The following is a 45,856-nucleotide window of genomic DNA, read 5'->3' on the forward strand; positions in this document are numbered from 1 at the left end:
TCCGAGCGTGCCAGCGTCGGCTTCGTCCAAGTCTAGAGGCCGCTACCCGTTGGTAAGGGGTAGGGACTATAGAGGGAATCACCATGGTCAGTGGTGTTTCCCGAGGGAAATCCCCGTTTGGGGTGTGGTAGAACCGCTGAGGGTTTACGAGCAGCAGACTGTCCGGTAGTCTGCGTCTTCGTGCGCCTACTCGTAGGTAGGCATCGCCGATTCGACCAGAGTTGCGTGCAGCTGCAAGCACAACTTGCGGATCTTGTCGGCTCGTTCCTGCGCCTGAGCCTGAGAGGCTGCGTCGCGGCGTGATGCCAGCGGAGCCACCGCAATTTCCACGAGGGAAATTTCGCGGTCTGCCGCTGACTTGAATGCGCGCAGGTGACGAGGCTGAATGCCGTGCTGGGTCAGTTCTGCACTAACGCGGGCAATCAGCACATCGTAATCGGTGTACTCCACATCCGAACCGTCTTCGAGCAGTCCAAAGTCAATCAGCTCGCGAATCAGTTCGGGGGTGGTGTTAGCGTATTCTGCCAGCTCGCGGAGAGTGTAGGTGCGACCTTCCTGCTCGTTCGGGCCAAGGACGGTGTCTAGCACGTCTTCGCTTACGGTGGCAGGCATGGAGTTCAGTACGCGACCGGCTTCCATGTCCTCCAGGTGCTGACGGATTACCTTGAGCGGCATGTAGTGGTCGCGCTGCATGGTGAGGATGTAGCGCAGGCGCTCAATATCCGTCTGGGAGTACTTGCGGTAACCGGTTTCGGTACGGCTGGGGTGCACGAGACCGCGCTCCTCCAGGAAGCGGATCTTGGATGCACTAATTCCGGGGAACTCCAGGTCAAGCTGGCTAAGAACCTGACCAATGGTCCGGCTCTTAACGTCACGCGGGTTACGGTCAGAGCCGCCGTTCTCCACGTCCTCTAGTTGAACCTCAGCGTTAGTGAGGTTCTCATCGATGCGTGAGGTCATCTATGTCTTTCGGGTACTTGTTCAGACGATGTCGATACGAGCCGAAATTTGAGTGAGTGGCTCGTTCCCCCGGTCGGGGGTCTCGCTCCGTGCCGAACATCTTTGCTTAGTGTTGAGAGTGTGATAGATAAGTTTAGTTGTTTATCACGAAATGATAAACCGCAAACCTTCGAGACAATCTTATAGCCTCACAAGGCATTTTGCTATTTAGTTCGCCCTTTTCAGGGGCTTTTTGAACCCAAAAATAGCCACACAATCAAACATTAATCAGTAGAGACAGTACCAATTTTAGCAAAATTCCAATACTTCGAACACATATATCTCATATTGGACTGCTTTACGAGGAAAATTTTATCTTCTCGCGATAGTTGAAGTTTTCATCACATTTAACTTGAAAGAGGCTCCCACTAGGGGTTTAGTCATCCTTCAAGCCCCTTTAGTGAATTCCTACACCTTCAAGACGAACCTTAAATGCGCCCAACTATTTGCGTTTGTGTGCATTTTAAAAGAAAAACGGCGAGACCAATCGGTCTCGCCGTCTCACCACTACATACCTCTTATCCGAGGCCTATAGAAGGTCTTAGAGTCTATCGACTTAGAGCTTGTCCAGCTCAGCCTTGTACGCCTCTGCATCCAGCAGGTTCGCCAGGTCATCAGCGTTCTCGGGGCGAATCTCAATGATCCAGCCCTCGCCGTAGGGATCGGAGTTAACCAGTGCGGGGTCATCCTCCAGGCCCTCGTTCACTGCGACAATCTCGCCCGCAATGGGAGCGAAAAGATCAGAGACAGACTTGGTGGACTCAATCTCACCGAAGCTATCCTCAGCAGCTACAGAGTCGCCGACAGAGGGAAGGTCGACGTAGACGACGTCACCCAGTGCATCCTGAGCGTGGTCGGTAATACCAACACGTACGGTGCCCTCGGCGGTGAGAGCGGAAACCCACTCGTGCTCAGAAGTGTACGAGAGTTCTGCGGGAACGTTGCTCATAGCAGCGGTGTCCTTTCAGTGTGTTCTTGCGTAGCGCGGACCGTCCCGCGCACGGTGTCGTTCCGTATGTGGGATGACGGAACGTCCTACACCAATTATCACATAAGAAGTAACGCGGGGCACGTCCAAACACCCCCGTACCACTTCTATGACACTATATTTTCCTTATCCTATCTAACCGCTCAACAAGCGCCCCTTCCCAAGGCCCTAGAAGCACCCCTATTACTCACCTCCAGCAGGGAGCCATCAGACACACCAAAAGGCTCAGGGCCCCACACCATGATGGTGCAGGGCCCTGAGCCTTAGGCTAGAGAGCTAAACTCTCACAGCGCCTTAGCGGGAAGAAATGACGCGCTCGGAGAAGCGGTTCGGGTTACCGAAACGGTGTGCGGTAATCGAAACAGCCTGCTCGCGGAGGAAGGGCAGCATCTCGATACGGCCAGCCTCGGTGACGGGTGCGAAGTACACTGCAACGTCCGGGCGACCACCCAGTGCGGTGTAGAGGGACTTCTCATCGTTACCGATGTAGCGGATACGGGTGCCTTCCAGCGGGGTACCAGCCAGTGCGCGAACCGGGGTCTTAGCGTTCGAAGCCAGGTACTCGCGGAACTGAGCGTCCGACTTGACTTCGTACTTGATGCCCTTGTTCTCGAGGACGCCACGGACGTCGACCGGCAGGTCCTTACCGACGGACAGAGCAACCGGTGCGTTAGCTGCCAGACCGGCGAGCACAACGCGCAGGGTCTCTGCTGCGGATGCGGACTCGTCTGCACGAACCAGAACCTGGGTGGGTACGTAGCGCAGGATGTTGCGCTCCACGCCCAGCTTCGAGGGATCGTGACCGAAGCCGAACTCGGTGTCCCAAGCGTGTGCGTCAGAGGAGACACCGCGCTTGATGAATGCGAAGTCCTCGCGCTTGCCCAGCTCGGAGTTCTCGATGGTAGCCAGGGTCTCGCGGACGGTCACGGACTGGGTGACAGCGGTTGCGGTTGCCTGTGCCGGCTCCCAATCGGACAGAGCGATCAGGTAGCTGGGGCCACCAGCCTTGGTACCGGAGCCAACGGTGGACTTCTTCCAACCACCGAAGGGCTGACGCTGAACGATTGCACCGGTAATTGCACGGTTGACGTACAGGTTACCTGCCTGCACCTTGGAGAGCCACAGCTCGAGCTCGTCAGCATCCAGCGAGTGCAGACCTGCAGTCAGACCGTAATCGGGTGCGTTCTGCAGCTCGATTGCCTCTTCCAGAGTGTCAGCGGTCATGATACCCAGGATGGGGCCGAAGTACTCGGTCATGTGGTACTCGGAACCGGGCTTGACGCCTTCGCGAACACCGGGGCTCCAGAGGCGACCGGTCTCGTCCAGTTCCTTGGGCTGAACGAGCCAGCGCTCACCCGGACCGAGGGTGGTCAGACCGCGCAGCAACTTCTCTTCCGGCTTCTGAACAACGGGGCCCATCTGGGACTCAATGTCCTGCGGGTGTGCCACGTGCAGCGAGTTGACGGAGTCAAGCAGCTGACGGCGGAAACGCTCAGACTGTGCCACGGAGCCAACCAGGATGACGGTCGAACCAGCGGAGCACTTCTGACCTGCGTGACCGAATGCCGAGTAGACGACGTCCTTGACGGCGAGGTCGATGTCAGCGTTCGGGGTGACGATGATCGAGTTCTTACCCGAGGTCTCACCGAACAGGGGCAGGTCATCACGCCAGGAGCGGAAGAGCTCAGCGGTCTCGTAGCCACCGGTCAGGATCAGGCGGTCAACCTCGGGGTGCGAGATGAGCAGCTTACCTGCAGCGCGGTCAACAACCTTGACGAGCTTCAGAACTTCCTTGGGAACGCCTGCATCCCACATGATCTCTGCGATCAGGGCACCGGTGCGAGCGGTGATGGTTGCGGGCTTGAAGATGACAGCAGAACCTGCAGCCAGACCTGCCAGAACACCACCGGCGGGGATAGCGGTCGGGAAGTTCCACGGGGGAACAACCAGGGTCAGGTCAACAGACTTGGGCTTTGCGCCGTCGATCTTCTCGAGGTCCTCAGCCAGCATTGCGTAGTAGTATGCGAAGTCGATTGCCTCGGAGACCTCGGTGTCGCCCTGCTCCAGGGTCTTGCCAGCCTCAGCTGCCATAACCTCCAGCAGGTCACCGCGGCGCAGTGCGATAGCCTTACCGACCTTGCGCAGAATCTCTGCACGCTCGTGGCCGGAGAGCTTACCCCATGCCTTGCCAGCCTCTTCGGTTTCCTTGATCAGCTTCTCAGCCTCAGCCTCGCTGGTCAGCTCGTTAGCCTTGAGGGTGTCGATGCCCAGCTTGGTGGTCTTGGAGCGCTCGAGGATTGCGCGGCCCCACTCACGGTTACCTGCCAGTGCGGGGTCGGTGTCGGGGGTGTTCTCGAAGCGGCCTGCGGGGACGAAGACGTTGTCCTCGTTCTCGGTCAGACGGTTCTGGGTGCGCTTGGATGCGGGAACCTCGTCGGTGACGGAGTTCAGTGCACGCATGAAGCGGTCCTCTTCGCGCTTGAAGATGGACTCGTCAGTTGCCAGGTCGAAGATACCGGACATGAAGTTCTCGGAGGAAGCGTTCTCCTCGAGACGACGGATCAGGTATGCGATAGCAACGTCGAATTCCTTGGGGTTCACGACGGGCACGTACAGCAGCAGGTGGCCAACGCGACGGCGGATAATCTCTGCCTGCTGCTCAGCCATACCAATCAGCATCTCGAACTCGACGCGGTCCTTCACGCCGCGGTCCTCGGACAGCAGCAGTGCGAAAGCAACGTCGAAGAGGTTGTGGCCTGCAATACCGAGGCGAACGTTCTTCACGTGCTCGGGGCGCAGTGCGTAGTCCAGAACGCGCTTGTAGTTGGTGTCAGCAGCCTGCTTGGTGTCCCAGGTGGTCAGCGGCCAGCCGTGCATAACAGCTTCGACGATTTCCATGGAGAGGTTTGCGCCCTTAACCAGGCGGACCTTGATGCCTGCGCCGCCAGCAGCAACGCGCTTTGCGGACCACTCCTGCAGGTGCTGCATTGCAGCCAGGGTGTCGGGCAGGTATGCCTGGAGCACGATACCGGCTTCCAGGTCCTTCAGGTGGGGCTGGTCCAGGATCTTGGTGAACACCTCAATGGTGAGGTCCAGGTCCTTGTACTCCTCCATGTCCAGGTTGATGAACTTCTTGGGGGAGCTGGATGCAGCCAGCTCGTACAGCGGGGTCAGGCGGCGAACAGCGGTCTCAACGACCTCGTCGAATGCCCAGTGCTGGTGGGGGCCGGAAACAGCGGACACCTTGATGGAGACGTAGTCAACGTCGTCACGTGCCAGCAGGCGCTTGGTCTCAGCCAGGCGGTGCTCTGCTTCCTTGTCACCCAGAACTGCCTCACCGAGCAGGTTGACGTTCAGGCGGTTACCGGTCTTGGTCAGCTCTGCAATTGCGTCGCCCAGCTTCTCCTCGGAAGCGTCGACGATCAGGTGACCAACCATCTCGCGCAGCACGCGGCGTGCAACGGGAACGGTGGGCCATGCGACCTTGCCAGCCAGCTTGCCACCGAAGCCAACAGCGGACTTCATGTACCAGGGCAGGAAGGAAGGTGCCAGGCCGGAAATGCGGGAGAGGTTGCGGCCGGAGACGTTGTCGTCTTCGGGGCGAATAACGCCATCAACAAAGCCGACGGTGAAGGGAAGACCATTGGGGTCCTTCAGAACACCGGCGAGCTGCTCAGCCGCGAAGGTGGGCTTGATCGACTGGGACTCGTTTACCCACTGGCGAACAAGCTGACGAGCTTCCAGAGCCATCTTCTGGTAGTGCTCAGATGCGAAAGGATGGGTCATCCTTGACTCCTAACTATCTCACTGTGTGCGGTGCACACCACGTTTGGCGATGTCTCTATTTCACCACAAAAGGGTAATAAATACCTCATTAGAAAAACTGAATGTTTTTTCCAAAATCCATTTAGTTTTTCTAAATGATTGTGCGGTGAGGTTTTCACCCCACGCCCCCTCCGAACCTCCTGTTCGAAGAGACAAGGTGAAGTTTGTAGCGACATCGCTATCCATCTCTCTCAGGCTAGCACTTTCAGAAAGCAAATACCGAACCGATTTCGTAACAATCGAACACTTCAAAACCATTCCCAAAAGCATCTTCGGCTCTAAGAATCATCACATTCAGCGCGAAAATACTCGCTACACAAGCCAACATGCCGGCACCCCACTTCAGGCGTCTCAAAAAGAGCCAGCCGGAAGCCCACGCGGTACCATAGACAAGAGTCCACGATGAGAGACGCACCACGGAAGAACTCAGAGGCACAATCTGCAGAACAACCGGGCGCGCCAGGGAGGAAACACATGTCAATCTACGACATCCGACGCATGCAAATGCTCCTCGAAATCCAAGAACGCGGCACCGTCATCGCTGCCGCAGAAGCGCTCAGCCTCACCCCCTCCGCCGTCTCCCAGCAGATTGCCACCCTCGAAAAAGAAACCGGCACCCCGCTTCTGCAGCGCATCGGCAGGCGCGTACAGCTCACCAGCGCCGGACTCATCATCGTCGACAGCGCCCGCAGCATCCTGCGCGAACTCGACCGCATGCAAACCTCCGTCGCCAACCTCACCGGCGAACCCGCAGGCATGGTCCGCCTCGCCATCTTCCAGTCCGCGGCCTTCGCACTGCTACCGGAAACCCTCAGCTACCTTGCCGAACACGCACCCTCACTCACCCTGCAGGTACTGCAAATCGACCCCGAAACCGGAACCTCCCTGACTCGAAGCCGCGAATACGACATGGTGCTCTCCGAAGCCTACCCGCACCACCACATCCCCGAATACCCCGAACTGCACTCCGAACTACTCACCGAAGACCCGCTCAGCCTGATTGTGCCCAGCACCTCCACCATCACCTCAATCGAGGAGGCGCACGCACTGCCCTGGGTTCTCGAAATGGAACAGAACACCTCCCGCAGCTGGGCGCTCAACCAGTGCCGCACCGCAGGATTCGAGCCGGTCATCCGTTACAGCGCCAATGACATGATTACGAACTCCAACCTCGTCAAAGCAGGATTCGCCGTCACCATCGTGCCCGGCTTCATCCTCTCCTCCCTCTCCACCACCGAGGGGCTACGCATCGTGGAGCTACCCGGCAAGCCCTGCCGCAAAATCTTTACCGCCGTACGCCGAGAGTCCGCCGCCAACCCCGCCATCGCCATGGTGCGCGAAGCACTGCACCACGCGGTGCAGGTGGCATTCGGCGAACACGACAGGAGCGAAACCGCATAAGAAAAATTAACTGCCAGCCACGCCGGCAGACTAGACATTGCAAAGGTCGGGGCCGTTCCCACGAACGACCCCGACCTTTCAACATACCTTTTTGAACAGGCGCCTATATATAAGGTATAAAACACACAACAGAGCCACTCCCCCGCCGTGCCCATCCTTCACAGGAGCCAGCTCCAGGTACCAGCGCAACCGCTAGTTCAGCGAAGCAACCACAGCCGAGCTCTGCACCTCGTAGAACGACGACGACAAACCAGCCGCCGCCATATCCAGCACAGCACTCACATGAACCTGCTTCAATGCAGAACCGGCAACACCCGAAGCCACCTGATAATTCAGCTGAACATCCAAGCGGTGACCGCGAGGAATAGCGGTGCGCAACTCCAGAACGTTCTCGCTGCCAGCACCAGCCTGACCGGTCTGTTCACTACGGCGCACCGCATCAAGATTCAGAGCATCCACAGGAGCCACCAGGGCCGAAGCACCCAGGTTACCCGAAGGCAGCACCGCCTGACCCGAGGCAACACGAAGAGTCACCGCAGGATTCAACAACAAACCAGTCTTCGGGTCCTGCGCGCGAGCACGCACCATCAGGCGAGTACCCACCGGCAGCGTCGAATTGCCCTCATTAATAATGCTCAGGCGAGTCGGCAGATTCCGGAAAGCAACAGTACGCGCCGGCTGACTCTGCAAAGACACAGCCTGCACACCAGAGACCGCCTTCAACTCCAGGCGGATGCACGACTCGTTATAACGCATCGGAACCTGCACCAGCGCAGAACTCGCCGCGCCGCCGTTCTGTCCACCACTGTGCTGTCCACCACCGTGCTGACCGCGCTGTCCACCACGCTGTCCGCCAGGACGCTGGGTCACCGGGGTCACGCGAGCGCGCTTACCGCCCGAACGAGTTGCCGCCTCCGCAGCGCTCACGCCGCCAGCCACCAGGGCAGCCGAAGCCCCAGCAACCTTCAACGCGGTACGGCGAGAAGCGTTCATCAGATTATTCTTAGTCATTTTCTACTCCCCTAAGCCTTCGCGATACGGTACACGCCGCTAATCGTGCCCTGCCACCAGGTGCCGTAACGGTCAATCGTGCCCACCATCTGCAGGGTGTCACCACCGCCAAGCAGCAGGCTCACATGCTGAGGCAGGCGCTGCTCGTGCATCGTCTTACCGGTTTCCATGTCCAGCGCGACCGCCCACGCGTAGGCGCCATTCGCCAAACCAGCCGGACCGCGGCGACGCTCACAGGTGTAAATCAGACCGTCAGCAGTGGAGTAACGAGGAACAGCCGAAGAGTACACGTCCTTACGGTCCCACATCTTACGCAGACCGCGGTCGGTAATATCCCAACGCTCCATGCCGGGAGCAAAAAGTGCGTTCGCAGGAACTGACGGGCCGGCACCCTCCGGGTACTTCGGGTAGGGGTAGCCGTAGGTGCTTGCACCGACCATCGTGTTACCCACACCGATCATGGAATTCTCAGTGCCAGAGGTACCGGCAGTAAACAGGCCAGCGCTACCGACCTTCACACCGTTATCAGTGCGGTACACAATGACCGACTCCTGAATATCAGAGTTATCGGTCAGCATCACGTAATCCGAACCGTTCGGGCCAAAGAACGTCGGGGAGGCGCCGGAACCCCACGCGAGCTTACCGGGCTTGCGGGCGCTACCTCGATCGTACGCATGCCACCACTTGAGGGTGGGCGCACCGGTTGCGGTAGCGTTCAGCATATAAATAGCGTGGGAAGTAACCACACTCACGCCCTGCGGGCACGCCGAAATCGAGTTATCGATACGTTCACCCGCAATCGACGCCTTATTCAGGCGCATCGAGCGAATCGTGCCGCGGGCAGAATCAATCACCGCAATGTAGCCGTTCTTCGTCGCAACCCAAATGCGACCGGACCAGTCGGGTACCAGGCCAACCACAGCGTCATTGGCGCTCTGGGCGAGCATGCGGCTCAGGTCAATACGCTCATCAACGCGGATGCTGCGTCCGTCAGCAGAGTGGGAGAGGCGCAGCAGGCACTGAGAGCCATCCACCAGAACCATACGGTCCTGCGCGTCAAGGTAGGCGTACACACCACCGAGCAGCGCGCCCTTCGGGATGTCCAAGTGGGAGAGCTCGCGGCCGGTATGCGGGTCAAGGATAGAGAGCTTCGGGGTGATGAACTCGCCGTGGGCGAAGACCTGGGTGCAGAGCACCTGAATGAAGCCGTCACGTCCGGCAAGAATCGTCGGGCAGGCGCCGCCGAGCTTCGTGCCGGTAATCTTCCAGTCACCGGCGCCGGGGCCGGCAAGAGGAGTAGCGTCGGAAGACTGGGCATCACCGTGCATGGTGGTAATGCCGGGTGCGCCCAGGTGCGGATTCGCCTGGGCGTTATAGGTGGGGGTCATGGTTGGTTCTTTCTAACGGTGAGTGGCGCACACCTTCAATGGAGTGCACAAATATGCGCTTTCACATGCGCAAACGTTTCACATTGTAGGGTCAGAAAGCAGTTTTTGACGACACTAAAGGACACCTTGAAACATTGTTCAGGCGACGCTTGAGATCTTCACCTGGAAAGCTCTCAAGCACTACCTTTCAGATTCAAGGCGCCCCTTTACCCCATCACCACGGACTCTCATACCCGCGGCGATTATTTTTAGCTATTTCTCCATGAGCGCCTTTGCCAGGGCATCATCAAGAACCAAGTCAGTAATTGCGCCCGTACGCAACGCGCCGCGCAAAGCACGCACACGGTGAGTACCGGACGCAACGCAAATACGGCGCGGAATACGAGCCAGCTCCTTCGGAGTCGGACCGGACGCACGCTTATTCAACTCAAGATCAGCCCACGAGCCGTCCTCACGCAGAAGAATCGTGCACATATCCCCCACAACGCCCAGCTCACGCAGCTGACGCTGCTCCTGCACCTCAAAATAGCCGCCCGAATACACGTGAGAAGGAATAGGTCCACCAAAAGCACCCACGCCAAAAATAGCGAGGTCAACATTCTGCTGGGCATGCAGATTCTTCTGCACGCTACGCTCACGCCACATGGCAGTCTTCGTGTCCGCATAGTCAAAGAACGCGGGAACCGGAAAATGGATAGTCTGCGCATCATAGGCATTCACCAACTGCCCCAGCAAGGAACCCAAGTACGGAATACCCGAATGGTGCGCATTACCGGCGCCGTTCATCTGCACGACAGTCACGCCTTTCAGAGGACGACGCGGCAGATGACGAGAAATCTCAGTCATCGTTGAACCCCACGCCACACCCAGGCTCGTTCCATTATCAATCAGGGAATCAAGGAGAGCCGCCGCGGTACGGGATACCTGACTCATACGGGCAATGGGGGTAGCATCCGAACGGACATTCACGAGAGTAACGCGCACCTTATAGCGCTCACCGATGCGGCGCTCAAGCTCGCTGCGGGCACGGAAGGAATCATCTAGACGGATCTGCACCATGCCGCTTTCACGAGCACTTTTAAGCAGACGTGACACAGTGGCTCGAGAGACCCCCAGACGGGCCGCGATAGCGTCCATCGTCATGTTGTGAATGTAGTAAAGCTGCGCTGCCTCGTAGGTATGGTTAGCGCGTTCGTTCATCTGCCACAGACCCCCAGTGAAAATCCGTTCATACTGCTTGGTTATTATTTCACCATTGGGTTTTACTAAATGCAAGATGAAACCCCCACGCCGCACAAGCGGCAATACAGGAAAGAGCAGTACATGAGCTCCCAGCACATTGCACAGCAGTCTCAGCTGACCGCCGAGTCCCGCGCCAAGGCGCTCAAGAGCATGGTCAACGAAGAACTCGACATCTTGGTCGTCGGCGGCGGCATCACCGGTGCAGGCATTGCCCTCGACGCAGCAACCCGCGGTCTGCGCACCGGTATCGTCGAAGCAGGCGACTGGGCTGCAGGCACCAGCGCATGGTCCTCCAAGCTCGTTCACGGCGGCCTGCGCTACCTCTACAACCTCGACTTCAAGCTCGTGACCGAAGCACTGACCGAGCGCGGCCTGCTGCTGAACAAGATCGCACCCCATCTGGTGCACGCACAGCCCTTCCTGTGGCCCCTGAAGATGCCCGTCATCGAGCGCGCATACTCCGCAATCGGCATCGGCATGTACGACACCCTCGCATTCCTCGGTTCCCGCGGCAACAAGGGCGTCCCCTCCCAGCGTCACTTCACCAAGACCGGCACCAAGACCGTCTTCCCCGACATCAAGGACTCCGCATTCAGCGGCGCAATCCAGTTCTACGATGCACGCGTTGACGACGCACGCCTCGTCATCGACGTCGTCCGCACCGCTGCAGGCTACGGCGCACTGGCTGCATCCCGCACCCAGGTTGTCGGCTTCACCAAGGATGCATCCGGCCGCGTCATCGGCGCAGAGCTGGCAGACTTGGAGACCGGCGAGCGCCTGAACGTACGCGCAAAGCACATCATCAACGCAACCGGCGTGTGGACCGAAGAGTCTGAGTCCCTCGCTAACCCCGAGGGTGGCCTGGAGGTTCTGGCTTCCAAGGGTATCCACATCGTGGTTCCCCGCGACCGCATCAACGCAACCAGCGGTATCTTCACCAAGACCGAGAAGTCCGTTCTCTTCATCATCCCCTGGCAGCGTTACTGGATCATCGGCACCACCGACACCCCCTACGCCGAGGACCGCGAGCGCCCCGTCGCAACCAGCAAGGACATCGACTACGTCCTGATGCAGGCCAACAAGCTGATCGCTAACCCGCTGACCCGCGAGGACATCATCGGCACCTACACCGGTCTGCGCCCGCTGCTGCAGCCCAAGGTCAAGGACGGCGCAGCATCCACCAAGGTTTCCCGCGAGCACACCGTGACCGAGGTTGCACCCGGCATGAGCGCCATCGCAGGCGGCAAGCTCACCACCTACCGTGTCATGGCTGCCGACGCTGTCGACTTCGCACTGGGCGAGCAGGCTAAGCAGAACCCCTCCGTGACCGCAACCATCGGCCTGGTCGGTGCAGACGGCTACCACGCAATCGCTGCTAACCGTGCACGCTACGCAGAGCGTTACGGCTGGGATGAGGACCGTATCACCCACTTGCTCGAGCGTTACGGCGCGCAGATTGAGGACCTCGGCGCTCTCATCGACGCTGACCCCTCCCTCGGTGCTCCCCTGGCTAAGGCACCCCAGTTCCTGCGTGCAGACGTCGTCTTCGCTGTCCGCTACGAAGGCGCCCTGCACCTGGAGGACGTGCTGGTCCGCCGCGTACGCCTCGACCTCGAGCAGCGCGACCGCGGCCTGGCAGCAGCAGACGAAATCCTCGACATCATGCGTGCCGAGCTCGGCTGGGACGACAAGAAGGTCAAGGAAGAGCGCGACCTCTACGCCGCACGCGTGCAGGCTATCCGCGAGGCGGAGTCCACCTCCACCGACGCTGAGGCATCGGCAAAGATTGAGGCTGTCACCCCCGTGGCACCTCGTGTGAAGCTCTAATCCTTAAAGATTCCACACATACCTTTCGTAACCGATTATTTGGTACGAACCGACCGTTCACCCCTCACCGAGCATGGGTTATCTCATATTTTCGGTGAGGGGTGGACGAGAGGTTAAATAACCGTTTACGATAATCCCCTGCATAAGAAGCAGCGAGCTAAATACAGGGTTAACCCACTGGTACGATCTGCTTCTCATCCAGAAACATCTATCAATTTTTCGTAGCAACCGCTACACATTTCAGCACAGCGTTGTGCCCCGATCCGCCCGTGCGGTGAGGACGCACGGGAATGCGCAAGCAAAGGTTCGCTTGCCTTCCAGACGCTTCGTCTTCAAGGAGCATCAATGTCTCTTCTTGCTTCCGCAGGAACTGTACTTGCAGCCGGCTCTTCCGCTCTCGTGGATGCATCCGGCGCCCCCACCACCCTCGGAATCTTCGCTTCCGAGTTCTTCGGTACCTTCATCCTGATTCTGCTCGGTGCCGGCGTATGTGCCGCAGTGACCCTCAAGAAGTCCTACGCTAAGGACGCAGGCTGGGGTGTTATCACCTTCGGATGGGGTCTGGCAGTGTTCACCGCCGTGTACCTCTCCTTCCATTCCGGTGCACACATGAACCCCGCTGTGACCGTTGGCCTGGCAACCGCAGGCCGCGACCTGGCGACCGGTGTTCCCGCAACCCCCGGCAACATTGCCCTGTACATCGTCGCTCAGATGCTCGGCGCAATGGCCGGCGCAACCGGAGCGTATCTCACCTACAAGAAGCACTTCGATGAGGACCCGGGCGACCGCCTCGGCATCTTCGCAACCGGCCCCGCCATCAAGTCCTACGGCTGGAACTTGCTCACCGAGATTATCGGCACCTTCGTCCTGATTGGCTGGATCATCGCATCCGGTAAGACCCCCAGCGAGCTCGGCCCCCTGGCTGTTGCCCTGGTCGTTGTATCCATCAGTATGAACCTCGGTGGCGCAACCGGTTGCGCTATCAACCCCGCACGTGACCTCGGCCCCCGTATCGCCTACACCTTCCTGCCCATCCCCGGTAAGACCGGCTCCAACTGGTCTTACGCATGGGTTCCGGTTGTTGGCCCGATTATCGGCGCAGTCCTCGCCGGCCTGATTGTTCCGGCAGTCCTGCCCCTCTAAACCTCTCTAATACCCCCCTTCTTTTGTTCTAAGGAAAAATCAATGACGACTTCTCTGCACTCCGCAACCCTCGACACCGAGCGCAAGTACATCCTCTCCATCGACCAGGGCACCACCAGTTCCCGCGCAATCCTGTTCAACAAGGCAGGCGAGAACGTGGCTCAGGGCCAGCTCGAGCACGAGCAGATCTTCCCCAAGGCCGGCTGGGTCGAGCACAACGCAACCGAGATTTGGCAGAACGTCCGTAAGGTCGTAGCAATGGCTATGGCAAACGGCGAAGTCAACCACCACGAAATCGCTGCAGTCGGCATCACCAACCAGCGTGAAACCACCGTCGTGTGGGACAAGAACACCGGTGAGCCCGTCTACAACGCAATCGTCTGGCAGGACACCCGCACCCAGGAAATCGTTGAAGAGCTCGCAGGCGAAGAGGGCGTTGGCAAGTACCACGACATCGTCGGCCTGAACCTCTCTACCTACTTCTCCGGCCCCAAGATCAAGTGGATCCTGGACAACGTTGAAGGCGCACGCGAGCGCGCAGAACGCGGCGACCTGCTCTTCGGCAACACCGACACCTGGCTGGTCTGGAACCTGACCGGTGGTGTTGACGGCGGCGTGCACGTCACCGACGTAACCAACGCATCCCGCACCCTGCTGATGGACATCCGCACCCTCGAATGGGATCCGCAGATTGCTGCAGATATGGGTATCCCCATGAGCATGCTGCCCGAGATCAAGTCCTCCTCCGAGGTGTACGGCTTCGGTCGCGCAACCGGTCTGCTCAGCGGCACCCCCATCGCGGGTATCCTCGGCGACCAGCAGGCTGCAACCTTCGGTCAGGCTTGCTTCGAGAAGGGCATGGCGAAGAACACCTACGGTACCGGTAACTTCATGCTCATGAACACCGGCAACGAGCCCGTCTTCTCCAACAATGGTCTGCTGACCACCGTCGCATACAAGATTGGCGACGCAGCACCCGTCTACGCTCTGGAAGGCTCGGTCGCAATGAGCGGCTCCCTGATCCAGTGGCTGCGCGACAACCTGCGCATGATTGAGCACGCTGCAGAGTCTGAGGAACTGGCTACCTCCGTCAAGGACTCCGGTGGCTGCTACGTTGTTCCCGCGTTCTCCGGCCTGTTCGCACCTCACTGGCGTTCCGACGCTCGCGGCGTCATCGTTGGTCTGACCCGCTACGTGAACCGTGCACACATCGTGCGTGCGGCGCTGGAAGCAACCGCATTCCAGACCCGCGAGGTTCTGGACGCAATGAACGCTGACTCCGGTGTTGAGCTCTCCGAGTTGCGCGTGGACGGCGGCATGACCGCTAACGAGTTCCTCATGCAGTTCCAGGCTGACATCCTCGGCGTTCCCGTAATCCGCCCGAAGGTTGTTGAGACCACCGCTCTGGGCGCAGCATACGCTGCAGGTATCGCTGTTGGTTTCTGGAGCGGCGAGCAGGACGTTGTGGACAACTGGGCTGAGGACAAGCGCTGGCTGCCCTCCATGGAGCCCGCAGAGGTTGACCGCCAGTACCGCCTGTGGAAGAAGGCTGTCTCCCGCACCCTCGAGTGGGTTGACGAGGACGTTCCGACCGCCTAATCACAGCACCCGTTGCCTAACGGCACGGCCCGCGTACTAGCGACGCCCCGGCTGCTTCTCCCCCGCTATGGGGTTGAAGCAGCCGGGGCTTTTCGCTGTTTTATGACGCTCAATTCAGCGTTTATTGCGGCGTAATTTCTACAAAAATTAGTGCTGGGGTACCGTTGGTTTTTGTAAATTCGGTATCTTCCGCCGGTCACCTGGCGCGGTGTTGTTCGTGAGGTGTCAGTACCGCACAGGACGCGTACGCGACATATTCATGCGCTGTCCTGACAGGAGTCGACGGTTCGCGCTGATACTTTATTTACGTTTCCGTCCGCCACGGTGCTTCACGTACTGCGGCGGACGGACTTTTATCTCTTGTTACTAGGTTCTCTGCATTAACGATGAGTGGGGTTCGCTTTTCGTGTTGCAGTTCTCGCTGTAAAAATCACTGGTTTTATGCCCCTTGTTGAGATACCCGTTTACATGTTGTGTGGGGTTGGTCTAACAGCGTTTGTTTGCCTTTGATGTCCACTTCAAGCGCCGTATCATAGATATATAGGCTTATTGATTCTATTCTGGTCGCCGAAGATGGCGGTTGGTTATGCATCTGGCACCTTCCGGTGGTCGTGAGAACGGAGAGAGGCTCCGTTGGAAGGAGGGAGCGGGTTTCCCGCACCGATTATGGTTGATGTCCGTCGCCGCAAGCTTGCAATTATTGCTATGAACGTTTCGGTTCTTGCAGCTGCTCTCTCCTGGCTGTTGGTGCTCTTCTCTGTCATGTATTCTCCCGCAGCTGTACCGTGGGCTCTGGGCGTTGCTATCGTACTGACTGTGATTGGCGCCTACGCACTGTACCGCTACTACTCCAAGTACTCGCACGTGCTCCCGAACGAGGACCCGGATGCGCACGATGTGCTCGGTCACGACCTGCATTCGACTCACCTGCCGCATCTGCACCACACGGAGGGCAACGCTGATGGAGTAGCCGCTAAGTAGCGAGCTTCTTATCCCCTAGACAGCATAAATGTGCCGCCTCACCAATACCGGTGAGGCGGCACATTTACGTTATGGTCAGGGGCAGAGGCCGGCCCTGCACTCAAGATTATTTCTCAGCGGTCGGGTCAGTACTTTGACGCGCTTCAGCTTCGGCTCTGGCTAGTTCTGCCTTTTTATTCTCCTGGACTATCAGAGCGTTATATTTCCAGCCGGGGATTCGTTCAACAAGCCACCCAACCCAGAGGAGCGCAGCGGTAATGAGAGCGACCGGAATCAGGTAAATGAGGAAGCTCGGGTTGCGGGTGTGGTCTGAGGTGCTCCCCGCGCTGAGTTCCCACAGCGCAATGATTGGTACCGCCATTATGGGCATCACTATAAAAAGGATGAGGGCATAGTAAATGCCCATCATGCTACCGGGCCTACCTCTATTTATACGAGCTTGGGTAACGGCTCTGTCCAGGCGTTTGTATTCCTCCAGAGTTTCGCCGTCTAGAAGCGAAGCGTCAGGGATTTTGTCCATGACGTACTGTACGGCTTCAAAATCTGAGGGCGAGCAAATAAAGATATGCCCCTGGGACATAACGGTGTATTCTTTCGCGATGTTGAGGCACGCCTGCGCGTAACGGTTATTGAGCTCTCGACTCTCCGGGTTTTCCTTGAGTTCCCGGCGGAGGTCTTTCAGGTCTTCCATGTTTCTCCTTGCAATTTCAGTCGTCGTTGAACCCAACGTTGGGGTACGAGAAACACAGGTCATCCCCCACCCGGTGCGGGGTGGAGAAGCCGGAGTATTGAATTGCGGTGTATCGGTGTGTACTTCACAGAATGCCAGCTCTTGGGGCTCAGACAAAATTGACCGGGCATCCTGAGATGTTTCAACGGCGGTGCATACATCTCATATATAGCGGTCAGTTATAGACAAAACCCGCTACGGGTACGGTACGGAGGTGCCCCTCCCCTATGATGGTTGAAAGGGATATTTACCTCTAATACCATCTGCAATACACGCCTACGAGCCAACGAGGAAGAGCATGACCAAAGCGACCGATTCGCCGCAGCCGCCGGAAGCGCTCGCGCGCTGGTACACTCGCTATTCGAGCCCCGTCGGCGTGCTCTACCTTGCCGCCCGTGCGGATGCGATTGTGGGCATCTGGTACGAGGATCAGGCGCATTTTCCGCTCCCCCATGAGCTCGGTGAACTAATCGAGAATCCCGTCACCTACCTACGGGAGCACAACACGGCGGAAGAGGAAGAGCCAACCGGTGAGTATGCTGCGGCGCGGCTGCTGTCGCGTGCTGAGGCAGAGCTCTCCGAGTACTTTGAGCGCAAGCGCACTTCTTTTACGTTGCCCCTAGATCCTGAGGGCACCGATTTTCAGCTGATTGTATGGGAGCATCTGAAGACTGTTCCTGCCGGGTACACCACCACTTACGGTGAGATTTCGCGTGCGGTTGGTCCCGGTGCTCCGGCGCAGGCGGTGGGTCAGGCGGTCGGCCGCAATAAGGTTTCTATTATGATTCCGTGTCACCGCGTTATTGGTGCTGATGGTAGTTTGACTGGCTACGCTGGCGGGGTTGAACGTAAGCAGTTCCTTCTCAATCTGGAGGAGCCGGAAGAGGTGCGGGAGGCGCGGCTCTTCTAGCGATGTCACCCGGCGGTGATTGAGACTTGTCAGAGGGCGGAGCGTGCATCGGATGCGGGCTCTGCCCTCTGTCGTACCTATTTTCGGTTTCGTTGCTCTGCACCACGACATATAATCGAATATACTTGCGATTTACTCACGCTAGGGCTACTGTTTAAGTAGAACATGATTCCGAAACACTCGGATCGGCTCAGCAATCTCAGAGAGGAGAAACCGTGACCTCGCAACCTAACATTCCCGCCAAGCCCCTCGAAAACACCCCGAACTACCCCACGTGGGTGACCGATGAGCTTCTGCGCGACTACTACGACACCGAATGGGGCATGCCCGTCACCGATGAGCGGGGACTCTTCGAAGCCCTGAGCCTCGAGGCTTTTCAGGTGGGACTCTCTTGGCGAACGATTCTTGCCCGCCGCGAGGCATTTCGTCACGCTTTTGAAGGCTTCGATCCCGAACGCGTGGCTGCGTTCACCGACCAGGATGTTGCGAGACTCCTCCAGAACGAAGACATTATCCGTAACGAGCGGAAGATTCGCGCGGTCATCTCCAACGCACGGCTGACCCTTCGGATGCGTGAGCTTGCCGCCACGCCGCGTGACGCCTCCGCGGAGGATATTCATCTTCCCCTTATCGCGCCCTCTTCTACCCCGGCCAAAGAGGATAGCAGCGAGGCGGCAGACACTCGCCGCCGTCGGGTTCGCACCCTGAGCTTCGAGGATCTGGAACGGATGCGCGAGCGCACCCTATCCGACGGCACACGTGTACCGGGCGGGCTGCCGGCGTGGCTGTGGTCCTTCGCGCCACACGAGACTATCGCGCCGCATACCCTGGAGGATATCCCGACAGATACACCCGAGTCCGCGCTTCTTGCCAAATCTTTTAAAGCTCTAGGAGGTGTGTTCTTGGGTCCGGTGACCGCCTATGCGCTTATGTGCGCGGTCGGTATGGTCAACGCGCACCTGGTGGACTCGCATCGGCGAGGCTGTTCGGGGCTCTTTACCTAAGCCCCCTCGCCCTAAGCTCCCCACGCTTGGCGTGCTTGCGTGCAAGGGCGCAGAAAAGCCGCGCGCCACTTCGTAGAAGTAAGCACGCGGCTTCTATACGTTGAGAGGTTCCGCTCTGAATTAGATCGCCACAGGGTTAGATCATCACGAAGAGGAAAATCAGCGCCAGCAGCGGCGGGGTCAGCTGAATCAGTGCCGGCTTGCGCTTATCCGGGGAGGTGAGGAACAGGTAGACACCGGCAATCGCCATGGAGCCCAGGCCTGCGAACATGAGCGCCACGCCCACCTGCGGGGAGCCGAACCAGAAAGCCAGCAGACCGGTTGCGGCGATCCAGGCGAGCATCAGGTTGTACAGGCCCTGGTTTGCCGCCATCTCTTTGGTAGACTCGGCGAATTCTTCGGTCATTCCGAAGGTTTCGCGGCCCTTGGGCTTAGTCCAGAGGAAGGATTCAATAATCCAGATGTAGACATGAATAGCAATTGCTACGAAGGCAAAGACAGTAGTAATCGTTGCGAGCGCCTGCATTGTTTCTCCTTGAGTAGTAGGTGTTCTATGAGGCACCTGCCCGGTCTTTCTTCTGGAGCACAATCTGTGGTGATGTGCAGAATCATGCGGGAGCAAGCACAAGAAGTAATTCTACGCCTCTTCCCGGTCTGTTGAAACTTCCCTGAATATGCGTGAAACCCCTCGATTCGTCTTCTGCAGAGAAAGTGCAGGGTTCTCCTCGAGGGGTTTCTTATGCGGGGTGACGCCGAATCCGGTATCGGCCTTTAGCCCATCATGAGCGACAGAGCGAAGGACCAGACGCAGACCAGGCCCAGCAGAATAGCGCTGTACTTGATGGACATGGAGGTAATCTTCGATTCCTCACCGGCGCTGTTTACTGCCGCCGCCGCGATTGCGATGGACTGCGGGGAGACGATCTTACCCATCACGCCACCGGCGGTGTTTGCGGCCACGAGCAGGGTCGGGTCAACAGCAATCTGGGCTGCGGTGGTGGACTGCAGACCCGCGAAGAGCACGTTAGCGTTCGTCACGGAGCCGGTCACGAACACACCAATCCAACCGATGATCGGGGACAGTAGCGGGAAGACCGGGCCGGCTGCTGCGAGCGCCAGAGCGATGGAGGTGGTCATACCGGCGTGGTTCATCACGTTTGCGACAGACATGACCAGGCAGATCATGAGGATCGGCATCTTCAGCTGGTTCCAGGTGCCGCCGAGTTCTTCGAAGGCTTCACCCCAGCTGATCTTCGATGTCAGGATGGTGATGAGTGCCGCCACCAGAATTGCAGTGCCGGAAGCACCAAGGATGTTCCAGGAGAACATCGCGGTCACGGTCTTGCCGGCACCGGTGGTGATGGCTTCGTGAATGCCGGGGATGGGGAACGCCAGGGTTGCGGCGCCAAGCGGACCGGTGGTTGCGAAGATCGGCTTCAGTGCGGTGGACCAGAGCAGGATGGTTGCGGAGAGGAAGATGAAGGGGCTCCACGCCTTAACGATCTCGCCGCCGGTGTGCTTGACGTTCTGCTGCGCCTGGGCTTCTTCGAGGCTGGGTGCGGTGGGTTCGCGGTAAATGTGCTTGGGCTGCCACTTCTGCATCACGAGCGCCAGTGCTACCAGGGACAGCAGCGGCGGGATGATGTCGACCAGTTCGGGCGAGCCGAGCAGCGTCAGGATAGCTGCCTGACCGCCGGAGAAGATCACGCCGGTCATGAGCGCTACGAGACCGACTTCGCGGATGCCGCGCATACCGTCCTGGATTGCGACCATCAGCAGCGGCACGAAGGCGACGAAGATCTGCAGTACCGGAACCATGCCTGCGGACAGGTGCGCGGTGTCCAGGCCGCCGACCTTAGCTGCGGTGGTCACGGGAATGCCGATAGCGCCGTATGCGCCGGATGCGGCGTTGGCTACCAGCGCCAGCATGGATGCTTTGAGGGGGTTGAAACCCAGGGATACCAGCAGTGCAGCAGAGATAGCGATCGGGATGCCGAAGCCTGCCGCGCCTTCGATGAAGCCACCGAAGCAGAAGGCAATCAGCAGCACCTGGATGCGCTGATCGTTCGAGATGGAGGAGACAGATGCCCGCACAATGTCGAAGTTACCGGCGCGCACGGCGATGCGGTAGAGCCACACCGCCATGAGTACGATCCAGCCGATGGGCCATGCGCCCGAGAGGAAGCCGGAGAGGATAGAACCGGCACCTGCGGTGATGGGCAGGCCGAAGATGGCACAGCCGATGATGAGGGTGGTGCCGAGGGTCAGCAGCGCTGATTTGAGGCCGCTGAGTTTCAGGACGGTCAGGCCCAGCAGGAAGAGAATGATGGGCACTGCGGCAACCAGTGCGGAGAGCACCGGTGCGTTTAGCGGGTCGTAGGTTTGCTGCCACATTGGGGCGGGTGTTCCTTTCGGTCTGTGTGTATTAGCGGTCGCTTCTTCCGGTACGGCGCCTGCGCTGTATGGAAGCATTAGGCCGCATAAAAACCGATGGCCCCGGTCCTTGCGTCGTGGATGGGTCCATCGGTGAAGCGTGATGGTCTTGAGCTGCCGGGCGTTTGGTTGTATGACGTGGCGATATGCCGAGGCCATATACCGGGGCCATATACCGGGGCGCGGCGGCGGTGAGCGGAACCTTTCCCTCTCACTAGGTGCTCTTGACTTTATCTGTCTAAGCTAACAGGTCTTCCTCGAGACTTCAGGATAGGGTGACCTTAAGTGTGCACAAATGAAACTTATGTGCATAATTGCGCTCCTTAGCCGCGAACCTCCTCCCCAGCGCACAAATACAGAAATGCGAAAGCCCCCTCCTACCGAAGTAGAAGGGGGCTTGATACAGACCGTGTCGCGGGCACCTTACCTTCAGAGAAGGTAGGTTACACGCATCGGGTTCTCACGCTGTTTAGAGGCCGACCAGAGACAGGACATAAACCCAAACACAGGTGACAGCCAGCAGAGCTGCACTGTACTTGATCGCCATGGAGGTAATCTTGGATTCCTCGCCTGCGCTGTTCACAGCAGCAGCTGCAATTGCGATGGACTGCGGGGAAACGATCTTCGCCATCACACCACCGGCGGTGTTAGATGCAACCAGCAGGGTCTGGCTGACGCCAATCTGCTGTGCGGTGGTAGCCTGCAGGCCAGCGAAGAGGATGTTGTTGTTCACCACAGAGCCGGTCACGAACACGCCAATCCAACCGATGATCGGGGACAGCAGCGGGAAGATAGCACCCACAGCGGCAACAGCCAGTGCGATGGAGGTAATCATACCCGCGTAGTTCATGACGTTAGCAACGGACATGACCAGGCAGATCATGAGGATCGGGGTCTGCAGCTGCTTCCAGGTGCCGCCGAGCTCCTCGATAGCCTCACCCCAGCTGATGGAGGAGGTCAGGATGGTAATGATGGTAGCCACCAGAATTGCGGTACCGGATGCGCCCACAATGTTCCAGGTGTAGGTCACGTCGATAGGCTTGGGGGTTGCAACAATCGGTGCCGCCTGCGAGATGCTCTGGTGCAGCCAGGGCAGGGGGAAGGAGATGTTGGTGAAGCCGAGCGCGCCCTTAGCAGCGAAGAGGGGCTTCAGAGCGGTGGACCAGAGCAGAATCACGACGGACAGGTAGACGAAGGGGCTCCAAGCCTTGAGGATTTCGCCGCTGGTGTGCTTGACGCTCTGCTGCGCCTGAACTTCTTCCAGGGAGGGAGCGGTGGGCTCGCGGAAGATGTGCTTGGGCTGCCACTTCTGCATGACCAGTGCCAGAGCGACCAGTGCCAGCAGCGGCGGGATGATGTCAACGAGCTCGGGGTTACCCAGGGTTGCGAGCAGAACGGACTGGCCACCGGAGTAGATAACGCCGACCATGAGAGCTACCAGACCGACTTCGCGGATACCGCGCAGACCGTCCTGAATAGCGACGAGCACCAGGGGGATCAGGCCTGCCATGATCTGGATAACCAGGACCATTTCGATGGACAGACCGTGCAGGTCCACGCCGCCGCGGGTTGCTGCGGTGGTCACGGGGATACCGATAGCGCCATATGCGCCGGAGCTCACGTTAGCAATCAGAGCGAACATTGCAGCCTTGAGCGGGTTGAAGCCCAGGGACACGAGCAGTGCAGCACAGATAGCAATCGGGATACCGAAGCCTGCAGCACCTTCAAGGAAGCCGCCGAAGCAGAATGCAATCAGCAGCATCTGGATGCGCTGGTCGGTAGAGATGGAGGAGATGGAGGAACGAACGATTTCGAAGCCGCCGGAACGCACGGAAATGCGGTAGAGCCACACTGCCATGAGAACGATCCAGCCGATGGGCCACATGCCCGAGAGGAAACCGTAGAGGATGGAGCCTGCACCTGCGGTGACGGGCATACCGAAGATAGCGCAACCGATGAGGAGAGCTAGAACGAGGGAGATAACGGCAGATTTAATACCGCTGAGCTTCAGGACGGTGAGGCCCAGAAGGAAGAAAATAATCGGGACTGCTGCTACAAGTGCGGAGAGCGCGCTCGAGTTCAGCGGGTCGTAGACTTGCTGCCACATGGTTTATTGCGTTCCTTTCCACGCCCACGGGGGCGGGATCGAGTTGTGCCGTAAAACCTTCCCAGCGACGCTTGTGGCGGCGTGTGTGCCGTGTGTTGCAGGTGCGTGCACCTAGCTGTTTTATGCGTTATGGGCGCTATCCTCTGGGGATATATGCCTTCACTTGGGTTCGTGTTGGTTTTGCGGCTATGAAATTCAGTGTGTATGAAGTCGTGTTTTAGTCACAGAAACCTAAATATTCCTTGATTTGTCAAGGGAAATTCAGTGCCAAAGCTAAAATTTCTGACCGCTAAAACGCGATTCCTTGTGTACCCAATGTACCACCCATCACCCACAAAATCGGGCATATTCCAACATTTAGATCGAAGCTCATAATTGCACACTAACCTAAAGACCCACCGCTTTACAGGTGCAATGCCGGCCCCTCCCCCGCCATCCCAAGGAAGAGAGCGCCCTTCAGTGCTTCCAGCCGTGTATTTGGCACCGACTCCCGTATTTCCCCATCCAAGCAAGCAAAACAAAAACCACTAAACGGCATACAAAAAGCTCCGGAAGGAAAACCTTCCGGAGCTTTATCTGTCGGGTTGACAGGATTTGAACCTGCGACCCCTTGACCCCCAGTCAAGTGCGCTACCAAGCTGCGCCACAACCCGATTCGTTATTCACGATATTGTTTTCAAGGTTTCCCCTGAACACTCGAATAACTATACCGGGCTTTTAACCCCCGCGCAAGCCAGAATCCCTATTTTTAGAAAAAATCTTAAAAATCTTTTCCTCACGGATTTTTCGTGCAGATTTTCCGCACAGAATCCAGCGCGCGGGAGCCAAGCCTAGCACAAGCCTAGCAAGGGAGCCAGCCCAGCAACACGGCATCAGGCAGACACCCCCGCTACTAGCGGCGGCCGCCCTTACCCTTCTTAGCCTTCGCGCTCTGACGCTCACCCAGGGAGCGGCGCTCACGCACACGCATCGAAATCTCAATCGGAGTACCCGTGAAATCAAAAGTCTCACGCAGACGACGCATAATGAAGCGGCGGTAACCCGGATCCAAGAAACCGGTAGTAAACAGCACGAACTTCGGCGGACGCGAAGACACCTGAGTACCAAAGAGAATACGCGGCTGCTTACCGCCACGCAGCGGGTGCGGATGCGCGGCAACAATCTCGCCCAGGAACGCATTCAGGCGACCGGTCGGAATACGCGAATCCCACGACTCCAGCGAGTGCTCCAGGGCGGGCACCAGCTTGTCCTTGTGCCAGCCGGTCTTCGCCGAAATGTTCACGCGAGGCGCCCACTGCACGTGTGCCAGGTCGCGCTCAATCTCGCGCTCAAGCATGTCGCGGCGATCCTCATCGAGGGTATCCCACTTATTGAACGCCAGGACCATCGCACGACCCGAATCAATCACGGTCTGCACGATACGCACATCCTGCTCAGAGATCGGCTCGGAAACATCCAGCAGCACCACGGCAACCTCAGAACGCTCCAGAGCAGTCTGAGTACGCAGCGAAGAGTAGAACTCCGCACCCTTAGCCATGTGCTGGCGACGGCGAATACCCGCGGTATCCACAAAACGCCAAGGGTAGCCGCCCAGCTCAATAATCTCGTCAATCGGATCACGAGTCGTACCAGCCAGGTCGTTCACCACGGCACGCTCAGAACCAGCCAGCTTGTTCAGCAGCGACGACTTACCCACGTTCGGGCGACCTACCAGAGCCACACGACGCGGGCCACCCAGCGCCTCCGGCTGAGCGAACTGCGAGTGCTCCGGCATAACCTCAAGGATCTCGTCCAGAGCATCCGCCAGGCCACGGCCGTGCAGACCCGAGACCGGGAACGGCTGACCCATACCCAGCGACCAGAGGTTATAAATCTCCGGCTCCAGGTGAGCGTCGTCAATCTTGTTAGCAATCAGAATGATCGGCTTCTTCACGCGGCGCAGCATACGCACAATCTGCTCGTCCGAAGCGGTCACACCCACGCGGGCATCCACCACCAGGACCACAACGTCGGCCTGCTCCACAGCGATCTCAGCCTGCTCAGCAACCTGAGCATCAATACCGCGAGCGTCAGACTCCCAACCACCGGTATCAACCAGGGTGAAGCTCTTACCCAGCCACTCAGCCTTGTAGGACACGCGGTCACGAGTCACGCCCGGCTTATCCTCAACCACCGCTTCACGGCGGCCCAGAATACGGTTAATGATGGTGGACTTACCCACGTTCGGGCGGCCAACAATCGCCACTACCGGATCAGCGAGCTGCTCTTCCTCTTCCTCAATGTCAAAGCCCCAAGCACCCAGCAGGGCGCGGTCCTCTTCATCCAGGTCGTAGTCCTCAAGGCCCTCAAGCAGAGCCTGAGCACGCTGGTCAGCGGTCTCATCATCAATCTCAGCGAGGCGCTCGGTAACGTCGTCCTCGCCACCGCCCAGGTACTTCTCTTCGTAATCGTCGCGGATAGCGTCCTCAGCCATGCGCATTCCTTTCTCTACCCGCCCCCGCGCCCAACCAAATAGTCGGCACGCGAGCGCGGCTCAACGTCTTATCGGGAGCGGATGCACCACTCCCCCAGCGTTCGGCGGGGCCTAGCCCGCGCGCTTCGCCTTCAACTGGTCATTCACAGCGTTAATCACTGCAGAGACCGTCGCATTAAAATCAAGATCCGAGCTGTCCACCAGGGTCACGCCCTCGGCAGCTTCCATAAAGTTATTGACCTTCGAGTCCTTTGCATCACGCTCAGCGATCTGCTTGCTCAAATCACCCGAAGCGCCCGACTTCTCGGAGTTCTCCAGGCCGCGGCGCGCCATGCGCACCTCTTCAGAAGCAGTCAGCAGGATGCGCGCGTCAGCATCGGGGGCGACCACGGTGGTGATGTCGCGGCCCTCAGCGACCATGCCGTTAATAGCGTGGTCAATCATCCAACGCTGCAGGCCAATCAGGTGCTCACGAACCGCCGGAACCGAAGCCACAGCAGACACAGCCGAAGAAATGCGCTCGCTACGAATCTCCTCACGGATATCGGCCGAGCCCATCAGAATCTCTTCTTCCTTAATGTTCGTACCGAACACCAGGGGCATCTCCTCGACAGCCTTCGCAATCGCCTCAGCGTCGTTCAGGTCAATGCCAAGTTCCAGCACACGGTAGGTTGCGGCACGGTACATTGCACCGGTGTCCAGGTACGCCAGACCAAAGTGGCGCGCAACTTCCTTAGACACAGACGACTTACCGGAGCCGGAGGGACCGTCAATAGCAATCGTCAGTTTAGGGTTCTCGTGCATCAGCACTCCTTAAAATTCGTCTCAAACTTTATGCCGGAAAATACAGCTTTAACTCTACTTCACAACACGCCAACCGCGAGCCGACAAATCGCGGACCAGCGCCTCATGAATAGACGGATTGACCGAGATTTCAGCCATACCCACCGGGGCGCCCGTCGAGTGCTCCAGACGCAAATCCTCAAGGTTCGCGCCCAGCTCACCAATTTCGGCAAGCAAACGAGCCAGCGTGCCGGGGGTATCGTCCACCAGCACCGTCATCTTCGCGAACGCGGCGGGCGCCGTACCGTGCTTACCCGGAATACGGCTCACACCCGCGTTACCTTCGCTCATCAGCTGCGCCAAATCCAGGCGAGCGCCGGATGCCGTCGGGTTCTCCAGCGTCGCGATGAGGCGGTTCAGGTCATCACGCACCCCGTAGAGGGTCTTCACAATCGGGTCAGCGTTCGCCGCAAAAATCTGTACCCACAGCGTCGGGTCCGAAGCCGCAATACGCACCGTATCGCGCAGGCCCTGACCCGCCAGGGACAGCGCGTACAGCGGAGTGTCCTGCAGACGCGAAGCCAACAGCGAGCTCATCGCCTGCGGCACATGCGAAATCAGAGCAACCGTCTGATCATGCTCCTCAACGCTCAGAGACGTCACAATCGCACCCAGCTCAACCGCCACAGAACGCACCAGACGCACGCACTCCGGGCGAACCGAATCGTGCTCGCAGATAATCCACGGACGCGCCTGAAACAACTCACCGCGAGCAGCCACCGGGCCCGACTTCTCACGCCCAGCCATCGGATGCGAACCCACGTAACGGGACGCATCCGCACCCGAGGCAAGCACATCAGCCAGCGGCTGCACCTTCACCGAGGCAACATCCGTCACCACGGCGCCGGGGTAGCCCGCCTCCGGTCGAGGCGCATAGGTGTTCAACGCGCGAGCGCACACGGCACCGGCACTATCCGGAGGCGCAGCCACCACCACCAGCTGCGGGGCGAGGGCGGCGCGCTCCTCCTCCGACAGTGTGGAGATGCTTGTACCGGCACCGATATCCTGCGCCACAGCCTCGGCGGTGGGTGAAATATCTTGGACGTACACGTCCTCGCATCCTGCCGCACGCAACCCCAAACCAATGGAGGCACCCAGCAGACCCGAGCCGATAATGAGCACCGGCCCGGTCAGTGTTGAGTCCATGGGCAGCTCAGATGCGGAAAGCTCAGCGGGCGAGCTCATGACAACTCCTTAGCGTTATTACATGTCCACCGAAGCGAGCAGGTGACCGATCTCGACCTTGGAGAGGTTACGGACGGTACCCTGCTTCTGCGAACCAATACGGATCGGGCCCATCTCGACGCGGACCAGGCGCTCAACCGGGTAGCCGACGGCGTCGAAGAGGCGGCGCACGATGCGGTTCTTACCGGAGTGGATGGTCACCTCAACGAGCACGTGGCCGGGGGTGGAGTCCACCAGCTTGAACTCGTCAACGCGGGTCACGCCGTCTTCCAGGCGAATGCCCTTCTTCATGGCTGCGCCGACGCCGGGCTCCATCGGGCCGGGAACCTGCACCAGGTAGGTCTTGGGCACCTCGTAGGAGGGGTGGGTGAGGCGGTTCGCCAGTTCACCGTCGTTGGTCAGCAGCAGCAGACCCTCAGTTTCGACGTCCAGGCGGCCCACGTGGAACACGCGCTCGCTCATGGAGGAACGCAGGAAGTCAGAGATGCAGGGGCGACCTTCGGGATCTTCCATGGTGGAGACCACGCCGGCGGGCTTGTTGAATGCCATGTAGACGAGTTTGTCGTTGGTCTGAACGGTCATGCCGTCCACCTGCACGGTCACCTTGGAGGGGTCCACGCGCACGCCCAGCTCGGTCACGACTTCACCGTTGACGGTGACGCGGCCTTCGGTAATCATTTCTTCGCAGACGCGGCGGGATGCCACACCGGCCTGAGCCAGCAGCTTCTGCAGGCGCACGCCGTCGTGGTCGTAGAACTCGTAGTGGTCTACCGGGGCGTTGCGGGGGCGGCGGGGGCGGTGCGGACCAGCGTAGTTGCTGACGCGGTATTCGCCACGCTCGTTTGCGAAGGCTTCGCCGGAGCGGTAGGGGCGGCCCGGTGCGCGGCGTTCGCGCTTGGGCAGTTCGGTACCGCGGCCTCGGCCGGAACCTGCGCGGCCTGCGCCGAACTTCTTCTCGCCAAACTTCTTGTCACCGAATTTCTTCTCGCCGAAGCCCTTTGCGCCGCCCTTGCCTGCGCCACTCTTCGGTGCGCCGGGGCGACCGCCGCGTGCGGATGCGCCCTTAGCACCGGGCTTACCGCCCTGACCGGGACGAGCAGCGCCGGGACGGCCACCGCGGGAGTTCTGGGGGCGACCGGATGCAGAGCGGCCGCCGCGGGAGGAGTTTCCATATGCCATGGTGTTCTTCTCTTTTCTGTCGTATAGTGCGAACGTTTCAGGCTTTTCCAGAACGTTCGTTCGTCTTATTGATTCGTTGTCTTAGTCGTTGCCCTCGGCAAGCACTGCGGCTTCCGTGTCATCGGGCAGGAAGGGCGCGAGCGCCGGTAGCTCCTCCAGGGAGTTCAACCCGAGCTTCGCCAGCAGCAGCTCCGTGGTTTCGTAGAGGGTCGCGCCACTTCCGGCTTCTCGACCCGCCTCACGAATCAGCTGCCGTTGGAGCAGCTGACGGATTGCCGCGTCCGCGTTCACGCCTCGAATGGAGGCTACCCTCGCCCTGGTCACCGGCTGCCGGTAAGCAATCACGGCGAGCGTCTCGTAGGCGGGTTTGCTGAGGGTCGCGCTCTTGGAGCGGGTCACGAAGCGTGCCACCCAGGGGGCGAAGTCGTCGCGGGCGTAGAGCTTCCAGCCTCCTGCGATGTTCCGTAGCTGGAATCCGCGCGGTTCGGGCGCCACCCGGTTTTCGTCTTCTCCGTAGCCGCTTTCTTCGCCGTTGTACTCGCGGTACAGCTGGTCGAGCGAGTGCTCAACAGCTCGTTCACTGACGATGAGCGCGGCGGAGAGTTCACGCACGCTCACGGGCGCTTCGGCAACGGCTAGGATTGCTTCGATGGCGCTTTTGACGCCGCCGGGGATTGCCTCGACCTTGGAGAATTCGGCTTCGGCATCGACCGCCACACTGGGTGCGGTGGAGGGGCCTCCCGCCGGAATCTTTGCCGATTTCGCTACCGGTTTCGTTACCGATTCCTTCGACTCGCGGGATGCAGTTTCCTGCGATTCCCCAGAGCTGTCGGAAATGTCGGAACCATCGGAGTCCTCTACCGTTTCAGCGGCTTCAGCCTCCTCCGCATCTTCGGTAACCTCAGCGTCTTCGGTCACCTCATCCAGAGGAGCTGCCGCTACCTCGTACTCAGCCGGCTCAGCGTCCGCCTCAGCAGGCTTTGAGATTTCCGCCTCTACCGGCACCGAGTCTGTCTGTTCCGAATCCTCGTCTGCGTTCGGATCCCAGTAGCCCATGTTCACGATGGCAAGGTCGTCGGGGGTGAATTCACGGTCAAAGCGTGAGCCGTGATTACTCATAATCCTCCTTTACCGGTTCCGTGTTAGCTTCAGATTCGTTCGCTTCGGATGACTCAAGTGCTCCACTGGTTTCGTGCGCATCCTGTGTGCCTGCGGTGTCTGCAGTTTCTTCGCGGATTACGAATTGTGCGGCGCTCGCGCTCGCACGTACCCGAACAGATCCGAGCGGTGCGTCCTGTTCTACGTGCAGGGCGCCTTCTTTGTAGAGCTCGAGCAGGGCGAGAAAACGAACCACCGCGATTTCTAATTCGCCGGATCCTTGAACCAGTTCGGCGAAGCTCAGTTCCCGCGCCGCGGTATCGAGCAGGCTGTGCAGAATGTAGTGTTCTTCAGCCGCGATGGTGGTGAGCGGAACGTGCAGGTGCTCGTTGAGTTCTTCAACGATTTCTTCGGGTTCCGGTTCGGGTTCTTTGGGGGTTCGGCTCAGTGCTGCTGCGGCGATGCGGGCGAACTCTTCAGCGCCTCCGGTGAAAACCAGCTCGGGAAGCGCCTGGGCGAATCGTTCTTCGAGGGCTACCGCACGGGGAAAACGCTGTGATTCTTGCGCCCAGCGTTCAGCAAAAATATCGGCAACTTCACGGTACGCGCGGTATTGCAGCAGACGGGCGAAGAGCAGGTCGCGTGCCTCCAGCAGTGCAACGTCCTCTTCGAGGGGTTCACGATGCTGCGGGAGCAGGCGTGCGGTTTTGAGTTCCAGCAGGGTTGCGGCGGTGACCAGAAATTCGCTGGCTTCGTCGAGTGCACGTTCGGTGCCTTCAGCGTAGAGGGCGTGCAGGTATGCGAGGAACTCGTCGGTGACCTCTGCGAGCGCCACCTCGGTAATGTCGAGTTTGCGGCGCGAAATCAGGGTGAGTAGAAGATCAAAGGGACCCTCAAAATTACTGAGGGTGAGGGTGAAACCGCGTTCCGGGTTCTGCAGGCCGCGGCCCTCAGTCCGGGCGTTTGCGGCGGTGTCTGCGTTCGGTGTCGGTACCCTCACGGCAGCGACGTTCGTGGTCATAAACGACCTATTCTCCTTAGGTTTATTCTCCCCGGCTTTGTTGGTGCCGTCTCAGATGCGGCTTCTGCTTCGCCTACTTTTTCGGCGTAAGCAGTGTGCGGGGTCTTTAGAATCCACACAATTATACGCCCTCTGCCGGTGTGACTCAAGAGTGAGAGTCACCTCAGCAGAGGGCGTATAGGTGTGGGGGCTTTAGCGTGCGCCGCCCTTGTAGATCAGTTCGCGTGCCACCTGGCGGTATGCTTCCGCGCCGGGGTGGCTGGAGGCGTAGCTGAGAATCGGCTCAGCGGACACCGATGCGTCCGGGAACTTCACGGTGCGCTTGATGACGGTGTCGAAGACCTTGTCGCCGAATGCGTCCACGATGCGTGCCAGAACTTCCTTGGAGTGGATGGTGCGCGCATCGAACATGGTGGCAAGTACGCCGGAGATTTCGAGGTCGGGGTTCAGTCGATCCTGAACTTTCTCGATGGAGTCGACCAGCAGTGCGACGGCGCGCAGCGCGAAGAACTCACAAATCAGCGGAATGATGACCCCTTCGGAAGCGGTCAGTGCATTGACGGTCAGCAGGCCCAGGGAGGGCTGGCAGTCGATGAGGATGACGTCGTATTCGTCACGGACCTTGCGCAGTGCCGAGGCGAGAACCTGCTCGCGAGCCACTTCGTTGACCAGCTGAACTTCAGCTGCGGAGAGGTCAATGTTGGCGGGCAGCAGGTCGATGTTCTCCACGCCGGTAGGCAGGATGACGTCCTTGATGTCGACCTTGCGGTCCATCATGACGTTGTAGACGGTCAGGTCCAGTTCGTGCGGGTTCGCACCGAAACCGGCGGAGAGAGCACCCTGCGGGTCGAAGTCGACCAGCAGCACCTTACGGCCGCATTCTGCCAGCGCCGCGCCCAGGTTAATGGTGGAGGTGGTCTTACCCACGCCGCCCTTCTGATTCACCATAGAGATAATGCGGGCGGGACCGTGGCTGCTCAGCGGAGCCGGGTCGGGGTATACGCGCAGGGGTCGACCGGTGGGGCCGAGTTCTTGAGCCTGAGCTTCAGTCAATGGTTCACCTTCATCAATGAATTCGAAGTTTTAAAGTTTAAGCGTTGTCTATAAGGTTACCTCAAGAGCGGCTGTTCCGCGGATTGACGGGGTTTTATCCCCGTTCGTGGGCACGCGGATGCGCCATGCGGTACACCTCCATGAGCCCCTCGGGCGTGACCTTGGTGTACACCTGAGTGGTGGCGATGGAGGCGTGCCCGAGCAGTTCTTGCACCACGCGAATATCAGCACCGCCCTGCAACAGGTGCGTTGCGAAGCTGTGGCGCATGGAGTGCGGTGAGAAGTCGGAGCTGAGCCCGGCGGCTTCGGCGGCTTCTTTGAGGATGAGCCAGGCGCCTTGGCGTCCGAGTCTGCCGCCTCGTCCGTTGACGAAGAGCGCGGCGGTGCCTTTACCGTGCGCTACGAAGGAGGGGCGGGCACGCACCAGGTAGTCTTGGATTGCTTTTTGGGCGTAGCTTCCGATGGGTACGAGTCGTTCTTTATTTCCCTTACCGAAGAGTCGAACGTAGCCGGGCAGGGTGATCTGGTTGCCGTCTTCATCGGTGAGAGTCCCTTCGAAGTGCACGTCGTCGATATCGGCATTGAGCATTTCGCTCACGCGTGCGCCGGTGGCGTAGAGGAATTCGAGGATGGCTCGGTTGCGTAGCCCGGTTGCGGTTTCGCGGTCGGGTACGGCGAGTAGCCGCTGGATGTCTTCTACGCTGACTGCTTTGGGTAGGCGTTTAACGTTCTTGGGCGGGGTGACCGGTGCCGCCGGGTCGGTGGGCACAATGAGCGCGGAGACCCAGAAGGCGTGTGCTCCGCGGACTGCCGCCATGGTGCGGGCGATGGAGTTCGGACCCAAGGGCAGGGGCAGGTTCGGTGCCCCTTCAGCGGTTGGCGCTTCTTTTTCTGGCGCCCCGGCTTTCTCCGGCTGCCCGGCACGCCCGTTTCCAGTACCTCGCCCCGATTCGGAAGCGATCATCAGTGCCAGCGATTCTGCGGCTTCTTCCTGTGCTTCCTGAGATTCCTGCGCGTTCTGCTTATTCTTCTCCCCTGCGTCAAATCCGGCAAGGGGCACGGTGGGGGCGGCGAGTTCCCGCATGAAGGAGCGTACCTGCGCGGTGGTGATGCGTTCGGGGTCGATGACGCCGAGGGTCGCCATGTAGGCACTGTATCGTCGCAAATCACGCGCGTAGGAGGCGATGGTGTGCTCGCTGCTTCCTCGTTCCACGCGCAGGTGGATGAGGTACTGGTCAACGGCTTTCTGGAGCGGGGTCTGTGCCTCCTGGTGGAAAGCACCCAGGCTAGAAGAATCCAGAGCAGAAGAACCCAGCACGGAGGAACCGGCAGAAGAGGTTACGCCGAGCAGACCCGCGCCGCGGGGCGCCTTGCTCACCGTGCTTTTTGTCTGCTTCACGCTATCTCCTCTGTCGGTTCTGTTGATGTTTGGGCCTCTTGATATTTGGGCTTGCCGTAGGCGAGGCTACTCCCCCGCCCCCCCTGTTCCGTTCTTAGTGGTTGCGGAAGTTCTCCGGCTTTTCGCGGCGCTGTCCCATGTAGGGGTGGAACTCCCAGCCACCCTCGGCGGGGCGCAGGCCTTCAAAGTTGTTCTGCGCAGCCGCGTAGGTGGCGAGTACCGCCTGGATAGCGAGCGCGTTATGAACCTTTCCGCCCAGTACCAGCTGTACCGCCTCGGCGAGGGGCACCCAGCGGTAGGTCATTTCAGCTTCTTCTTCGGTACGCTCGCTACGTTCTTCGGCGGGCAGTTCCGAGAGGTTACGCGCCAGGTAGACGCGGCCTGCTTCGCTGGTTGCGCCGGGGCTGCTGAAGTAGTCGGTCAGTGCGTTCCAGGTTTCTGCCTGCAGGTCTGCCTCTTCGGCAAGTTCGCGCTGCGCGGCGACCAGGGGGTCTTCACCGTCGATGTCGAGCAGTCCGGCGGGTACTTCCCAGAGGTTCATGCGCACCGGGTGGCGGTACTGGTTTAGCATCAGCAGTTCGTTGTTGTCGTTGAGGACCGCCACGGCGACGGCGCCGGGCATTTCCACGACGTCGCGGGTCAGCACGGTGTTTTCGTTAAGTTCGTACTCTTCAACGGTCGTTTCGATCACGTAGCCGCTGTACTTCACGGTGCGGGTGCGGATGGTGCGTTCGGAGGGTGCATCAATAATCTGCTGGTTGTTGCTCATTCTTTCATTGTAGGCGGCTTCTTAGCCCCGCTACGTTTGGCGCGTCAGGTACGGGCATAGAATAAGGCATGTTCAGGTTTAAACGAAAGCATCCCCCTCTCCCCTGCGCGGGGTGAGCGGGATGCTGAACGTTTGTGCCTAGATGTTAGGCGCTGCGGCGCTCCAGAGCAGCCTTAATCAGGCCGGAGAAGAGCGGGTGCGGGCGGGTCGGACGCGAGCGGTACTCGGGGTGTGCCTGAGTTGCCACGTAGTAGGGGTGTGCCTCTGCGGGCAGTTCCACGTACTCGACCAGCGAGGAGTCCGGGGAGGTACCGGAGATACGCAGGCCTGCTTCTTCAAGCTGCTCGCGGTACTCGTTGTTCACCTCGTAGCGGTGGCGGTGACGCTCTGCAACCTCGGTTGCACCGTACGCCTTAGCAACCTGAGAGCCGGGAACAAGGTTTGCCTCGTACAGGCCCAGGCGCATGGTGCCGCCCAGGTCGCCTGCACCTTCGACGAACTGCTTCTGCTCTTCGATGGTTGCGATAACCGGTACGGAGGTTTCCGGATCGAACTCGGTGGAGGATGCTTCGGTCAGACCCAGTACGTTGCGTGCGTACTCGATGACCATGGACTGCAGGCCGAGGCAGATGCCCAGGGTCGGGAGCTTGTGCTCGCGTGCGTACTTGAGGGCACCGATCTTGCCATCCAGGCCGCGGATGCCGAAGCCGCCGGGCACGAGGATTGCGTCCATGTTGCGCAGCTGGTGGTCTGCATCTTCGTCGGTTGCGCACAGGTCGGCTGCAACCCACTTGATGTTGACCTTCACGTTGTTTGCGAAGCCGCCGGCGCGCAGAGCCTCGGAGACGGACAGGTATGCGTCGGGCAGGTCGATGTACTTACCGACCAGGCCAACGTTGACCTCTGCTGCGGGGCGGTGCACTGCGTCGAGCAGGCGGTCCCACTGGGTGAAGTCCGGTGCGGGAGCCTCAATGCCGAAGTAGTCGAGGATGTAGTCGTCGAGCTTCTGGCTGTGCAGGGTCTTGGGGATGTCGTAGATGCTGGGTGCGTCGGCGCAGGAGATGACTGCGTCGCTGTCCACGTCGCATGCGTTACCAATCTTGGTACGGTGCGATACGGGGACCTCACGCTCACAGCGCAGGATCAGACCGTCAGGCTGGATGCCCAGGCCGCGCAGTGCTGCGACGGAGTGCTGGGTCGGCTTGGTCTTGAGCTCGCCGGAGGGGCCGATGAAGGGCACCAGGGAGACGTGTAGGAAGAAGACGTTCTTGCGGCCAACATCGCGGCGTACCTGGCGTGCTGCTTCCATGAAGGGCAGGGACTCGATATCGCCGACGGTACCACCGATTTCGGTGATGATGATGTCGGGTGCGTTGTCAATTTCCGCTGCGTGACGCATGCGGGCCTTGATTTCGTCGGTAATGTGAGGGATGACCTGGACGGTGTCGCCGAGGTATTCGCCGCGGCGTTCCTTTGCGATGACGGAGGAGTAGACCTGGCCGGTGGTCACGTTAGCGGACTGGTCGAGGTTTTCGTCCAGGAAGCGCTCGTAGTGTCCGATGTCGAGGTCGGTTTCAGCACCGTCGTCGGTGACAAAGACTTCACCGTGCTGGAAGGGGTTCATCGTACCGGGGTCGACGTTCAGGTAGGGGTCGAACTTCTGCATGGTCACAGAGAGGCCACGTGCGCGAAGAAGCTGACCGAGGGAAGAGGCCGACAGGCCCTTACCGAGAGAAGATGCAACGCCGCCGGTCACGAAAATCTGGCGGGTTACCTTGTCGTTAGAGGACGCGTTCAGAGCGTTATTTTTTTCATTCACCACGGAATTCAAGCCTACCATTTTCTTGTCTGCTATCCAAGCAGAGGGTTTTGCCGCGAGAGGATTCTCTCAGGCGGCTTTCCCTCCCCTATTTGTCCTTATCACCACTGTAAACGGAGCTGGGGATTTATTATTCCCGCCGCGCCGTGTAGAAGCAGGTGTAGGAGCATTCACAGAGTATCTCACATCCTCTGGGCTCCATGCGCCGCTATTGGTCACCGGCGCGGGCTGTACTGGCAACTTTCTGAGGCACGCTCGCACACTTCAGCCCCTTTGATGGTCTTTGGTGCGAAAGATGCCACCTTTCGGCGCTTTTGCCAGCACTTTCCTCATACTTTTCTCTGCCGGTTTGCCGCCGGCTTGCCGTCAGTTTCAGCGCCCCTGCGGCACTTCTCGACCGGCTGCCAGTAGCTCTCGGGCATGCTCTCGCGCCGATTCTGATTGATCGTGCCCGGAGAGCATTCGCGCCAGTTCCACCACGCGTTCCTCTTCGGAAAGTACCTTGACCTTTGAGAGGGACGCGTCATCGTTTTTCAGCACGAGGATGTGCTGGTCCGCGAAGGCTGCAACCTGCGGCAGGTGGGTGACCACCAGAACCTGCACGTGTCGGGCGAGCATGGCGAGGCGGCGACCGATTTCGATAGCGGCCTTACCGCCCACGCCGGAGTCCACCTCGTCGAAGATGAAGGTGGGTACGGGGTCTACTTCGGCAAGCACTACCTCCAGGGCGAGCATTACGCGGGAGAGCTCGCCGCCGGAGGCGCCCTTACCGAGCGGGCGCGGCACGGCGGTTCGGTGGGGCGCCAGCATGAAGGTCACGGTGTCTCGGCCGTGCACCGAGAACTTTTCGGCTTCGGCAACTTCCACGACCAGGGAGGCGTTCGGCATGGCAAGAGCAGTGAGCTCCTCACTGACGGCGTCCGCCAGTTTCTGCGCGGCGGCACGGCGCAGGGCGGTCAGCTCTTCTGCTTGGGCACCAAGCACCTTGCGTAGCTGTACCAGCTCGGTTTCCAGGGTTTCCTGTCGCTGCGGGTCATCCACCAGGGTCTCGAGGCGTGCACGGGATTCTTCGGCCCATTCGAGGACCTCGGCAATATCGGCACCGTACTTGCGGGTGAGGGTCGCCAGCTGGGCGCGGCGAGTCTGCACCTGCGCCAGACGTTCGGGGCCTTCAACATCCAAGGAGGCCATGTAGGAGGACAGCTCCGAGGAGATATCGGTGGCAAGAATCAACAGTTCGTTGACGCGCGCGGCGAGGGAGGCAAGCTCTTCGTCAGCGTCTGCCTGTGCCTGTAGCGCGGAGCGGCTTGCATCGAGCAGGCTCATGACGCTCTGCTCGTCGCCGGCTGAGTATTCGCTACCGCTGAGCGCTGCGGAGGCGGTTGCCGACGCAATGCGTAGCGCTTCAACGTTCATGAGCTTCACCATTTCGGCTTTGAGCTCTTCTTCTTCCCCGGCCTGCGGGTTGACGGCGCTGATTTCTTCTAGGGCACTCTGCAGGGTCTGCGCTTCGAGGGCTCGTGCGCGCGAGTTTTCGCGTACTTCCTTCAGCTCTGCGGCGGCGGCGCGGTATCGCTCGTAGTTTTCGCGGTACTTCTCCAGCAGGTTGGAGAGCTCTTCGCCGGCATACAGGTCGAGGGACTGGCGCTGCTCTGCCGCTGATTTGAGGCGCAGCTGATCGGACTGGCCGTGGACTGCAACAAGAGTCTGACCGATCTGAGACAGGGTTCCGATGGGTGCGGAGCAACCGCCGACGTGGGCGCGGGATCGTCCCGAGGCGTTGACGGTGCGCGCCAGAAGCAGCTCGGAGGTCTGTTCGTCGATATCTTCGGCGGTGCCGCCGGCTTCTTCGGCAAGCTCGAGGGCGCGGTGCCCGTGGGGCAGGCGAATCACTGCTTCGGCGAGGGCGCTCTTGGCGCCGTTGCGCACGCTGGATGCATCGGATCGGGCGCCCAGGAGCATGCCGAGGGCAGTGACGACCATGGTTTTACCTGCGCCGGTTTCGCCGGTCAGCACGGAGAATCCGGGTTCGAGGGGGAGCCTCGCATCGGTGATGATGCCGAGGTCTCGAATATGGATTTCCTCAATCACGAACGTTCATTCCTTTTCTTTAGTGCTTCCCGGTGTCTTGCGGGCCACGCCAGCCACGGATCGGAAGCTCAAATTTACGCACCAGTCGCTCCGAGAAGGGAGCCGGGTGGATACGGGCGAGCAGCACCGACTTTTCGGAGCGTCGCACCTCAATACGAGAGCCGGGGTCCAGCTCTACGGTTCGGCGGCCATCGCACCAGAGCACGCCGGAAGCGCCGTTTCCGGGCATCATTTCTACCGCCAGTGTGGAGGTCGGCGCTGCTACCAGCGGACGCGCGAAGAGCGCGTGAGCCGAGAGCGGCACCATGAGAATTGCTTCAACTTCGGGCCAGACGACCGGGCCGCCGCCGGAGAAAGCGTAGGCGGTCGAGCCGGTGGGGGTTCCCATGACCACGCCGTCGCAGCCAAAGCTACTGAGCGGGCGGCAGTCCACCTCGATAATGACTTCAATCATTTTTTCGCGGTTGCCCTTTTCGACGCTGGCTTCATTCAGCGCCCAGTCGCTGTGCACGCGCTTGCCGTCGTTCCAAACTTCCACGTCGATTGCCATGCGTTCTTCAACGGTGTATTCGTTGTTGACGATGCAGCGAACGGTTTCGGTCAGGTCACTCTCTTCAGATTCGGCGAGGAATCCGACGTGTCCCAGGTTCACGCCAATGAGCGGAACGCTGGTTCGGCGCACCATTTCTGCGGCGCGAAGAATCGAGCCGTCACCACCGAGCACCACGCCGAGTTCAATATCGATGAGCGCCACAGATTCGTGGACGACCTGCACAGGAACGGGCTCGTCCCAGTTTTCGCTCAAGGTCTCCAGATCGGAGCGAGTCATGACGGGCGCGAGTCCCGCTTCGTAGAGCTGGGTGCATGCCTGTCGGGCGGCATCTCGTGCTTCTTTGCGCCCCACGTGGGCGAAGACGAGAATCTTACGGTGACGTTGTTCCACCGAGTCTTCGGAACCATGACGTTCGAAACTGTGGTGTTCGGAACCATGACGCGCACCCGCGGAAGCTTCCTGCGCGGTTGCTTCCTGCGGTGCGTGGCTTTCGTGTTCTGCCATAACGACTCTCTCCCATCGAGGTGTTGAGATCGGGGTGTTGAGATGGTGTATCTACACCTATCATACCGAATATGTTCTCGAAGATTTTCTAAAGAACTATATTTTTAGAAGATTATTTCGAATAATGTACAGCTGGGGTATCTCTAAAATACCTGTAAAAATACCTGTGAATAGCGCGGCAGCCTGAGAAAGCCCCACCCTCAACGCGTCCTGCGTTACCGAGCGGTTTTCTCAGACTGCCAATACCACTATTTATTTTCGGCACTATATTTACTTTCGACATCGTTGAATAGGGAGTTGTAAAAAAGTTCCCTTAGCCTGCACAACAAGATAATTTCGAAATATCTTTATCGAACGTAAGTGCAACTAATTTTAGCCCTTCAGCCATTGTTAAATATGGCGCTAGGGTTTCTGTTAAATCTTCTATCGTTAAGCCAAATTTAACAGCTAATGATGCTGCATAGATGACATCTCCTGCATTTTCAGATACAATATGAACCCCTAATACTTTTAGTGTTTCTGCATCTGCTACTAGTTTAAATACACCGGTTGTTTCACGGTTTACAATTGCTCTTGGAACAGCATCTAAAGGTAATACAGATGTCTTCACATCATACCCTTTCTCTTTTGCTTGTTCTTCTGTTAAACCAACCGTTGCAACCGTCGGATTCGTAAACGTAACAGCAGGAACTACCGATAAATCTATTTTTTTGTTTAATCCACCAATAGCATTATCAGTAATAATTCCACCTTCATAGGCTGCTACATATACAAATTGTGGTCCTAAAGTCACATCTCCTGCTGCATAAATCTTTTCATTACTTGTTTGACCAAAATCATTGATCAGGATTTCATTATTTTTTCCAGTTTCAACACCTGCTGCACTTAAATTTAAAGAATCCGTATTTGGTTTTCTTCCAGTGGCAACAAGTAACTGATCTGATTCAATGACTTCTCTACTGCCATTTACTGTTACGTAAACCCTTTTTATCTCTCCACTTTGTTCAACACGCTCAAAAGTTGCCCCTTTGACAAGGTTTATACCCTGTTCAATTAACGCTTTTTCAACTGACTCTGAAATCTCAGGATCATACTCCTTTAAAAGTCGCTCACTTCTTTGCATAAGCGTTATTTCTGAACCTAAATGATGAAATAGTTGTCCAAGCTCCATTCCAATGTATCCTGAACCAATTACAGTTAATCGTTTTGGTATTTTCTTTAACTCAAGAAGTGTTGTACTAGTTAAATAGTCCATTTTTTCAAGTCCTGAAATTTGGGGCAACGAAGGCGATGCACCTGTTGCAATTAAAAAGCGTTTTGCAGATAACTTTGTCCCATTGACCTCAACCGTACTAGCATCAACGAATTTTGCTTCACCTTTAATTAAATCAAAATTATATTCATCAATTAAATCCATATATTTTTGATTCCGAAGTTCGCTCACCAATTTATCCTTTTGCGTGATTAAACTAGCTAAATCCACTTCTCCAGCGGATGTTTGTAAACCTATAAACGGATTGTCTTTTGATAAATGATTGATTTCCCCTGCCCTAAGAAGAGTTTTTGACGGAACACAGCCAATATTCACACAGGTTCCCCCAACCATTCCACGCTCAATCATTCCAACTTTTGCACCGTATTCTATAGCTTTAATTGCCGAAGAAAAGGCAGCAGCACCAGAACCAATAATAAGAAGGTCATAATTGTCTTCATTAATTAACGCCACGTTTTCTAGTGATGATACTTCTTCAATTTCTCCGGCTTGGTAATTTGCTTCATCAATCGCCTTTATTGCACTTTCAACCTCAATATCATCGGGCAGTTCAAATACTGCTTCACCACGACGATAACTAGACTCAATATTTTTAGCACCTATCTTTTCAAGTGCTGATTCTACGTGTTTTTCACAACCCGTACAAGTCATTCCTGAAATGTTTACCTTAAATTTATTCATAAAAAAGCTCCTTTCGTTTGTTAATGTTTCTACTATAACATAGTTTCAACTCGTTTTAAATCCTCTATTTGTTTTTGCACTTCCTTTTGTTTTTAGAAACAAATTCGAACATATCTTAACAACGAACTTCATCTTTATCTACAACACCAAGTAATTTATAAATCTCGCTTAAAGAGAAACCAAGTTCCTGTATTCGTTTAATAAACCCAACACGCTTAACGTCATCATATGAATATATCCGATAACCAGCTTCCGTTCGGTGAGGTTCTTGTAATAAATTTTTTCGCTCGTAATATCTGATCGTTTCTTTATTAACTCCACATTTATCTGCAAACTCACTAATGCGATAAATCATCTTATTTCACCCCCTGAATATTATAAACCATGTACCATAGTACACGGTCAAGTAAATTGGACTATTTTATTTTTTTCCCAAAGTATCACTCGTATGTGATTGATACTTTTATATAATACTATTGATTATCCTAACATCCCACCAGAAAATCCGATTTAAACACCAGTTGTTTTTAAACTATTAAGAAAGTAATTCCACTATATATTCCGAAGACCTTTATTTTTTGCACCATAGGAAGTACTCTACGTTGCCGTCCTGTCCGGGGAGCGGGCTGGGTTCCATACCCATCACACGCAATCCGTGGCTGACCGCAGATGCCTGAACTTTTTCTACTGCTTCACGGCGGGCGGATTCTTCGTGCACCACTCCCCCACGTCCGATGCGGTGCTTGCCGACCTCGAACTGCGGCTTGACCATGAGCACCAGGTCGCCGCCGGTTTCGGTGGCGTTCGCTAGCGCCTCCATAACCAGGGTCAGCGAGATGAACGAGAGGTCAGAAACCGTCAGTTCGACCTGCCCGCCAATATCTTCGGGCTTCATGTAGCGGACGTTGAGTCCTTCGTACACGCCAACTCGCGGTTCTTCACGTAGCGCGTCTACAAGCTGTCCGTGTCCCACGTCCACGGCAGCCACATGGGCGGCGCCTCGGCGAAGCAGTACGTCGGTAAAGCCTCCGGTGGATGCTCCCGCGTCCAGGCAACGTTTGCCTTCCACCTCGATATCGGGGAATGCATCGAGGGCACCGGCGAGCTTGTGACCTGCGCGGCTGACGTATTCAGTCAGCTCGCTCTGGCGCACGTAGAGGGTGTCCTCCGGGCCCACGATCATAGATGCCTTGCGCGCGGCCTTGCCGTTGACCTGCACGTCCCCGGCGGCAATAAGCTTTGCGGCGAGGGTTCGGGAGCTCACGAATCCGGCTTCGACCAGGTATTTATCGAGGCGCACGTGTCCTTATCTTCTTTCTGTCGTTGTCTGGCGACGGGTTATCTAGTGCAGGTGAACCCTCAGAGCTTTGCTGTCTGAGGGTTCACCGCCGCGAGCTAGGAGAGGTTTTCGAGGTCCTTTTCCAGTTGCTCGCTCATCGTTTCGAGGCGCTTGACGCGCTCTACAGGGTCCATGGCGAGGGTCACCGCGAGTTGGCGCTCGAATTCTGCGTCAAGCTCAGCGGTTTCCTCCGCTTTGTTGTTAGTGTCCTGGTCCTTAGGCACCGGGATTCCCCTGAATGTTGGGGCGTGCTGCCTGCTCGGGGTTTGCTGCCCACCATGCTGCGCAGGCTACGCGCCATGCTTCGGCTTCACTCTCGCTGCCTGCGAATGCTTCGGCGTCTTCAACCTCGGGGCCGGTCAGGCTCAGGTTTTCACCGCGGACTCGTGCCTGCCAGGTGGGGCCGGTTGCGGTGACTTCGTAGCCTTCGTAGAGCACCTCAATTTCGGGGTAGGGTGCGAAGAAGTCCTCGAGGGTGCGCAGAATATAGGTCGGACGCTGATTCGGTACTGCCTCGATGACGTCCTGGTAGGTCTGTACGCCGGTGAGGACGAGGGCACCGTCCATCTTTGCGTTGTTGGCACCGAGAATGTCGGTGTCCAGGCGGTCGCCCACAATGACGGGGCGGCTGGAGTTCACGGCCTTTGCTGCAGTGTGGAAGATGGGCGCTTCGGGCTTGCCCGCAACGAGCGGGGTACGGCGTGAGGCGGTTGCTACGGCAGCAACGAGAGTTCCGTTGCCGGGCGCCTGACCGCGCTCCTTGGGGATGGTCTGGTCGGTGTTGGTTGCGATCCACAGCACATCGGGGTTTGCGAGGGTGTAGGCGGCTTCTGCGAGGTCTTCCCAACCCATCTTCGGGTTGAAGCCCTGGATGAGGGCTACGGGGCCTTCTTCTTCCTTGCGTACGGTTTCGAGGCCTACCGCACGAACGCAGTCGGCGAGTGCTTCGGTGCCGGTGATGAGTACTTTGGAGCCTGCGGGTACGTGCTGTGCGAGCAGTGCGGCGCCTGCCTGTGCGGAGCTGACGACTCGTTCTGCTCGGGTGTGCACGCCCAGTTCGCGCAGGTGCTCTGCTACGGATTCTACGGAGCGCGATGCGTTGTTGGTGACGAAGATGACCGGTACATTGAGTTCTTCTTCGGCACGGTTGAGCGCTTCGGGTGCGCCTTCGATGGCGAAGGGACCCGCGTAGACCACGCCGTCCAGATCGGAGAGGAGGGCATCGTAGCGGGATAGGAGTGCGTTCGTGGTCATAGAGTGTTCCTCTCGGGGGCTCTGGCGGTTGTCGCTATTAATCGTACCTGTTAGACACTCATACGTAGGTGCCTTCCGGTGATTATGTGCGAAACCGCTGGACGCTCTCCCCTGCTTGGGTGTGGCGTCCAGCGGTTTCACGCTGACACTTAGGTCACGTATTTAGAATTCTTAGATTCTCTGCAGTCTTATTCTGCGGAGGTTTCTTCTGCTTCTTCAGACTTAGGCGCATCAGACTTAGGCGCTTCGGTCTTCTCGTCCTCAGCTACTTCTTCCTGAGCTTCGTTTGCTTCCTCTTCAGCGGAAGCATCCGCGGTCCCTTCAGCGTCTTCTGCGGTTTCAGTGAGTTCTACGGACTTCTCTTCCTGTTCGAAGAGGCCTGCTTCACCGAACATGTCGAAGATTTCGGGTTCTGCGAAGTTGCCCTGGCCCAGTGCTGCTTCTGCCATGAATGCGAGGCGTGCCCAGCGTTCTGCTTCCTGGTTACGGCCTGCGTTAGCCAGCGCGTCGGAGTATGCGCTGAACAGACGGGGGCTGTACTCGAAGGCACGCTTGGGGTTCAGCTGAGGAATCTGCAGCGCTACGACAGCTTCAGACTTCTTGCCCTGATCACTGAGGATGCCGGATTCAACGATGGCGAGCTCTACGCGCACGTTGGCGGGCAGTTCTTCCTTCTTGAATTCTGCAATCATTTCCATTGCCTTGGGCAGACGGCCGAGTGCACGTTCGCAGTCCACCAGCAGTGCCAGGTGATCTACGGAGCCGCTAATACGGCGGTGGGTGCGCAGTTCGCGCAGTGCCAGTTCGAAGTCTTCTGCAACGTATGCGGCGACGCCAACGGCTTCACGTACTGCGGCAATACGGCCTGCACTGCGGGATGCTGCAACGGCGTGTTCCAGCGCGAATTCGGGGTCGATGTCGAGGTAGCGACCGGCCATGGCGAGGTGCTTTGCAACGGTTTCTGCGTTGCGGGGTTCCAGAGCACGCAGCTGACGGAAGGTTGCACCGTCCAGCTCGCGACCGGTGATGTCATCGTCAATTTCCGGTGCCTTGGGCTTTGCGGGGCGGTAGCCTACACGGCCACCGATGCTGCGTACTTCTTCGCGAGGTGCTTCTGCTTCGGGACCGTTGGAGCGAGGTGCCTTGGAACGGGAGTCGGAGCGACGGCCGTCGAACTTCTTGCCTCCGCGGTCGTTACGCTTGAAACCGCCCTTGCCGCCAAAGTTCTTGCCGCCCTTCTTGGAGCGGAAGTCCTTTCCTCCGCTGTTCTTGCGGTGCTGGCGGGGGCCGGAGCCGTTAGACTCGTGACGGGGGGTCTCAGACATGAATCTCCTTGGGAGGTATCCGCTCTTGGGCGGGTAGGGTATGCAGTCGATTCGGGCGAACCGCTGCCTGAGGCATCAACTCTATGAGGGGTGCTTAGATGCACCCGCTAATGCCTAAACATAAGCCATACCATTCTAGTATAGAGAACACCTTCCGTGCACCCGTACTGATGGGATGTTAAAGACAAATGGGGAGGCGGTTAGGCCTCCCCAAACAAAAATAGCCCCGGCGAAGCCGGGGCTATTGAATAATAAAGCGGCGATGACCTACTCTCCCACACCCACAAAAGTGCAGTACCATCGGCGCGAAGAGTCTTAGCTTCTGGGTTCGGAATGGAACCAGGCGTTTCCCTCTCGCTATAATCACCGCAAACCTACGGGATTGTTATCCAAAAACCATACAGTGAAC

At 58.2% G+C, this 45,856-nt stretch carries 34 protein-coding genes, 1 tRNA gene, 1 rRNA gene and 1 pseudogene; 7 read left to right on the forward strand and 30 right to left on the reverse strand.

What is annotated here, in order from left to right; genetic code table 11:
• Positions 1-186: 186 nt before the first annotated feature.
• The 3 genes from HMPREF3055_RS08875 to HMPREF3055_RS08885 form a co-directional block, all read right to left on the reverse strand.
• Positions 187-960 carry a transcriptional regulator FtsR gene (locus tag HMPREF3055_RS08875; RefSeq protein WP_049337539.1) on the reverse strand — a complete coding sequence of 258 codons (774 nt, stop codon included), beginning with the start codon at positions 958-960 and terminating at the stop codon, positions 187-189.
• 595 nt (positions 961-1,555) lie between these two features.
• Complete coding sequence (gene gcvH / locus HMPREF3055_RS08880) at positions 1,556-1,948, reverse strand: glycine cleavage system protein GcvH (protein WP_049337538.1); 393 nt, start codon at positions 1,946-1,948, stop codon at positions 1,556-1,558.
• 333 nt (positions 1,949-2,281) lie between these two features.
• Entirely contained in the window at positions 2,282-5,773 is a 3,492-nt protein-coding gene (locus HMPREF3055_RS08885; protein WP_070738872.1) for a bifunctional proline dehydrogenase/L-glutamate gamma-semialdehyde dehydrogenase, read from the reverse strand.
• A 513-nt stretch (positions 5,774-6,286) separates the two neighbouring features.
• On the opposite strand from HMPREF3055_RS08885, the gene HMPREF3055_RS08890 reads away from it, so the two are divergent.
• Positions 6,287-7,213, forward strand: a complete 927-nt coding sequence (locus tag HMPREF3055_RS08890) for a LysR family transcriptional regulator (protein ID WP_049354895.1) — start codon at positions 6,287-6,289, stop codon at positions 7,211-7,213.
• 192 nt (positions 7,214-7,405) lie between these two features.
• Here HMPREF3055_RS08890 and HMPREF3055_RS08895 read toward each other — a convergent pair whose 3' ends face one another.
• The 3 genes from HMPREF3055_RS08895 to HMPREF3055_RS08905 all read right to left on the reverse strand — a co-directional run bounded on the left by HMPREF3055_RS08895 (position 7,406) and on the right by HMPREF3055_RS08905 (position 10,812).
• Positions 7,406-8,224 (reverse strand): transcriptional initiation protein Tat, encoded by an 819-nt coding sequence (locus HMPREF3055_RS08895; protein ID WP_070678186.1) that lies wholly within the window; start codon positions 8,222-8,224, stop codon positions 7,406-7,408.
• 11 nt (positions 8,225-8,235) lie between these two features.
• Positions 8,236-9,612 carry a hypothetical protein gene (locus HMPREF3055_RS08900; protein WP_060823691.1) on the reverse strand — a complete coding sequence of 459 codons (1,377 nt, stop codon included), beginning with the start codon at positions 9,610-9,612 and terminating at the stop codon, positions 8,236-8,238.
• Positions 9,613-9,864: 252 nt separating this feature from the next.
• Entirely contained in the window at positions 9,865-10,812 is a 948-nt protein-coding gene (locus tag HMPREF3055_RS08905) for a sugar-binding transcriptional regulator (protein ID WP_049359844.1), read from the reverse strand.
• A gap of 123 nt (positions 10,813-10,935) precedes the next feature.
• Between HMPREF3055_RS08905 and HMPREF3055_RS08910 the strand changes: the two genes are divergently transcribed.
• From HMPREF3055_RS08910 to HMPREF3055_RS08925, 4 genes are all read left to right on the forward strand, one after another.
• Entirely contained in the window at positions 10,936-12,681 is a 1,746-nt protein-coding gene (locus HMPREF3055_RS08910) for a glycerol-3-phosphate dehydrogenase/oxidase (RefSeq protein ID WP_070738873.1), read from the forward strand.
• 345 nt (positions 12,682-13,026) lie between these two features.
• Entirely contained in the window at positions 13,027-13,824 is a 798-nt protein-coding gene (locus HMPREF3055_RS08915) for an MIP/aquaporin family protein (RefSeq protein ID WP_070738874.1), read from the forward strand.
• Between the two features lie 42 nt (positions 13,825-13,866).
• Positions 13,867-15,423, forward strand: coding sequence for a glycerol kinase GlpK (gene glpK, locus HMPREF3055_RS08920; protein WP_070738875.1), 1,557 nt, complete (start codon positions 13,867-13,869; stop codon positions 15,421-15,423).
• Between the two features lie 666 nt (positions 15,424-16,089).
• Positions 16,090-16,404 (forward strand): N-acyl-D-glutamate deacylase, encoded by a 315-nt coding sequence (locus tag HMPREF3055_RS08925; protein ID WP_239662207.1) that lies wholly within the window; start codon positions 16,090-16,092, stop codon positions 16,402-16,404.
• Positions 16,405-16,510: 106 nt separating this feature from the next.
• Here the strand turns inward: HMPREF3055_RS08925 and HMPREF3055_RS08930 are convergent, their stop codons facing one another.
• Positions 16,511-17,095 carry a hypothetical protein gene (locus tag HMPREF3055_RS08930; RefSeq protein WP_070738876.1) on the reverse strand — a complete coding sequence of 195 codons (585 nt, stop codon included), beginning with the start codon at positions 17,093-17,095 and terminating at the stop codon, positions 16,511-16,513.
• A 337-nt stretch (positions 17,096-17,432) separates the two neighbouring features.
• Between HMPREF3055_RS08930 and HMPREF3055_RS08935 the strand changes: the two genes are divergently transcribed.
• Both HMPREF3055_RS08935 and HMPREF3055_RS08940 read left to right on the forward strand, forming a co-directional pair.
• The gene (locus tag HMPREF3055_RS08935; protein WP_049353021.1) at positions 17,433-18,044 is read left to right on the forward strand and encodes a methylated-DNA--[protein]-cysteine S-methyltransferase; all 612 of its coding nucleotides are present in this window, start codon (positions 17,433-17,435) and stop codon (positions 18,042-18,044) included.
• A 215-nt stretch (positions 18,045-18,259) separates the two neighbouring features.
• On the forward strand, positions 18,260-19,048 hold the full coding sequence (locus HMPREF3055_RS08940; RefSeq protein ID WP_049340787.1) for a DNA-3-methyladenine glycosylase I: 789 nt from the start codon (positions 18,260-18,262) through the stop codon (positions 19,046-19,048).
• Between the two features lie 136 nt (positions 19,049-19,184).
• On the opposite strand, the gene HMPREF3055_RS08945 is transcribed toward HMPREF3055_RS08940, so the two are convergent.
• The 23 genes and pseudogenes from HMPREF3055_RS08945 to rrf all read right to left on the reverse strand — a co-directional run bounded on the left by HMPREF3055_RS08945 (position 19,185) and on the right by rrf (position 45,818).
• The gene (locus HMPREF3055_RS08945) at positions 19,185-19,574 is read right to left on the reverse strand and encodes a DUF1304 domain-containing protein (RefSeq protein ID WP_049340790.1); all 390 of its coding nucleotides are present in this window, start codon (positions 19,572-19,574) and stop codon (positions 19,185-19,187) included.
• A 245-nt stretch (positions 19,575-19,819) separates the two neighbouring features.
• On the reverse strand, positions 19,820-21,442 hold the full coding sequence (locus HMPREF3055_RS08950; protein WP_070738877.1) for an L-lactate permease: 1,623 nt from the start codon (positions 21,440-21,442) through the stop codon (positions 19,820-19,822).
• A gap of 508 nt (positions 21,443-21,950) precedes the next feature.
• Positions 21,951-23,588, reverse strand: a complete 1,638-nt coding sequence (locus HMPREF3055_RS08955; protein WP_070688925.1) for an L-lactate permease — start codon at positions 23,586-23,588, stop codon at positions 21,951-21,953.
• Between the two features lie 579 nt (positions 23,589-24,167).
• Positions 24,168-24,241: transfer RNA gene (locus tag HMPREF3055_RS08960), tRNA-Pro, on the reverse strand.
• A 239-nt stretch (positions 24,242-24,480) separates the two neighbouring features.
• Complete coding sequence (der, locus tag HMPREF3055_RS08965) at positions 24,481-26,061, reverse strand: ribosome biogenesis GTPase Der (RefSeq protein WP_070738878.1); 1,581 nt, start codon at positions 26,059-26,061, stop codon at positions 24,481-24,483.
• 111 nt (positions 26,062-26,172) lie between these two features.
• Positions 26,173-26,865 (reverse strand): (d)CMP kinase, encoded by a 693-nt coding sequence (cmk, locus tag HMPREF3055_RS08970; protein WP_070690017.1) that lies wholly within the window; start codon positions 26,863-26,865, stop codon positions 26,173-26,175.
• Between the two features lie 54 nt (positions 26,866-26,919).
• Positions 26,920-28,089 carry a prephenate dehydrogenase gene (locus tag HMPREF3055_RS08975; RefSeq protein ID WP_049356222.1) on the reverse strand — a complete coding sequence of 390 codons (1,170 nt, stop codon included), beginning with the start codon at positions 28,087-28,089 and terminating at the stop codon, positions 26,920-26,922.
• Between the two features lie 18 nt (positions 28,090-28,107).
• Positions 28,108-29,268, reverse strand: coding sequence for a pseudouridine synthase (locus HMPREF3055_RS08980; RefSeq protein WP_005507699.1), 1,161 nt, complete (start codon positions 29,266-29,268; stop codon positions 28,108-28,110).
• 81 nt (positions 29,269-29,349) lie between these two features.
• Complete coding sequence (gene scpB, locus HMPREF3055_RS09160) at positions 29,350-30,387, reverse strand: SMC-Scp complex subunit ScpB (protein WP_083313495.1); 1,038 nt, start codon at positions 30,385-30,387, stop codon at positions 29,350-29,352.
• Positions 30,380-31,387 (reverse strand): segregation and condensation protein A, encoded by a 1,008-nt coding sequence (locus HMPREF3055_RS08990; protein WP_049350384.1) that lies wholly within the window; start codon positions 31,385-31,387, stop codon positions 30,380-30,382. Before HMPREF3055_RS08990 ends, scpB begins: the two co-directional genes overlap by 8 nt.
• 192 nt (positions 31,388-31,579) lie before the next feature.
• Entirely contained in the window at positions 31,580-32,440 is an 861-nt protein-coding gene (locus HMPREF3055_RS08995) for a ParA family protein (RefSeq protein WP_005506637.1), read from the reverse strand.
• Between the two features lie 94 nt (positions 32,441-32,534).
• On the reverse strand, positions 32,535-33,839 hold the full coding sequence (locus HMPREF3055_RS09000) for a tyrosine recombinase (protein WP_070738879.1): 1,305 nt from the start codon (positions 33,837-33,839) through the stop codon (positions 32,535-32,537).
• Positions 33,840-33,933: 94 nt separating this feature from the next.
• Positions 33,934-34,608 (reverse strand): NUDIX domain-containing protein, encoded by a 675-nt coding sequence (locus HMPREF3055_RS09005; protein WP_070642020.1) that lies wholly within the window; start codon positions 34,606-34,608, stop codon positions 33,934-33,936.
• Positions 34,609-34,753: 145 nt separating this feature from the next.
• The gene (locus tag HMPREF3055_RS09010; RefSeq protein WP_070667205.1) at positions 34,754-36,448 is read right to left on the reverse strand and encodes a CTP synthase; all 1,695 of its coding nucleotides are present in this window, start codon (positions 36,446-36,448) and stop codon (positions 34,754-34,756) included.
• 351 nt (positions 36,449-36,799) lie between these two features.
• On the reverse strand, positions 36,800-38,518 hold the full coding sequence (recN, locus tag HMPREF3055_RS09015) for a DNA repair protein RecN (RefSeq protein ID WP_070738880.1): 1,719 nt from the start codon (positions 38,516-38,518) through the stop codon (positions 36,800-36,802).
• A 19-nt stretch (positions 38,519-38,537) separates the two neighbouring features.
• Entirely contained in the window at positions 38,538-39,575 is a 1,038-nt protein-coding gene (locus HMPREF3055_RS09020) for an NAD kinase (protein ID WP_141758486.1), read from the reverse strand.
• A 313-nt stretch (positions 39,576-39,888) separates the two neighbouring features.
• Complete coding sequence (gene merA, locus HMPREF3055_RS09165) at positions 39,889-41,529, reverse strand: mercury(II) reductase (RefSeq protein WP_080973365.1); 1,641 nt, start codon at positions 41,527-41,529, stop codon at positions 39,889-39,891.
• A 35-nt stretch (positions 41,530-41,564) separates the two neighbouring features.
• Positions 41,565-41,884: pseudogene (gene merR / locus HMPREF3055_RS09170) on the reverse strand (Hg(II)-responsive transcriptional regulator); the annotation flags it as partial.
• Positions 41,885-42,100: 216 nt separating this feature from the next.
• On the reverse strand, positions 42,101-42,829 hold the full coding sequence (locus HMPREF3055_RS09025) for a TlyA family RNA methyltransferase (protein ID WP_049353033.1): 729 nt from the start codon (positions 42,827-42,829) through the stop codon (positions 42,101-42,103).
• A gap of 95 nt (positions 42,830-42,924) precedes the next feature.
• On the reverse strand, positions 42,925-43,092 hold the full coding sequence (locus HMPREF3055_RS09030) for a hypothetical protein (protein WP_049353034.1): 168 nt from the start codon (positions 43,090-43,092) through the stop codon (positions 42,925-42,927).
• Positions 43,085-44,122: an HAD-IIA family hydrolase gene (locus tag HMPREF3055_RS09035; protein WP_049353035.1), complete on the reverse strand. Its 1,038-nt coding sequence runs from the start codon at positions 44,120-44,122 to the stop codon at positions 43,085-43,087. The genes HMPREF3055_RS09030 and HMPREF3055_RS09035 overlap by 8 nt, the downstream gene beginning before the upstream one ends.
• 188 nt (positions 44,123-44,310) lie before the next feature.
• Entirely contained in the window at positions 44,311-45,447 is a 1,137-nt protein-coding gene (locus tag HMPREF3055_RS09040; protein WP_049354921.1) for a tetratricopeptide repeat protein, read from the reverse strand.
• Between the two features lie 254 nt (positions 45,448-45,701).
• Positions 45,702-45,818: ribosomal RNA gene (gene rrf / locus HMPREF3055_RS09045) — 5S ribosomal RNA — on the reverse strand.
• Between the last annotated feature and the right edge of the window lie 38 nt (positions 45,819-45,856).

It is taken from the genome of Rothia sp. HMSC061C12 (assembly GCF_001815755.1).
GTDB classification, from domain to species: Bacteria; Actinomycetota; Actinomycetes; order Actinomycetales; family Micrococcaceae; genus Rothia; species Rothia mucilaginosa.

Excerpts from the sequence above, each read along its gene's own strand:
- HMPREF3055_RS08915 (WP_070738874.1), top strand. The coding sequence starts at position 13,027 with ATGTCTCTTCTTGCTTCCGCAGGAACTGTACTTGCAGCCGGCTCTTCC.
- HMPREF3055_RS08955 (WP_070688925.1), bottom strand. The coding sequence starts at position 23,588 with ATGTGGCAGCAAGTCTACGACCCGCTGAACTCGAGCGCGCTCTCCGCA.
- HMPREF3055_RS09005 (WP_070642020.1), bottom strand. The coding sequence starts at position 34,608 with ATGAGCAACAACCAGCAGATTATTGATGCACCCTCCGAACGCACCATC.
- HMPREF3055_RS08895 (WP_070678186.1), bottom strand. The coding sequence starts at position 8,224 with ATGACTAAGAATAATCTGATGAACGCTTCTCGCCGTACCGCGTTGAAG.
- HMPREF3055_RS08875 (WP_049337539.1), bottom strand. The coding sequence starts at position 960 with ATGACCTCACGCATCGATGAGAACCTCACTAACGCTGAGGTTCAACTA.
- merA (WP_080973365.1), bottom strand. The coding sequence starts at position 41,529 with ATGAATAAATTTAAGGTAAACATTTCAGGAATGACTTGTACGGGTTGT.
- HMPREF3055_RS08980 (WP_005507699.1), bottom strand. The coding sequence starts at position 29,268 with ATGGCATATGGAAACTCCTCCCGCGGCGGCCGCTCTGCATCCGGTCGC.
- HMPREF3055_RS08910 (WP_070738873.1), top strand. The coding sequence starts at position 10,936 with ATGAGCTCCCAGCACATTGCACAGCAGTCTCAGCTGACCGCCGAGTCC.
- HMPREF3055_RS08975 (WP_049356222.1), bottom strand. The coding sequence starts at position 28,089 with ATGAGCTCGCCCGCTGAGCTTTCCGCATCTGAGCTGCCCATGGACTCA.
- gcvH (WP_049337538.1), bottom strand. The coding sequence starts at position 1,948 with ATGAGCAACGTTCCCGCAGAACTCTCGTACACTTCTGAGCACGAGTGG.
- HMPREF3055_RS08930 (WP_070738876.1), bottom strand. The coding sequence starts at position 17,095 with ATGGAAGACCTGAAAGACCTCCGCCGGGAACTCAAGGAAAACCCGGAG.
- HMPREF3055_RS08905 (WP_049359844.1), bottom strand. The coding sequence starts at position 10,812 with ATGAACGAACGCGCTAACCATACCTACGAGGCAGCGCAGCTTTACTAC.
- HMPREF3055_RS08945 (WP_049340790.1), bottom strand. The coding sequence starts at position 19,574 with ATGCAGGCGCTCGCAACGATTACTACTGTCTTTGCCTTCGTAGCAATT.
- HMPREF3055_RS08925 (WP_239662207.1), top strand. The coding sequence starts at position 16,090 with ATGGTTGATGTCCGTCGCCGCAAGCTTGCAATTATTGCTATGAACGTT.
- HMPREF3055_RS09010 (WP_070667205.1), bottom strand. The coding sequence starts at position 36,448 with ATGGTAGGCTTGAATTCCGTGGTGAATGAAAAAAATAACGCTCTGAAC.
- glpK (WP_070738875.1), top strand. The coding sequence starts at position 13,867 with ATGACGACTTCTCTGCACTCCGCAACCCTCGACACCGAGCGCAAGTAC.
- cmk (WP_070690017.1), bottom strand. The coding sequence starts at position 26,865 with ATGCACGAGAACCCTAAACTGACGATTGCTATTGACGGTCCCTCCGGC.
- scpB (WP_083313495.1), bottom strand. The coding sequence starts at position 30,387 with ATGAGTAATCACGGCTCACGCTTTGACCGTGAATTCACCCCCGACGAC.
- HMPREF3055_RS08990 (WP_049350384.1), bottom strand. The coding sequence starts at position 31,387 with ATGACCACGAACGTCGCTGCCGTGAGGGTACCGACACCGAACGCAGAC.
- HMPREF3055_RS09040 (WP_049354921.1), bottom strand. The coding sequence starts at position 45,447 with ATGTCTGAGACCCCCCGTCACGAGTCTAACGGCTCCGGCCCCCGCCAG.
- HMPREF3055_RS08950 (WP_070738877.1), bottom strand. The coding sequence starts at position 21,442 with ATGTGGCAGCAAACCTACGACCCGCTAAACGCACCGGTGCTCTCCGCA.
- HMPREF3055_RS08890 (WP_049354895.1), top strand. The coding sequence starts at position 6,287 with ATGTCAATCTACGACATCCGACGCATGCAAATGCTCCTCGAAATCCAA.
- HMPREF3055_RS08885 (WP_070738872.1), bottom strand. The coding sequence starts at position 5,773 with ATGACCCATCCTTTCGCATCTGAGCACTACCAGAAGATGGCTCTGGAA.
- HMPREF3055_RS09020 (WP_141758486.1), bottom strand. The coding sequence starts at position 39,575 with ATGGCAGAACACGAAAGCCACGCACCGCAGGAAGCAACCGCGCAGGAA.
- HMPREF3055_RS08935 (WP_049353021.1), top strand. The coding sequence starts at position 17,433 with ATGACCAAAGCGACCGATTCGCCGCAGCCGCCGGAAGCGCTCGCGCGC.
- HMPREF3055_RS08900 (WP_060823691.1), bottom strand. The coding sequence starts at position 9,612 with ATGACCCCCACCTATAACGCCCAGGCGAATCCGCACCTGGGCGCACCC.
- der (WP_070738878.1), bottom strand. The coding sequence starts at position 26,061 with ATGGCTGAGGACGCTATCCGCGACGATTACGAAGAGAAGTACCTGGGC.
- HMPREF3055_RS09035 (WP_049353035.1), bottom strand. The coding sequence starts at position 44,122 with ATGACCACGAACGCACTCCTATCCCGCTACGATGCCCTCCTCTCCGAT.